Source organism: Fontibacillus phaseoli (assembly GCF_003337355.1).
Classification (GTDB): Bacteria; Bacillota; Bacilli; order Paenibacillales; family Paenibacillaceae; genus Fontibacillus; species Fontibacillus phaseoli.
Map to the genome: position 1 here is coordinate 69271 of NZ_QPJW01000011.1, position 57671 is coordinate 126941.

General features: G+C 51.9%; 46 protein-coding genes and 1 pseudogene (1 of these 47 running past the window's edge). 13 read left to right on the forward strand and 34 right to left on the reverse strand.

Going from position 1 to position 57671, the window contains the following annotated elements; genetic code table 11:
• Positions 1-293 precede the first annotated feature (293 nt).
• The 7 genes from DFP94_RS20210 to DFP94_RS20240 form a co-directional block, all read right to left on the reverse strand.
• Positions 294-1694: a sensor domain-containing diguanylate cyclase gene (locus DFP94_RS20210; RefSeq protein WP_114498294.1), complete on the reverse strand. Its 1401-nt coding sequence runs from the start codon at positions 1692-1694 to the stop codon at positions 294-296.
• 313 nt (positions 1695-2007) lie between these two features.
• Positions 2008-2532: a hypothetical protein gene (locus DFP94_RS20215; protein WP_114498295.1), complete on the reverse strand. Its 525-nt coding sequence runs from the start codon at positions 2530-2532 to the stop codon at positions 2008-2010.
• Positions 2533-2750: 218 nt separating this feature from the next.
• Entirely contained in the window at positions 2751-4043 is a 1293-nt protein-coding gene (locus tag DFP94_RS20220; RefSeq protein ID WP_114498296.1) for an NCS2 family permease, read from the reverse strand.
• A gap of 329 nt (positions 4044-4372) precedes the next feature.
• Complete coding sequence (locus DFP94_RS20225; protein ID WP_425459270.1) at positions 4373-5851, reverse strand: MDR family MFS transporter; 1479 nt, start codon at positions 5849-5851, stop codon at positions 4373-4375.
• Between the two features lie 219 nt (positions 5852-6070).
• Positions 6071-6640 (reverse strand): TetR/AcrR family transcriptional regulator, encoded by a 570-nt coding sequence (locus tag DFP94_RS20230; RefSeq protein WP_245955003.1) that lies wholly within the window; start codon positions 6638-6640, stop codon positions 6071-6073.
• A gap of 193 nt (positions 6641-6833) precedes the next feature.
• Complete coding sequence (locus DFP94_RS20235; RefSeq protein WP_114498299.1) at positions 6834-7811, reverse strand: aldo/keto reductase; 978 nt, start codon at positions 7809-7811, stop codon at positions 6834-6836.
• A gap of 117 nt (positions 7812-7928) precedes the next feature.
• Entirely contained in the window at positions 7929-8570 is a 642-nt protein-coding gene (locus tag DFP94_RS20240; protein ID WP_114498300.1) for a GyrI-like domain-containing protein, read from the reverse strand.
• A 174-nt stretch (positions 8571-8744) separates the two neighbouring features.
• Between DFP94_RS20240 and DFP94_RS20245 the strand changes: the two genes are divergently transcribed.
• The gene (locus tag DFP94_RS20245; protein WP_114498301.1) at positions 8745-8981 is read left to right on the forward strand and encodes a hypothetical protein; all 237 of its coding nucleotides are present in this window, start codon (positions 8745-8747) and stop codon (positions 8979-8981) included.
• Here DFP94_RS20245 and DFP94_RS20250 read toward each other — a convergent pair.
• On the reverse strand, positions 8953-10059 hold the full coding sequence (locus DFP94_RS20250) for a YeiH family protein (RefSeq protein ID WP_114498302.1): 1107 nt from the start codon (positions 10057-10059) through the stop codon (positions 8953-8955). The genes DFP94_RS20245 and DFP94_RS20250 overlap by 29 nt on opposite strands.
• 179 nt (positions 10060-10238) lie before the next feature.
• On the opposite strand from DFP94_RS20250, the gene DFP94_RS20255 reads away from it, so the two are divergent.
• The 3 genes from DFP94_RS20255 to DFP94_RS20265 all read left to right on the forward strand — a co-directional run bounded on the left by DFP94_RS20255 (position 10239) and on the right by DFP94_RS20265 (position 12677).
• The gene (locus DFP94_RS20255) at positions 10239-11126 is read left to right on the forward strand and encodes a LysR family transcriptional regulator (RefSeq protein ID WP_114498303.1); all 888 of its coding nucleotides are present in this window, start codon (positions 10239-10241) and stop codon (positions 11124-11126) included.
• Positions 11127-11505: 379 nt separating this feature from the next.
• Positions 11506-11802, forward strand: coding sequence for a transposase (locus DFP94_RS20260; protein WP_114498304.1), 297 nt, complete (start codon positions 11506-11508; stop codon positions 11800-11802).
• 101 nt (positions 11803-11903) lie between these two features.
• The gene (locus tag DFP94_RS20265; RefSeq protein ID WP_181873235.1) at positions 11904-12677 is read left to right on the forward strand and encodes an IS3 family transposase; all 774 of its coding nucleotides are present in this window, start codon (positions 11904-11906) and stop codon (positions 12675-12677) included.
• A gap of 521 nt (positions 12678-13198) precedes the next feature.
• Here the strand turns inward: DFP94_RS20265 and DFP94_RS20270 are convergent.
• The 6 genes from DFP94_RS20270 to DFP94_RS20295 all read right to left on the reverse strand — a co-directional run bounded on the left by DFP94_RS20270 (position 13199) and on the right by DFP94_RS20295 (position 21362).
• A complete protein-coding gene (locus tag DFP94_RS20270; RefSeq protein ID WP_114498306.1) occupies positions 13199-13633 on the reverse strand; it encodes an ArsR/SmtB family transcription factor in 435 nt (144 codons plus the stop codon).
• Between the two features lie 2 nt (positions 13634-13635).
• Positions 13636-14061 (reverse strand): SRPBCC family protein, encoded by a 426-nt coding sequence (locus tag DFP94_RS20275; protein WP_114498350.1) that lies wholly within the window; start codon positions 14059-14061, stop codon positions 13636-13638.
• A 159-nt stretch (positions 14062-14220) separates the two neighbouring features.
• Positions 14221-16341, reverse strand: a complete 2121-nt coding sequence (locus DFP94_RS20280; RefSeq protein ID WP_114498307.1) for a glycoside hydrolase family 36 protein — start codon at positions 16339-16341, stop codon at positions 14221-14223.
• Positions 16342-16432: 91 nt separating this feature from the next.
• Entirely contained in the window at positions 16433-17752 is a 1320-nt protein-coding gene (locus tag DFP94_RS20285; protein ID WP_114498308.1) for an extracellular solute-binding protein, read from the reverse strand.
• Between the two features lie 138 nt (positions 17753-17890).
• Positions 17891-19540: a response regulator transcription factor gene (locus tag DFP94_RS20290; RefSeq protein WP_114498309.1), complete on the reverse strand. Its 1650-nt coding sequence runs from the start codon at positions 19538-19540 to the stop codon at positions 17891-17893.
• Positions 19533-21362, reverse strand: coding sequence for a cache domain-containing sensor histidine kinase (locus DFP94_RS20295; RefSeq protein ID WP_114498310.1), 1830 nt, complete (start codon positions 21360-21362; stop codon positions 19533-19535). Before DFP94_RS20295 ends, DFP94_RS20290 begins: the two co-directional genes overlap by 8 nt.
• Positions 21363-21570: 208 nt before the next feature.
• On the opposite strand from DFP94_RS20295, the gene DFP94_RS20300 reads away from it, so the two are divergent.
• The 4 genes from DFP94_RS20300 to DFP94_RS20315 all read left to right on the forward strand — a co-directional run bounded on the left by DFP94_RS20300 (position 21571) and on the right by DFP94_RS20315 (position 26723).
• Positions 21571-22458: a carbohydrate ABC transporter permease gene (locus DFP94_RS20300; protein ID WP_114498311.1), complete on the forward strand. Its 888-nt coding sequence runs from the start codon at positions 21571-21573 to the stop codon at positions 22456-22458.
• Positions 22458-23288: a carbohydrate ABC transporter permease gene (locus DFP94_RS20305; RefSeq protein ID WP_114498312.1), complete on the forward strand. Its 831-nt coding sequence runs from the start codon at positions 22458-22460 to the stop codon at positions 23286-23288. The genes DFP94_RS20300 and DFP94_RS20305 overlap by 1 nt, the downstream gene beginning before the upstream one ends.
• Before the next feature lie 803 nt (positions 23289-24091).
• Entirely contained in the window at positions 24092-25141 is a 1050-nt protein-coding gene (locus DFP94_RS20310) for an LLM class flavin-dependent oxidoreductase (protein WP_114498313.1), read from the forward strand.
• Positions 25142-25364: 223 nt separating this feature from the next.
• Positions 25365-26723, forward strand: a complete 1359-nt coding sequence (locus tag DFP94_RS20315) for a transcriptional regulator (RefSeq protein ID WP_114498314.1) — start codon at positions 25365-25367, stop codon at positions 26721-26723.
• A 207-nt stretch (positions 26724-26930) separates the two neighbouring features.
• Here DFP94_RS20315 and cobA read toward each other — a convergent pair whose 3' ends face one another.
• The 4 genes from cobA to nirB all read right to left on the reverse strand — a co-directional run bounded on the left by cobA (position 26931) and on the right by nirB (position 31457).
• The gene (cobA, locus tag DFP94_RS20320; RefSeq protein ID WP_114498315.1) at positions 26931-27716 is read right to left on the reverse strand and encodes a uroporphyrinogen-III C-methyltransferase; all 786 of its coding nucleotides are present in this window, start codon (positions 27714-27716) and stop codon (positions 26931-26933) included.
• Entirely contained in the window at positions 27713-28615 is a 903-nt protein-coding gene (locus tag DFP94_RS20325) for a formate/nitrite transporter family protein (protein ID WP_114498316.1), read from the reverse strand. The genes cobA and DFP94_RS20325 overlap by 4 nt, the downstream gene beginning before the upstream one ends.
• A 17-nt stretch (positions 28616-28632) precedes the next feature.
• Complete coding sequence (gene nirD, locus DFP94_RS20330; RefSeq protein WP_114498317.1) at positions 28633-28950, reverse strand: nitrite reductase small subunit NirD; 318 nt, start codon at positions 28948-28950, stop codon at positions 28633-28635.
• Positions 28951-29021: 71 nt separating this feature from the next.
• On the reverse strand, positions 29022-31457 hold the full coding sequence (gene nirB / locus DFP94_RS20335) for a nitrite reductase large subunit NirB (protein WP_114498318.1): 2436 nt from the start codon (positions 31455-31457) through the stop codon (positions 29022-29024).
• A gap of 493 nt (positions 31458-31950) precedes the next feature.
• Here nirB and DFP94_RS20340 point away from each other — a divergent pair, with 493 nt between their 5' ends.
• Together DFP94_RS20340 and DFP94_RS20345 are read left to right on the forward strand one after the other, a co-directional pair.
• Positions 31951-32568 carry an ANTAR domain-containing response regulator gene (locus DFP94_RS20340; protein WP_114498319.1) on the forward strand — a complete coding sequence of 206 codons (618 nt, stop codon included), beginning with the start codon at positions 31951-31953 and terminating at the stop codon, positions 32566-32568.
• Between the two features lie 32 nt (positions 32569-32600).
• A complete protein-coding gene (locus tag DFP94_RS20345) occupies positions 32601-33650 on the forward strand; it encodes an anthranilate phosphoribosyltransferase (RefSeq protein WP_114498320.1) in 1050 nt (349 codons plus the stop codon).
• 38 nt (positions 33651-33688) lie between these two features.
• Here the strand turns inward: DFP94_RS20345 and DFP94_RS26190 are convergent.
• Positions 33689-33823 (reverse strand): annotated as a pseudogene (locus tag DFP94_RS26190) (glycosyl hydrolase family 8); the annotation flags it as partial.
• A gap of 28 nt (positions 33824-33851) precedes the next feature.
• Complete coding sequence (locus DFP94_RS20355) at positions 33852-34979, reverse strand: glucuronate isomerase (RefSeq protein ID WP_114498321.1); 1128 nt, start codon at positions 34977-34979, stop codon at positions 33852-33854.
• Between the two features lie 141 nt (positions 34980-35120).
• Here DFP94_RS20355 and DFP94_RS20360 point away from each other — a divergent pair, with 141 nt between their 5' ends.
• The 3 genes from DFP94_RS20360 to DFP94_RS25605 all read left to right on the forward strand — a co-directional run bounded on the left by DFP94_RS20360 (position 35121) and on the right by DFP94_RS25605 (position 39651).
• A complete protein-coding gene (locus tag DFP94_RS20360; RefSeq protein ID WP_245955005.1) occupies positions 35121-35807 on the forward strand; it encodes a GntR family transcriptional regulator in 687 nt (228 codons plus the stop codon).
• A 196-nt stretch (positions 35808-36003) separates the two neighbouring features.
• Positions 36004-39438, forward strand: coding sequence for a glycosyl hydrolase 115 family protein (locus tag DFP94_RS20365; RefSeq protein WP_114498323.1), 3435 nt, complete (start codon positions 36004-36006; stop codon positions 39436-39438).
• 72 nt (positions 39439-39510) lie between these two features.
• Positions 39511-39651, forward strand: coding sequence for a hypothetical protein (locus DFP94_RS25605; protein ID WP_181873236.1), 141 nt, complete (start codon positions 39511-39513; stop codon positions 39649-39651).
• A gap of 352 nt (positions 39652-40003) precedes the next feature.
• On the opposite strand, the gene DFP94_RS20370 is transcribed toward DFP94_RS25605, so the two are convergent.
• From DFP94_RS20370 to DFP94_RS20435, 14 genes are all read right to left on the reverse strand, one after another.
• Positions 40004-42064 carry an alpha-glucuronidase family glycosyl hydrolase gene (locus tag DFP94_RS20370; RefSeq protein WP_114498351.1) on the reverse strand — a complete coding sequence of 687 codons (2061 nt, stop codon included), beginning with the start codon at positions 42062-42064 and terminating at the stop codon, positions 40004-40006.
• A 136-nt stretch (positions 42065-42200) separates the two neighbouring features.
• A complete protein-coding gene (locus tag DFP94_RS20375) occupies positions 42201-43175 on the reverse strand; it encodes an endo-1,4-beta-xylanase (protein WP_181873238.1) in 975 nt (324 codons plus the stop codon).
• Between the two features lie 101 nt (positions 43176-43276).
• Positions 43277-44869 (reverse strand): glycoside hydrolase family 43 protein, encoded by a 1593-nt coding sequence (locus DFP94_RS20380; RefSeq protein WP_114498325.1) that lies wholly within the window; start codon positions 44867-44869, stop codon positions 43277-43279.
• Positions 44869-45825 carry a carbohydrate ABC transporter permease gene (locus DFP94_RS20385; RefSeq protein WP_114498326.1) on the reverse strand — a complete coding sequence of 319 codons (957 nt, stop codon included), beginning with the start codon at positions 45823-45825 and terminating at the stop codon, positions 44869-44871. The genes DFP94_RS20380 and DFP94_RS20385 overlap by 1 nt, the downstream gene beginning before the upstream one ends.
• A gap of 2 nt (positions 45826-45827) precedes the next feature.
• Complete coding sequence (locus DFP94_RS20390) at positions 45828-46793, reverse strand: ABC transporter permease (RefSeq protein WP_114498327.1); 966 nt, start codon at positions 46791-46793, stop codon at positions 45828-45830.
• An 80-nt stretch (positions 46794-46873) separates the two neighbouring features.
• Positions 46874-48574, reverse strand: a complete 1701-nt coding sequence (locus DFP94_RS20395; RefSeq protein WP_114498328.1) for a type 2 periplasmic-binding domain-containing protein — start codon at positions 48572-48574, stop codon at positions 46874-46876.
• A gap of 125 nt (positions 48575-48699) precedes the next feature.
• Complete coding sequence (locus DFP94_RS20400) at positions 48700-50241, reverse strand: response regulator transcription factor (RefSeq protein ID WP_114498329.1); 1542 nt, start codon at positions 50239-50241, stop codon at positions 48700-48702.
• A gap of 2 nt (positions 50242-50243) precedes the next feature.
• Positions 50244-51998, reverse strand: a complete 1755-nt coding sequence (locus DFP94_RS20405) for a sensor histidine kinase (RefSeq protein ID WP_245955014.1) — start codon at positions 51996-51998, stop codon at positions 50244-50246.
• Between the two features lie 78 nt (positions 51999-52076).
• Entirely contained in the window at positions 52077-53624 is a 1548-nt protein-coding gene (locus DFP94_RS20410) for a response regulator transcription factor (RefSeq protein ID WP_114498330.1), read from the reverse strand.
• Positions 53625-53835: 211 nt separating this feature from the next.
• Positions 53836-54819: an aldo/keto reductase gene (locus DFP94_RS20415; RefSeq protein WP_114498331.1), complete on the reverse strand. Its 984-nt coding sequence runs from the start codon at positions 54817-54819 to the stop codon at positions 53836-53838.
• A 121-nt stretch (positions 54820-54940) separates the two neighbouring features.
• A complete protein-coding gene (locus DFP94_RS20420) occupies positions 54941-55552 on the reverse strand; it encodes a flavin reductase family protein (protein ID WP_114498332.1) in 612 nt (203 codons plus the stop codon).
• A 25-nt stretch (positions 55553-55577) separates the two neighbouring features.
• The gene (locus tag DFP94_RS20425) at positions 55578-56186 is read right to left on the reverse strand and encodes an alpha/beta hydrolase (RefSeq protein ID WP_114498333.1); all 609 of its coding nucleotides are present in this window, start codon (positions 56184-56186) and stop codon (positions 55578-55580) included.
• On the reverse strand, positions 56183-57133 hold the full coding sequence (locus DFP94_RS20430) for a ring-cleaving dioxygenase (RefSeq protein WP_114498334.1): 951 nt from the start codon (positions 57131-57133) through the stop codon (positions 56183-56185). Before DFP94_RS20430 ends, DFP94_RS20425 begins: the two co-directional genes overlap by 4 nt.
• A gap of 13 nt (positions 57134-57146) precedes the next feature.
• A protein-coding gene (locus DFP94_RS20435) for a nitroreductase family protein (RefSeq protein ID WP_114498335.1) crosses the window boundary here: on the reverse strand, positions 57147-57671 show its 3' portion. Its footprint extends 96 nt past the window's final position; the window shows 525 of its 621 coding nt (coding positions 97-621); the start codon falls outside the window, past its right edge — the gene reads right to left on this strand; it ends in the stop codon at positions 57147-57149.

Below are 57671 nucleotides of genomic sequence, written 5' to 3' on the forward strand. Positions count from 1 at the left end.
TATCATTCTGTCGTGAAATTCCTGCACATTTGCAGTATTTACTCTAGTTCCAGAGGAATTAAGCGAAATAAACTGCACTTTTGCAGCAATATATTGGCCCGGCAACCTTTTTCCTCTGAAAACTAGCTAATCTAGCTTACCTGGCAACTAGCCATGCTTGCCACCATGCTTGCCACCACGCTTACCCTACCAACCTGGTTAACCCTATAACTAGCCATGCTTTCCGCGATGCTTAACCTACCAACCTAGTTCATCTAGCGTACCTGACTGTGCCCTTGTCTGCCTTTTATCACTTAAACATACGAAGTCACGCCGGAGGATGCCGAGTTAATAAAGTAGCGGTTGCGTCCTTCCCGCTTCGCTTCATACATCGCCTCATCCGCTTCCCGGATGAGCTGGTCCAGGTCGCAGGGGCCACCTTCATACACGCATACTCCAATGCTTGGCGTTGCAACGAGCGGATAGCCCTGGTAATGAAAAGGGCTGGAGAGACTGGCGATAATCCGTTCCGCCACTTTGGAGGCGTGCCTCGCATCGCTATGGGAAAGCAAAAGCAGGAACTCGTCCCCGCCAAGCCTGCAGACCATATCGGTATCCCGAATATGAGCAGACAGCCTTCCGGCAATCTCCTTCAAGAGCAGATCGCCCGCGCTGTGGCCGAATGCATCGTTGACTTCCTTGAAATTGTCGAGATCGATAAACATGATCGTCAAAAGGGACGTGCCCTCATGTATGTATTGGTCAAAACGCATATTGAACAACACCCGGTTAGGAAGGCCGGTCAATTCATCGTGGTAAGCCAGGTATTCTACCTGCTCCTCCAGCCTCTTCCGTTCCGTGATATCGATAATGACGCCTTCAAGCCTCTCTAAATGGCCAAGTTCATTAAAATAGGGGTTCCCCCGGATTTGAGTCCACCGATATTCACCGTCTTGATGGACAATCCGGCACTCCGTGACGATGCTTCGTTTGTCCAGGACCATTTCTTTTTGGGCTTGCATAATAAGGGGCTTGTCCGCCGGCAATACAATATCGGTCAGAATCCGGTAATCGCCCTTAAAAGCCTCCAACGGCCTACCGCTAATATGAACAATGCCTTCGGACAGACGCATAATGCCATCGCTCAAATTATACGACCAGGTTGCTATCTCGACATTTTGCAGAATGCTACTGAGCTGGTCTCCGGTTTTTTCGGCCTTCAGCCAAAGGGATTTGGTGAATTTCGTGAAGAACAAAGAAAACGCGGTTGAAAATAGCCCGAACGTAATGATATAAACTATGTCGCTTCGCTCCACCGCCGCAAACATTTCATCATGCAATGTGTAAAACATATAGATGGCCGTAGCAAGGTACAAGATGCCGGACAGTAAAACGGCCCTAAAATCGAGATATAAAAGAGTAAACAAGGGAATGAGTCCCAGAAATATAAAATTAACGAGATAAGGATATTTCAAAGTAAGGCTCAGCAAAAAAACGTAAAGCGACGCCACCATCAAAAACATGGCGAATTCCGGAACGCGGCGGCTTGCCACAAGTACCAGCAAACCAATGCCCAGAAGGAGTCCGACCGGTGGATATAGGACGTATATGCTTTTATCTACAATCAGGTTGACTAAGAGCGAAATCAAATAAAAGCTCCAAAGCAGCTTTAGCATCAGCACATTTCGCCGGTGAATTTCTTGTACCCTATTCATGATCCGTTCACGCTCTCCAAAAATAGTAATAAAGAACTAGTTTCGCTTTCTTCCATATTACACCTTTGGGAATTATAAGGGTACTGTTTTATGAAAAATTCTACTTCTCCGAAACCGGACTTAAGGGTTGCGGACCCAGCAATCATCAGTCAAAGAACAGCTGCTTGCGAAAAATCCCCTCTGAACAACAAGGAAATCCATCTTGTTTAGATGGGTTCATTCACTTGTTTTCCAAAAGGGGATTGCCCTGTATTTTCATTCCCTCTGGTTCTCTTTTCCTACTTATGAACCATCTCAAATCGCTTAGTATACATTAAGGCACATACTGCTGCACAATGCCGGTTACCTGCCCGTTTTCAATTGTCAAATGATACGGAAAAAGGCTAACATCAAAAACGTCGGCGTACCGGAGCAGGCTGGCCAGTTTTTCCAGAGTCACCGGCTCATTCCACGAAATCTCGGCATCTTCAACGATGCCAGTACGATCGTAGATTTGCATCAGGACTTGAGTATTCTTGGCTACCGGATAATGCTCCAGTCGTTCATCCTCATTCACGATATAATAACCGTCCGGCGGGCCGTCGATGCCGGCATCCGGTTCCAACTTGGCGAATACGGCTTCGGCTTCTTCCCCGGTGTACCATTGTATGGGATCGACCGTGATTTCGCCACCGTCCGACCCGAGATTGAGCCGGTCGATATAGACGGTCAAGTGCTGTGTTTCCCGGACGGTGTCCGGTGATTTTTCCGGCTTGGCAGCTCCTGAACTGGACGTAGTTAACGAAGACATTACGACAATAAGGAATAAGGGGAGCAGAACCGTCATTAATTTTTTCATTACAAGGTTCCCGCCTTTCCGGTCTTCATCATGAACTTATGAACGGCAATTCGATACACCGACCGACAAGTTATAACACACGCTATAAGTATAAATAACCTTTTTTCAAACGTTTAAACACGAAGTATTATTTATACTTCCATTATATGATCACACTGCCGGAAAAGGGTCACAACCAGGTTAAATCAGGTAACAAAATCTTATTCTTTGAAGGCGTTTTAATGCGCCGGGAAAAACGCCAGTTGGATAACGAAGATCGCCCCAAAGACATAGAGCAGCGGATGAACTTCCCGTCCTTTTCCGCTGACGAGCTTCATCACGGGATAGGTGATGAAGCCGATAGCGATGCCGGTCGCGATACTTGCGGTCAATGGCATCATCAACAAGATAGCGAAGGCAGGAAATGCTTCGTCAAAAGATTTCCACTGAATGCGGGCCAGTCCCTCCATCATAAAGCAACCCACAATGATCAGGGCCGGAGCCGTAATGGCCGGCAATGAGGAGATCGCCCCTACGAGCGGCGAAACGAAGATGGACAGCAGGAACAGAACCGACACGACCAGTGAGGTCAACCCGGTCCGTCCGCCCGCAGCTACCCCGGTTGTCGACTCGATGAACGCAGTCGTTGGGCTCGTGCCGAACATCGAGCCGACCGTCGTCGCCGTCGCATCCGCCAGCAGCGCCGATTTGGCACGAGGGAATTCGCCATTCTTCATAGTGCCCGTTTGCTCCGCCACGCCGATCAGGGTACCTGTCGTATCGAACAACGTAACGAGCAGGAAGGCGAATACGGTGGAGTATAGCCCTTGGCTAAAAACGCCGGGAATATCCATGTCAAAGAAGACCGGCATCGGCGGAGCCGAAACAACGCCGCCGTCAAAATGAAGCTGACCGGTCAGATATCCGATCACCGCGGTCAGCGCCATGCCGATAAAGAGCGCGCCCGGAATACGGCGTGCCATCAGAACGAGCGTAACGAAGACGCCGAAAATCGTCAGCAGCGTTACCGAACGGTGCAGGTCGCCGAAGGTAACGAGGTTGTCGGGGCTGGCGACAACGATGCCGGACATTTTCAGGCCGAGAAATGCGATGAACAGGCCGATGCCGGCCGTGATGCCGAATTTGAGCGAATCGGGAATGGCGCGAATCAGCGCTTCCCGGAGCTTGGTCAGGCTGAGCAGCAGAAACAGTATGCCAGCGATAAACACGGTGCCGAGCACGGTTTGGTAAGTTAAGCCGGTGGATGCGACGACGCTGGTGAAATAAGCGTTAAGCCCCATCCCCGGAGCGATGGCGATCGGGTGATTGGCGAAAAGCGCCATGAACAGCGTGCCGACGACGGCGGAAATGACCGTTGCCATGAACACCTGATCGAACGGAATCCCGGCGGCATGCAATACGGCGGGATTGACGACCAGAATGTAAGCCATGGCCAGGAAGGTGGTCACCCCTGCCAGCAGTTCCGTTTTGACGGTGGTACCATGTTGTTTCAATTTAAAAAATTTATTCATATGGCTCTCCCTTTCTTATGTAAAGCTACTTGTTGTTTAGCCCTCTAGTATTGTCCGCCTATCCCCTATCGTCGTCAAGCGGCCAAGGATTAATTCCACAGACTGTACAGAATTCAGGGAAATTTTAGCCAGAATAATCTTTTTTTACGGGAAACGATATGCGTATCCAAAGGTCGCCTTAATTACCGGCGCCAGCCGGGGAATCGGCAAAGCGATCACAGCCGCCTGGCCCCTTCACGCTGACCCGACCCCGACATGAGGCCTTGAATTGAAAAACCCCGATAAGCACCGCCATGATATGGCGGGCCTATCGGGGTTTTTTGCTATTTTTACTGCTGAGGTTGAGGTTTAGGCTGAGGCTCGGTCGGATGATACTCGATCGGAGCCTGCGTCCGGCGAAGGAACAAACCGAGCAGGAGCGCTATCAGACCTACGAACATTGAAATCGTAAAAGCATCGTGAAGCCCCGCGACCAAAGCGTTCGGCTTTTCCGCCGGATCTTCGGGATTGGCCAAAGCCTGCAAATAACGGGACCGGCCGGAAGAATAAATGCTGATAAACAGCGCCGTGCCGATCGCCCCGGACACCTGTTGCAGCGTATTCATGATGGCGGTGCCATGCGGATACATCCGCGGCGGGAGCTGGTTCAGCCCCGTCGTTTGGCCCGGCATCATCACTAGGGAGATCCCGATGAGAAGCGTAATATGCAGCGTGATTACGATGCCGACCGGCGTGGTGGTCGTTAAGTCTTTCATGAACCACAATGTCCCGATAACAATGATCAAGCCGGGTACGATCAGCGCTCTTGGGCCGAATTTATCGAATAACCGCCCGGCAACGGGCGACATCAACCCATTGATAACGCCGCCGGGCAGCAGGACGAGACCTGCCACGAACGGAGTCAGAAGCAGCGCCCCCTGCAAATACATCGGCAGCAGAATCAGCGTGGAGAACAGCGTCATCATCATAACCATCAGCAACGCAGCTGCAAGCGCGAACATCGGATACTTGAACACCCGGACATCCAGGGTCGGTTCTTTAACCGACAACTGCCGCCATACAAACAAGGCCAGTGCAACAAAGCCCGCGATCAGGCAAGTGTAGACGACCGGATCGGACCAGCCCTCCCCTTCCCCGGCATGACTGAAGCCATAGACGATTCCGCCAAAACCGACCGTGGACAGCAGAATCGATATGAGATCCACTTTCGGTCTGGAAAGCTCGGATACATTCCGCAAATAAACGGCGGCAAACAGAATCGAAAATACGGCTAAAGGAATGACGATGAAGAACAACCAGCGCCAGTTCAACGAATCGAGAATCAGGCCGGACAGCGTCGGGCCGATCGCCGGACCGAACATGATGACGAGGCCGATGGTCCCCATCGCCGCGCCTCTTTTTTCCGGGGGATAAATCGTAAGGATCGTATTCATCATAACCGGAAGCAAAAGCCCTGTTCCGATCGCCTGAATAATCCGTCCGGTCAGCAGGACGCCAAAGGAAGGAGCGATGCCGCACACGATTGTACCGACTAAGAATAAAATCATGGCCGACAGGAACATTTGTCTTGTGGTAAACCATTGTATCAGTAAGGCCGTAATCGGGACCAGAATACCGATCACCAGCATATAAACCGTAGATAACCATTGAATGGTTGAAGGGCTAACGTGCAGTTCGCCCATAAGATCCGTATAAGCTACGTTCAAGAGGGTCTCGTTCAGAATCGAGACGAACGCACCGATAATGAGTGCAATCGTAATCGGAAGCCTTCGAATCCCCTGGGGTTGGGCGGAATGATCCGCGCCCATTGTGCCAACATTCATTTTATAACTTCCTCCAGACTTATCCAGGGTATATTTTTCTGTCTATAGTAGTAGTCTCTATGTGAACAAGACAAACCGTCAGCCGTCAGTCAGAGGCTAAGCATCGGCCTTGCGAATTTAGTTTATGTTTAATCGGCATATTAATTCAACCTATAATTAGACCGTTCTATATTTAAAATTTGAAATAATAGGGGTGCGAAAACGCTACTTCCGGAACAATCTCGGAACCATTTCCGAAGCAATCCGCAGCGGATCGCTGCTTTTTTGGGTCAAGCTCATAATAACCGAGCCTTCTATGATCGCGTTGATCATCACCGACAGCTCACGCGCCTCTTCACTCGAATATCCGGCGGACGCAAATTTCTTTTGGAACTCGGAACCCCAGCACTCATAGGCGCTGCTGCAGGCCTGGCGAATCGTTTCGTTACATTTGGCGGTTTCATGGGCGATTATGCCGATCGGTACTCCAAGCGCCTCCCCATGTTCAAACTGCTCCGTCAAAAGAGCGAACATGCTCTGAACGGCCTCTATCGGATCGGAAACCGATTGAAACACGTCTTGAAGCTTCATGCGTGCCATATTTTGCGTGTACTGAATGGCTTCGCAAGCGAGTTGTTCCTTTCCTTCGGGAAAATGATAATAAAGCGAGCCCTTCGGAGCTCCGCTGAGTTGGGTGATCTGATTCAGCCCGGTGGCATTGTAGCCTTGATTCGATAGCAGCTTGGCTGTCGTCTCAATCAGGGTTTTGCGGGTAAGATTCTGGTTTGGCATCATACTAACCTCGCGTCTCATCATAAATTAAACCAATCGGTCTATATAATTTAGTTTAAATTTGATGCACTGTCAAGAAACAATTCGGGACAAGTGCCGAGTCGTTCTCCTGTCTTTGTAAAATCAAACAGCCGTTCCGGATCTCCCTCAGGATAAGCCGGAACGGCTGATAAAAGTTCGTTAAGTGTTATGCAAATTACCAGGCGTAAGCCTTCGGCGCCTCTCCGCCGGGCCCCGGGAAAATCTCATCCAGCGCCTTCAGCGTATCTTCGCTCAGCTCCACCTCGACGACGCGCAGCGTATCTTCGAACTGCTGAAGCGTGCGCGGTCCGATGATCGGCGCGGTAACCGCCGGATTAGCCAGCGTCCAGGCCAGCGCGACGGTCGCTTCCGCCTCGCCGAGCTCCTTGCAAAGCGCGGTGAACCGTTCCAACTGCGGGCGCAGCTTCTCCAGGCGTTCACCCTGCTTTGCGGTCCGCGAGCCCGGCTGCGGGTTCCAGTTGCCGCCGAGGAGGCCTCCGTCCAGCGGGCTCCACGGAATGACACCGATGCCAAGGTCCTCGGCGGCCGGCAGGACCTCCAGCTCCGGCAAGCGGCAGAGCAGGCTATATTTATGCTGCTCTGAGACGAGTCCCAGCAGGCTATGATTTTTCGCTTCGTATTGGGCTTTGACCAAATCGCGGCCGGCAAAATTACTGGCGCCGACATAACCGATCTTTCCTTGTTTTAACGCAATGTCGAAGGCGTTCCACAATTCATCCCAGGATACGCTCCGGTCCACATGATGCATCTGGTACAGTTCGATATGATCGGTTTGCAGGCGGCGCAGCGAATCCTCCAGATGACGGCGGATTTTATAGGCGGACAATCCGTGTCCCCCGTTCGGGTCCGCGTTCGGATCGCCCATGCCTCCGTATACCTTCGTAGCGAGTACGACCTTATCCCTTCTTCCGCCACCCTGGGCAAACCAGCGTCCGATAATTTCCTCGGTCCAGCCCCGGTGCGGCGTTCCGCCGTAAACATTGGCCGTATCAAAAAAATTCACCCCGGCATCCAGCGCCGCGTCCATAATTTTGAACGCTTCCCGTTCCTCCGTGCTCGGTCCGAAATTCATCGTCCCCAGACACAATCGGCTGACATTCAAGCCGCTTCTTCCCAATTTCGCATACTTCATTGCAACAACCTCCTCGATATATGATGGCTGGCATTAACTGAAGCAAACTGCCCTTCCATTATATACCTCGCAGAGGTCTTGGACAAAATATCCGGTTGCAATGCTGGATTTTGAGATTTATTTTACCGGTTGACGTAAAATCGTTCTCAGCCTGTCCGGGGCGGTCTTGCGGTAATCGCTCAAGTAAATTTCGTGATGCTTCCCGACCGGAGTAAAGCCATGCTCCTCAATATAGCTATGAATTTGTGCCAGCGTTCGAGGCTCATCGGTAAATGGACCCTGATGCAGCATTTGTACGCAGGAGCCTTCTTCCATATTTTCAAAAGCCACCTGATGTAATTTCTCGGAAGTACCCGGGGAAGTCTGGCCCTGCTTGGCCAACGCCTGATTTCTCGCCTTCTCTACAGCCTCAGCCGTTACATAATCAGGTTGGCGGATCAACAACTTCCAGTGCCATTCCTCTCTGGGAACAGCCAGCGCATCTTTAAAGGAATCTACTTTACTCTCAACCCACCACAAACCTTCCAGTTTGGCTACAACAAAGTCTTCTCCCGTCTGCTTGTAAATTCCTTTAATTCCATAGGCCAGCTTGTACAAAGACTCCGTTGCGGTTGCAAAAGCCTTGCTGTCAGGTGAACCGTATCCGGTCAAAGCGAGGTAATTATAGGGTGGCAGCGTGAGATACTCAGGATGGCGTGCGGCGGTATAATAGGCGGTGTCCGCCTTGGTTAAATCCAGTTTTCCAGTTTGCTGTTTCATTCGAGGTGACCTCCTTGGTTGTTTTAGGGATATTTCTATCTTAAAGGAAAGACCCTGACAGCAGCCTGTCAGGGTTTTCGGCTCAAAATCTATATCTCTTAAGTCTCCCAAATTATGGCCAACTTCGTGTAAAATATCGATTAGAAGCAATTCATTGGTGGGTGGGTGAAGTCCATGAAAAAGTTTAAAATATATGCAGTAAAGATTCTAGTCTTTCTGGCCTTGTTCAGGATCCTGTTGTTCTTTATGCAAAAGATTTTTGGCTATATCCGGCTTCCGGATGGCTACGAACTCATTATTCAATTAGGCGCATCCGGAATTATGGTGTTATTGGCATTGTTGCTTACAAGTTTTTTAACCCGAAATGATGATGATGAAGTGTTTACGCAAGCCCGAAGAGATGGACAGTAATCCATCCTAGCCCGGACAACGCCAGCGAGCCAATCAGTCCTGCCCAGAACGGGCGGATGCCTAAACGTCGGAACGCCGCGAAGTCCACGCCAAGCCCCAATCCGGCCATCGCCATGGCGATAAGGAGATAGGCGGCTGCGACAAGATAGGCCGAGAGCCGTTGCGGAACAATTCCAAGGGTGTTAACCCCGCTCATGAGGAGGAAGCCAAGAATAAACCAAGGAATCGGGATCGAACGGAATCCCCGGTTTTTGTAATGATCCTCCAAAGCATCCGGCAAATCCGGCCGTTTCACCGAATCCGCAGACTCGGCTTCCCTCCCCCGCCGTTTTCTTTGTACCCAAGCGCCCACCAGCAACGCTACAGGAACAAGCATCGCTACCCGCGTCAGCTTCACTACGACCGCCAGGTCGACAGCTTCTTTTCCGCCAGGGGCTGCCGCCGCGATCACATGCGCAATCTCATGCAGCGTGGATCCCGAAAATACCCCATAGCCTTCCGGTGTAAGTCCAAAAACCGGATATAGCAAGGTATACGCCAAAGTAAATATCGTTCCCAAAATCGCAACAACGGCCGCACCTATCGCGGTCTCTTCATCCCCCGCCTCCACCTGTGGGGCAATCGCCACCACAGCTGCCGCCCCGCAGATAGCGGTACCGCAAGCGGTTAGCATGCTCAATTTAGAATCCACTTTGAACAGCGAAGCAAGACCGTAAACAACGAACAGGGTCACTGTAATATGAATCAGAGCTATAATGAGTACGCTCGGCCCGGCTTGGACAATGTCCCCCAAATTCAGCCGCATGCCGAGCAGAATAATGCCGAGGCGAAGCAGTTTTTTACCGGAAAACGAAATTCCTTCCGCAATAGCGGCAGGCACGCCAAATATCGCCCGCCAGGCCATACCTAGGATCATGGCGATCACTAGCTGTCCCATGACGTTCAAGAACGGGAGAACCGCCATGTATTTGGCTGCTACCGCAAGCAGCAAGGTTAGGCCGAGGCCCTGCACAAAGCCGATTTTTTGCCTCCGTTTGTACGGTCGTGCCTCAATCTGTATCTTTACCGTTTGTGCCATGTCTTTCACTCCAAGCCTGTTATATAGAAGGAACCGCGCTGTCTCACGTTCATGTTATCTCCCGTCGCAACGAAAGTGAAATAGGAATCTGCTATTCCTATCATCAGAAATACTAATGATTGAATTGTTGCAGTTACAGGATCAGGGATACAATGGAATCAGAGAGGAAGTGAAAGAGTGTGATCGTGGAAACATTGCGCGTATTTGTTACGGTGGCGGAGCAAAGCCATTTTTCGCGGGCGGCAGAGATGCTCAATCTGTCTCAGCCCGGAGTAAGTCTACATGTCCGCAATCTTGAAAATGAATTCGGAGCCCAATTGCTGAACCGTTCCCCCAAACATGTGAAGCTGACGGAGGAGGGCGAGATTTTGTACCGCCAGGCCAAGCAAATTTTGGCGCTTTACGAGGGGGCGAAGCAGGAAATCCGGCTGCTCCATGAGATTGTGACCGGCTCCATTCACATCGGTGCCAGCTTTACGATCGGTGAGTACATTTTGCCTCGCATGCTGGCGGAGTTTGCCACGGGCTGCCCGGAGGTGGAGATGCAAGTAACGATTGGCAATACCGAAGAGATCACCCGGGGCGTCCGGCTGAGCGAGCTTGACCTCGGCCTCGTGGAAGGCGAAGTTCCCGATCAGTCCGAGATGCGGGTTACGCCATACATGAAGGATGAAATGATCGTAGTTGCCGCACCGGAGCACCCTTTATCCTCGCTTCGGCGGGCAGAATACTCCTACCTGCAAAACCTGGTATGGATTTTGCGCGAAAGCGGCTCCGGAACACGGGCGTTCAGCGACCGTTTTCTACAGGAGCGCAGCCTGACCGTGAAGCAATCTTATGTCTTCAACAGCAGCCAAGGCGTAAAAGAAGCGGTCGCCGCCGGCCTCGGCGTCGCCTTGCTCTCCCGCTGGGTCGTCCGCAAAGAACTGGCCAGCGGCGAACTGCTCGAAATCATAACCGACGGCACCGCATTACAGCGCGATTTCTCTCTGATTCGTAACAAACACGCTTCCCCCACCTTAGCCGTGGACATGTTCCTTCAAAAGCTGTTGGAGGTCCATCAGTAGCCGGGGGTTTTGGCGGTTGCGCCTAGCCTGGGGGAATTGGCATATGTGATTGGTATCCGCATACGACGCGAGTGATTGGCATGGAGGATTGGCGGAAGTGCGTCTATTTGGCCGTATAAAGCAATATGACTGATGGGGCTGCAAGGTCCGTGATAAGCAACTTTATCAGAGACAGTGAGAATGAATAACAAGTGTTTGTTTTGTTATGTGTAGGAATACCAGTAGCTGTTGAGTGAAGAGGCAGGCTAAGTGGAGTTATTCCGAGTTAAGTGGGTTAGGTGAGTAATTTTATCGGACAGTCGCACCTAGTATAGAAAGTGGACACCTCTTAACCACTCACGGATAATAGAGTTAATATAATTAAGAGGTGGCGCGGAGCATGAGTGAAAAAAGGCAAAGCTACAACGAGACGTTTAAACGAGAAGCTGTGAGATACGTTCAAGAACAGACGAAGTCCCTTCCTCAGATTGCTGAAGAACTAAACATAAATCCGGATACGTTGCGGCAATGGGTTGGGAAGTACCGGGAGTTCGAGAACGAACCTATCAACCACGGGGAGACTCTTCGCAATCAGTCTCAAACTATTCACGACCAGCAACGTGAGATTGAGGATCTGAAAGAGGAGATCGCGATCTTAAAAAAAGCCATGCACATCTTCAGCAAAGAAAGGAACTAAGGTTCCAGTTCATCAAAGATCATCGCTCCGAGTTTCGAGTGGAGAAGATGTGCGAGGTCCTCAGCGTTTCCAGGAGCGGCTTTTACAAGTAGTTGAACCACGTGCCAAGTGAACAGCAAAAACGCAAGGAGCAGCTTACAGCGCGCATCCAATGGCACTATATCGACTCGGAGAATCGTTACGGCAGCCCTCGAATATGGAATGAACTCCAAAAGGAAGGGTGGATTGTCGCAGAGAAAACAGTCAGCAATATTATGCGGGACCACGGGCTTCGCTCGTGCATGAGTCGTAAGTTTAAGGTAATGACCACCGACTCCAAGCATGATTTGCCAATTTCACCAAATTTGCTCAAGCAAAACTTCAAAGCAACAGCCCCAAACCAAAAATGGGTTGCAGACATTACCTACATCCCTTGTCGCCAAGGGATGCTGTATTTGGCAAGCGTTTTGGATTTATGTACAAAGCAAGTAGTTGGATGGAAGCTTAGTGATCGAATGACCACCGAACTTGTTACTGAAGCGTTAGACCAAGCCTACAAAGCCAAGAAACCAAAGAAGGGGCTCATCCATCACTCGGATCGAGGCTCCCAGTATGCCTCCAAGGAGTACCGCAACAAACTAAAGAAATACAAAATCAAGGCGAGCATGAGCCGCAAGGGCAATTGCTACGACAATGCTTGTATCGAAGCCTTCCACAGCATCTTGAAACGGGAGCTCATTTACTGTTCGCCGAAATTCAAAACAAAGCAGGAAGCCTTTGAAAAGCTATACAGGTACATTGAGTTTTTCTACAACCGCAAACGTTCCAACAGCACACTTGGCTACATGTCCCCGTGTCGTTTTGAGGAGCAATTTTACCGTAAGCAGGCAGTGTAAGAAGTGTCTACTTTCTTGACAGAAGAGCAAGTCGCTACTTATGCAGGAACGATGGGGGCGTTGAGAATGAGTTTCCGGCTGGCGGGCGGACTGTTGGGCGTTTTAGAGTAAATTGAGGCATTGAGTAGATTGAGCATTGAGCAGAGTATAGCATTGAGTGGAAGCTTGAGTGGATTGAGATGAGTATGGGGTAACTTGAGCTATTTATGGTTAGTTGATTAGTTTGTTAGAAAGCATGTTCACGCCCGGCTGCTGTCGAGCTAGAATATTAACTGGATTAACTACAGTTAATTTCTCGGTTATTGTAAAAAACAAAAAATAACTGGAAAACCTCCAGTTATTTTTTGCTATCTAGTACTTTTTTGGCGTTTGGGGCCGAAAACGAAAAAATTAGCTGGAGGTTTTCCGGTTAAATTGGCAATTTGGCCGATTTTGAGGAAATTAACTGGAGGTTTTCCAGTTAATTACCTGGAATGACCGCCCCAGATGAGGCGTTACTCCCGTTACTCCCGTCTCTCGCGTCAATCCTCATGGCCCTGCGGCGAGGTTGGCTGTTGTGGCGAGGCCGGTTGCTGCGCCGGGCCGGCCAGGCGGAGGCGTTCTTCCGCTGCCGCCGGGGTACCGGCGTCCGGGCTGGATTCGACATAGTGCTTCAGCAGGGAGAGCTTGTTCTCCCAGAAGCGGTCGAAGTAAGCCAGCCAGCGCTTCAGCTCGAGCAGCGGATCCGCGTCGAGCCGGTAGCGCGTTTCCCGGCCGACCTTCCGTTCCCGGACCAGTCCCGCATCGGAGAGGATGCGAAGATGCTTGGAGACGGCGGTCCGGCTCATCGGAAAGTGGCCGGTCAGGTCTTTCAGCGGCAGCTCGCGGTCGCCAAGCAAGCCTAGAAGCTGGCGCCGGGTCGGATCTGCGACCGCCTGAAAGACATCTTGGTTCGGCGCGGAGGCCGTGGACGTCATCGTTAACCTCCGACGTAGGCGGACAGCTTGTTAACCAGCCCGGCCCAGCCTTGGTCCATCCGGCCGCGCACAATGTCATGGGGCTCGCCGAACTCCGTCACTTGAGCCGCAGTCCAACCGCCGTGGATGACCGTAAATTCGATCTGCCCCTCATTTTCCACCAATTCAAAGGTCAGCGTCCAATCTTTGCCCCAATTAAACGACAACCGGTTCGGCGGATCCACCAGAGTTACTTTGCATGGGGATTGCCCGAAAGGCCCCGCCTGTAAATGAAATTCATGTCCAACCACCGGCTGCAGATCATTCGGCATAAACCAGGACGACAGTCCCTCCGCCGTAGCGACCGCCTCCCATACCTTCTCTGCCGTGGCATGCAACAAAATGGTATGCCGGATGTCCGGCAGCGTTTCATTCATGTTATTATTCATCATCCCATCTTCTCCTTTTCAATGGGAAACCTAAAGGTTTCGCATAAGTCCTGTCGTCATTATATGAAACCATTTGGTTTCCTGTCAACTAAAATCAAGGACCGTACTCCCCCCATAGGGTGTGAATACGGCCCCTTCTTCATTCCAATTTGGTTATGGTCATTCTCCCACGGTAATCTCGTACAATCGTGCCGTTTTCTCTGCCGGCAAGACGACCTTCAGCTCCCCGTCTTCGGCGTTCCAAACGCAGTCGCCCGCAAGGTCCTGCGGGTAAGCGCGGTGCACTTGCAGCGGCTTGCCCTTCAACCAGCCCAGCGGAATGGTCTTCTCTGCCGGCTCATGTGCGCCGCCAGCCTCGGCAGCCCGCACCCGCCAGACGGCCAAGTATACGTGGTTGTCCTTGCGAAGGCCAAGGCTAACCCACTCGTCCTGCTGCGTTGGTAAACCGAGCGGCCAAAACGGCAGCGCCTCCGGAATATTGTGGCGGATCGTCTTGTAATAGTCCAGCGCTTCCTTGACCAGTTCCCGGCGGCGCGGGCTCAGCTCGGCAAGGTGGCCGCTCTGGTGTACGCGAAGCAACAGGGCGTTCACCATGTTGAATACGACCTCTTCGTCATCGCCCTCACGCAGCGGATACGACCAGATCGCCGACTGCTCCGGCGTCAGCGCCGACGGTGAAGCCGCCGCGATAGCGGCGTAATTCACGTAATCCTCTTGATCGCTCGTGGACTGGATGCTGTGCCGACTGAGCATGGCATAGTCCATCCGCATCCCGCCGCTGGAACAGTTCTCGATGACCAAATCCGGATAGCGGGCAAAAATTCCGTCCAGCCACTGCAAATAAGCACGGTTATGCTGAAGCAGCCCGTCGCCGAAGCTATCGGCATCCCTTTCCGTCCCAATTCCGGCATTTATGTTGTAATCCATCTTGATATAGCCGACTCCATAATCCTCAACCAATCGGCGGATCACTTCCGTCGCGTGCTGTATTACCTTCGGATTGCGATAATCCAGTTGGTAGCGGCTGCGGTCTTTGACCCGCTTGCCATGCCGCATGAAGAACCAGCTGTCGTCCGTATCCTTCAGCTTTGGACTGTTGATGCCCATGACTTCCAGCTCCAGCCAAAGGCCGGGAATCATCCCTTTGCTGCGGATGTAGTCGAGGACATATTTGATCCCTTCCGGGAAACGTTCCTCCGACGGCAACCATTCGCCCACGCCGTCCCACCATTCGCCCGGCGCATACCAGCCTGCATCGATGCAGAAATACTCGCTCCCTATTTCCGCTGCGGCATCAATTAACGGGAGCAGCTTGGCCGTTGTCGGACTGCCCCAGAGGCAGTTCATGTAATCGTTAAATATAACCCGTAGCTTGCGGTTATCTTCATTAGGCCGACGGATTACCCGGCGATACCGGGTCAACACCCCGATAGCGTCATTGAAGTCCCCGTTAACCGAACCGACCGCGGCCGGAACGGAAACGAACTCTTCGCCCGGTTCAAGCTGCAACCACCAGTGATTGTCATGCTCGGTCGGGCCGCTGACGAGCAAGGCGAGATGATCATTCTGGTCGATAATCTCCCAGTGCCAGGAGCCGTTATGCTCAATTTGCCAGAACAGGCTGCTTCCCGCCTCCTCATTTTCCAGCACCGCCATCGGAATATGTTCGGCCGCCGACCAGGAGCCGGTATTGCTGCAGGAAATCCGCTTGGAGGTCCGGTCGGTCAAATGGGAAAGCCCAAGCTCCGGCAGACGGTAAGATCTCCACTGCAATTCGCTCTGCCAACCCGTATGAGGGATGAACAATCTCATTTTGTCATCCCGCGACGTCTTGCCCTCTTTATCGACCCCGGTCAAAGCGAACGTGGAAACATACTCCACGCCCAGTGCTTCCATTCCGCCGTTGCTCAATACCACCCAGATGCGGGCTACCGGAATCCCGTCATAAAATTGAACATGCTGCACCGCCCGGAGACCCGTATCGGGGTCCTTCAGGGCGATTTCCAGCTTGCGGCCAAGACCGCTTCGGAAATCTTCATGCCCGTCATACTGCATCCGCAAGCCGGGATACGTCGCCCGGTGCGTTCTCCCGTGATACTCCGCACGGTCCTCGCCGGTAAGCTGAAGTTCCATTAGGCGAAAACCTTGTTTTTGCGTTTCGCTTACCGTCTCCTCCTCAAAGGGTTTGGCACCGAAATGAAGCAGCCGTACATCCTTTTCATCTGTCACTTCAAAAATAAAATGAAGTCCATTTTCGGCAAAACTGAATCTTTGGGACATTTTGCATGCACCTGCCTTTTATCATCGTTATCATTAAATAGACTTAACGCAGCACCGCCCGGTGCTGCGTTAAGAGTTTGCGGCCTTTCAATTATTGGGCGGAACCGAGTTGTACCCAAGCTTGCTCAATTTCCGTTACGGCTTGGTCTTTATTTTTGCTGCCGCCAATGTAAGCTTGCATAATTTCACCGAATTTTTGATGGAACGTATCCAGCGAGTAGTTGATGGACAGGTCGCCCGATGCTTCCGTCTTCAGGATTTCTTCCATTTGCTTCGGCATGTCCAGATCCGGAAGCGGAGCGTCCTTGATCGGCGGAATGACTTTCGCTACGCTGGAGAACCAGTTTGTCCCGTACTCGGAAGTATACAGCCAATTGAAGAACTCGATCGTTTCTTTGGCAACTTTGGAATCTTTGTTGATCCGTAGCGCCTGATCGGCACCCGTGATGATCTGGGATTGTTCGGCTTTGTCGCTCACCGGGTAACCGGCAATGCCGAGCTGGAAGTCCGGCGTAATTTTCTTGATAGCTTCTTCATCCCATGCACCCTTACCGTTCAAAATCGCAGCCTTGCCTGAAGCAAAGTCGCTCACTTGCGCGTTGCTGTCGCGTTCGAGCGGTTTATCCGTACCATGTTTGACCGTCGTGTCCACGTATGCGAAGAAGTTGTTGTACAGAACCGGGTAGTCTTTGATTTTTGCATCTCCGGCAATGAATTTGTCAACGAGTTCCTTAGGAGCTACGCCGGAATCCTGCGCAGCCGCATCAACAAAGTGTTGGAAAAGATGCTTCCATACCCACCACTCTTTATACGCGTTGGCGAAAGGAATCGTTCCTTTGGCTTCCAGCTTGGCGATGGCATCGTCCATTTCGGCGGTTGTTTTCGGGAAGGAGGTAATCCCGGCTTCATCAAAAAGTTTCTTGTTGTAGATGATGGAGAACAGGTTGCCTTTAACCGGAAGGCCAAGCACTTTACCATCGGAAGAAGACATATTGGCACGAACGGCATCGGTCATCGCCGCAGCGAGCGGCTCATTGGTCAGATCGGCGCTATATTCGGCATAGGTGTCGATGTCTCCGCCCGCGGTAGTTTGGAACACGTCCGGCGTACTGCCGGCAGCGATTCTCGATTTAAGCACCGTGTTATAGTCCGCTTGCATGATCTCGAGGTTGATCGTTACGTTCGGCTTCACTTTTTTGTATTCTTCGATGTAAGCATTAAACGCATCCGTGTACTCCGGAGAAGCCGTAAACATGTTGATGGTGACTTTCTTGTTGTCATCGGTAGCCCCGTTGTTCGCCGCATTCCCTCCATTGGCCCCTTCATTGGCACCATTGTTGCCGCCGCAAGCGGATAACAGTCCCATGATTAGGGTCAAGCTGAAAAGGGTAGCCCAAATCTTTTTTTTCATAAATATAACCCCCACTTTCTTGGTTGTGTTGTGCTAGTGGTCTTGCTTGCTATGGTCCTTATTCTAATGAAAAGGGTACGGGATAAAAATGTAGATAAGTGGTGAGTTAAGGGTAAAAAAGTGATGTTATCACATAGTTCACTTTTTAGCCCCTTCCGCACGCTGATTTCTGTATTCGGACGGAGAGACGGAGTAATAGTTTCTGAAAGCTTTGCTAAAGTAGTTCTTATCCTTGTAACCGAGCATTTCCGAAATCTCCTGGATTTTCAGGGAGGAATCGTCCAGTAGCTGCTGGGCCTTGTCCATCCGCACTTTTTGAACGTATTCATGGATTCCGTACCCGAACTGTTGCTTAAACAGCTTCATCAGATACTCCCGGCTGAGAAAATACTTCTCCGTAAACACGGAAATCTTGATGTCCTCAAAATAGTGGTTATCGATATATTCTTTAATATCGTCCACATTAAACGAGCGGTTCCCCGCCATCGACTGGCGAATTTGCTCGTTATAATATTCCAGTATCCGCATTAGCAGGCCTTCAAATTCATCGAAGGACGCAAAATCCGTTTTCAGATGAAAAGAGCGCAGCGCCCGTTCTCCGCCGGAAGACGGCATTTTATCGGACGGGACGCCAAGTTCCAGTGCCATGTCGTTAAAAAGCACGACGATTTCGCGGATCATGCGGTCCGCATCCCCCAGGCTGAAAAAGTCGGAAGATCTTACCTTTTTCACGAATTCGCCGAGCACCGTTTTGGCCTGATGGATATTCCCCGCTTCCAGCGTGTTGCGAAGAATCGGCATCCGCCCGGTCAAGGAATGAATGTCCCGGGTCGGCTGCTTGTCCTGCGTTCCGATGACCGCTTTTCCCGTTAACTTCAACAAGTCGACCGAATGCACCGACAAACTGGCGGCCTCATAGGAATCGGCCAGTTCCAAAGCATTCATGCAAGAAGCGCCGACGCCGCCCGCGCAAATAATGCCAAATAACGAACTCAAGGTCGACACGACCTTCTTCATCAACTGTTCCGATCGAAACATCAATTCTTGAGGATAGCCGCCATGGGAGGTATAAACGGCAATGACCTCGCGCTCCTGCTTCGGGTTGGCAAAACTGAAACACTGCAGCCCCCCGTCCGACATCTCGTTGATTACGTTCGCCACGGCAAAATACAGCAGTTCCGTATCGGAGTTGAAGCGGCTGTCGCGGATCGACTCCATATTGAGGATCCGGAACACCAATACGCCATAGCGAAGGCTGCCGTCATCCGCCCCGATCAGGGACAGGAACGCACTATTGTTCTGCTTTTTGAAGCTGCGCTCCAGGATCGACAGATATATTTTTTCCTTCAGCTTAGGCAATGACATGTTGTAGGCAATATTGCGAGTGATGGACTCGCTGCGGATCTGACGTTTCGCCTCCAGCAGTCCGATCGCTTTGCGCAGCGCCTGGTTCAGGTCCTGCCGGTTAATCGGCTTCAACAAATAATCAATCACCTTGGAGTGAATAGCCTGACGGGTAAATTCGAAATCGTTATATCCGCTGATCACAATCGTCAACAACTCCGGGTACTCCGTCTCCACAATTTTCAGGAATTCAACGCCGTTCATTTCCGGCATTTTCATGTCCACCATGACCAAATCCGGCTTGTGCAACTTCAGCATCTCCAGCCCGGATTTCCCGTCCGTCGCCTCAAGCACTTCATCAACTTGCAGACCTTCCCAATCGCCCAAAATAGTTATCGCTTCACGCAGCGGCTCCTCATCATCAATAATAAGCACTTTATACATGACTTTGGCCTCCCCGCGGAATCAACATTCTCATTCTAGTTCCGGTATCCCCGCTTTGGATCTCTAAGCCAGCTTCTTCCCCATATAACAGCTTCAGCCGGGTGTTCAGATTCTTCAATCCGATGTTCTCCCCTTCCTGCTCCTCCCATTCCGTGCGGAATGACTCCAGAATCTCTTCCATGCGGGCGGGCGGTATGCCGGGACCGTTGTCTTCCACCGTAATTACCGCCCGGGACTCTTCCAATTCGGCCCTGATCTTGATCCTGATTCCTACCGATACCTTCTCTACGGCATGCTTAATCGAATTTTCAACCAGCGACTGGATCGACAGTTTCGGAATTTGCAGCTCCATCAGCGAGTCATCCCATTCGAGGGTAACCTCGAGCCGGCTGCCGAATCTTGCTTTTTGCAGAGCCAGATAACGATCGATATGCCCGAGCTCCTCTTTAGCGTATACGATGTCTTTCCCGCTTATGCAATATCTAAGCGTTAATGCCAAAGCATCGACCATATCGGCCACTTCGAAGTCTCCGCTCTTCAACGCCTTGGTCGAAATCGCCTGCAGAGCGTTGTATAAGAAGTGCGGGTTTATTTCCGCTTCCAAGGCTTTCAGGATGGCGTTCTTTTCCACCAGCTTCATTTTGTACCGTTCATTGATCAGGTCATTCGTACGGGTTACCATCCGGTTGAAATGCCGGGTTAAATAGGCGAGTTCGTCCCGGCCTTTGACCGGCGCCTCCACATCAAACGTCCCTTCGCTGAAACGTCTCATTTGGTGGGACAGCCTTTTAAGCGGCTGGGTGATGGCGTTGGCGATTAGCGTCACCAGAATGACGGAGATCACAAGAAACACCAGTCCGATGAGATAGTTCAGATCCCGCGTTTTTCGCGCGGCTTCATAAATATTGCTATAGGGAATCGGCTTGATCAGCTTCCACCCGTTCTGCTCGCCGACGTTGTAAACGATCAGATATTTCTCTTTGTCTTTCGTCGTCCAGGTGATCGGTTCCTGCTCCTCCTGGCGTTCCAACCGGGTTAGCCATTCAGTCTGCTTGAGGCGGTTGTAAAATTCCAGATCATCCAGGTGAAAAGGTACGTTGTCCGGATCGAGGAACAAAAGATGTTCTCCGTTTTCAAACGGAATGTCCTTCATGATCTCATCCTTCATCGACGGCTTCAGATAAAATGAAATGACGGCACGGGCCTCCTTGGAAGCGATGGACCGGATCACGCGGTGATAAGCCATAAAGCCGGGATCGGTAATCGAAGAATAGCCCGGATCAGCGCCGGGATCGGCAAAAGACTGATACGAGCGGTTGTTGGGGCTTGCCATCGCCTTTTTGTACCACGACCGATAAGGGATTTGGCCATCATAGCCAACTCTCACCTTAATATCGTAGGCCTCCTGGGTGATCGAATAGTATTTGCCCTGACCGACCAGGTAAAGATATATGCTGTTTAAATCCTTTCGGGAATAAAAAAGGCTCCGCAGATAATCCTCCAGATACATTTTGGAGGCGTAATCGTCTTCTTCATTCAGGATAGCCCGGATCAATTCGTCATACCGGATCTGCGGCAGCGACAATTGCTCGATTCCGGCCAGATAATCCTCCAGATTTTGATTGACCAGCTTCAAATTGTTGGCCGTACTGGACATGTTGTAATCGACCGATTCTTTTTGAATCATCTGATACGAAATGATGGTCAAAGATCCGACAACGAGGATAATTATCGTGGAAAAAAACAAAATAAGCTTATTGACCAGCCGTCTCGACATCCGGTCGATCAAGCTTCTGAATGCTTTTCTCAAGCGCTCAAACATCGTCCTCATCCTTCGAAGGGAAGGTTCTCTGTTCACTCTTTTACAGTTCACCTTTTTACCCTTAACTGTTTTCTTAAATCCATTTAGGGCTGAATAGACCCTGTTCTATAATACATTATAGACGTTGTTCAAAAAGTCAAATGAGGACATGAACATTCAGAAATCCGAGAGCGACCGCCAAAGATCGCTTACGAAAAAGAGGTGCATTATGTTGAAGCTAGGGAGAAAACGGGCCGAAAGACTGGAATTCGGAGCATTTACGCTTCCGATTCTGATTTGCGTCATCGCAGTGTTTTACTATCCGTTCATCATGACGATTCGTTACTCCCTGACCAAGTGGAACGGGATTTCCAAACACCCGAAATTCGTCGGGTTTGACAACTTCCAGCAAATTTTTATGGGGGACGCCAACTTCACGAACGCCGCCTGGTTCACCGTGAAGTATGCCATCCTTTATATCGTCCTTGTCAATGTACTGGCCATATTGCTGGCCCTCGTGCTGGACATGAAGCTGAAATCGACCAACTGGCTGAGAGCGGCATTCTTCATTCCGTACATCCTCAGTTTAGTTATCGTCGGTTTTATCTGGAAATTTATTTTCATGCAAGGATTCGAATCGTTAGGGGAAAGCACCGGATGGGGAATTTTCCAGCTCAGTTGGCTAGGGAAGCCGGGTCTGGCCTTCATTTCCGTACTGCTGGTTTCGCTTTGGCAATCGATCGGTTTCTATCTTGTCATCTACATCGCCGGGCTGCAATCGGTACCGGATGATTTGAAGGAGGCCGCCACCGTGGACGGTGCCGGACCGGTACGCCGGTTCTTCAACATCACCTTGCCGCTCCTGGCTCCTTCGATTACGATTTCCGTATTCATGGCGCTCACCAACTCGATCAAAGTGTTCGACGTCATCCTGTCTCTGACCGCCGGCGGTCCTGGCGGAACGACTTATTCCGTGGCTTACGATATTTATCGCGACACCTTCCAAAATAATCTGTACGGATACGGTACGGCCAAAGCGCTCATTCTGTTCGTGGCTGTTCTTATCATCACGGTAATTCAATTAACGATCTTCAAACGCAGGGAGGTTGAGGCATAATGAAATCCAATAAAGCGGGGCGGATCGTTCTTGAAGTCGTCATGGTCATTGTGTCCTTGATATTCCTGTATCCTTTGTTCCTGACCATCATCAACTCCTTGAAAAGCTTCTCCGAGGTGATGACGGACGTGATCGCGCTTCCGAAAGCGCTGGTGTTCGAAAACTATACGTACGTATGGAAATTCATCAACTATCCGCGGCTGTTCTTGAATAACGCCGTCATTACGATTCTGGGTCTGGCAGGGATCATCCTGGTCTCTTCTATCGCCTCTTACAAACTGGCACGGACAAAATCCAAGGCAAGCTCGATCATCTACTTCCTATGCATCATGCCGATGTTGATTCCGTTCCAGTCGATCATGCTGACCGTACTGCAAATGGCCAAAAACCTGCATCTCTCCGACAGCACCTGGGGACTTGGCATTCTGTACTGGGGCTTCGGCGCTCCGCTGGCTCTGTTCATCTATCACGGTTTCGTCAAAGGGATTCCGAAAGAAATCGACGAAAGCGCCACAATCGACGGCGCCTCCGGCTTCCGGTTGTTCTTCAGCGTGATCTTCCCGCTGCTGAAATCGGTAACGACCACGATCATCATCATCGACGTCATGTGGATCTGGAACGACTTCCTGCTCCCGCTCCTGATGGTCAACGGCTCGCCGGATACCAAAACGCTGACCCTGGCCGCCTACACCTTCGTCGGTCAGTACACCTCCGACTGGCAGTATGCCATGACCGCCATGGTGATGGCCGTGCTACCTTCGATCGTCGTCTTTATCTTCCTGCAAAAATACATCGTCAAAGGCGTAGTCGCCGGCGCGGTAAAAGGCTGATCGATCTTATCGAGTGGATCGGAAAAAGAACGGCCCGCGGGCACTTCGGTGCTTGGCGGGCTGTTCTTATTGCGCAAGTGTAAGCGGGCCGGGACATTACTGTGTACGCTGATTGTTGCTCGGAGTAGGACAGTTACTTGGTGGCGTCGGTGTTGCTCAGGAGCGGAATAGTTACTGTGTACGCTGTTGTTGCCCGGGAGCGGGACAGTTACTTGGTGGCGTCGGTGTTGCTCAGGAGCGGAATAGTTACTTCGATTGTTGAGGTTTCTTTGACGTTGGCGTGGAACCTGGTGCTGATCTCGTGTGGCACAAAGTTTTGGACTTACGGATGATTACGACGATTGCTCCATGGAAATTAAATGGATTTCCTACAGCTAATTTTCCCAAATCAGGCTCCGATAACCAATTAGCTGTATTTCCTACAGTTAATTTTTCCGATTTGCCTGCTTAACAGCGAAATCGGCATAATTAGCTGGAGGTTTTCCAGTTAATTCTCTCAAGTACTCCCTTTCTCAAAAAATAGCTGGAGGTTTTCCAGTTAAATTCCCGCCGAAAAGGAATCCTATTCCCACACGCTTTGTAAACTCACTCCATACGCACTCCATACGCACCCAAGGCGCCGAACGACCAACGCAAAAGTACAATAGTAAAGGCCAATAGCGCCCCAAACTTTCAATTTTCCAGTTACTTTTGGTATGATAGTGATCTAAAGTATGTGAGTAGCGCATACCTTTTCTCAACCAACAAGGTATGTTCCTCGCTGTTCACTAGCTAAACTAACTTATCCAGGAGGTATCGAATCTATGTCTGAACTCAATTATGGTCTCCATTCCGCTACCGATTCCAATAACAGACAGTTGTCCGCGATTCCCCTGTCCATATTGGATCTCGCACCGATTACGGCCGGCAGCACGGCGGCTCAATCTCTGCATAATACACTGGACCTCGCTCAGCATGCCGAAAAATGGGGCTATCGCCGGTTCTGGCTCGCCGAGCATCACAGCATGCCCGGCATCGCAAGCTCGGCTACGTCGGTCGCGATCGGCTATGTCGCCGGCGGAACAAACACGATCCGGGTCGGTTCCGGCGGCATCATGCTGCCGAACCACTCGCCGCTCGTGATCGCCGAGCAGTTCGGCACGCTCGAGTCGCTGTACCCCGGCCGGATCGACCTCGGCCTCGGCAGAGCACCCGGCTCGGACCAACTGACCTCGCAAGCCTTGCGGCGCGGGCCGGGCAGCGACGGGCAGGATTTCCCGGAGCGGCTGCGCGAGCTCCGTGATTATTTCCAGCCCGTATCGGGCTCCTCGATGCGGGTCCGGGCCATTCCCGGCGAAGGATTGAACGTCCCGATCTGGCTGCTTGGCTCCAGCGGCTTCAGCGCCCAGCTTTCTGCCACGCTGGGCCTGCCGTTTGCCTTCGCCAGCCACTTTGCACCGGATTACTTACTGCCGGCGCTGGACCTGTACCGCGGCCATTTCCAGCCGTCGGAATTTTTGGAGAAGCCGTTCGCCATGGCCGGCGTCAACGTAATTGTAGCCGATACGGACGACGAAGCGCGCAGGCTTGCTACTTCCCAGGAGCAGCAGTTCCTGAACCTGATCCGCCGCCGGACAGGACAGCTTAGCGCTCCGGTCGACAGCATGGATTCCATTTGGACACCGCAGGAAAAAGCGCTCGTCCAAAGACAGCTCGGCTTCTCCGCCATCGGTTCGCCAACAACCGTGCGCGCACGACTGGAGCAAATCATCCAGGAAACACAGGCCGATGAGCTTATAGTGGCTGCCCAGATTTATGACCATAAATCTCGTCTGCGTTCTTACGAACTGCTAGCCGAGCTCAAAAATAACTAATTTATTCTCAGGGCAGTCTCCCAGATCATTGATCTTGTGGAGACTGCCCTGTTTTTAATCTAACTAAAGGTCCTCAAAACATCTACTCTATGACTATTTTATGAATTCGATGAAAAATAATTGACCACATATCAAATCATCGTTATATTGTAATATATTAACAAATCTTGAACTTAGTAACTCCCGATATATATTAAATTAAGAAAGAACAAAGGTGATTTGCATGAATACTACGGCCCCCATTCTCAAACACCTAGATGACTTTATAAAAAATGAGAACTTAAATCTGCGCAAATTGGCTACTTTAGCAGATATCAATGCAGGTACGCTGAGCGCGATCTTTAACAGAAACAAAGTTTTTACCGTAGAGCATTTAGACCGCCTTACTTCCGTGATGAATTTACCCGAGGGCTATTTTTACGACCCCTACATTCAGGAATACTTGAGTCATTCGACCCCGGATTGGCGGCGAATCCGGCCTTTCTTATACCGTTGCATGGAATTGGACAAGCTGGACTGCATTAAGAAAATTAATGATATATTAATGGAAAATCTGATGTACTCGCCTTTACTGTTCGAGACTGCCGAAGACTTTTTTCAAAGAGGGAACAAGGAGGCCGCCGCTTTATTATTTGAAAGCATTGCTTCCAGCGAAAAGCACCAGCACTCGGAACGGCTCGCCTTTTGCCAATATCGTCTGTTTCTAATCAGGCAAGGTGCGGACCAGGAGCAAAACTATCAGGCTGCGATCCAGTTTGAACTTTATGTAGACCGGCTTGATGAGATCGATCAGTTGGATGCATTGAGAAATCTGGCTAATACTTATCGGTCATTACGTCGATGGGATAAAGTGCATAAAGTTGCAGCAACTTTAAACCAACTGGCAAAATTCCAATACTCCTTGCCGAACTGCCAGCAAAAAGAAGATCAAACCTTATATAAAAAACCGGTAAGGCCACTATTCTTTTATGTAGCCTTTAGCAAATTACTCTTTGGAGCTGTTTATTATGAACAAGAAAGGTATGAACTCGCTCTTCAAGTAGCCAATGAATCAATTGATTTAGAATGGGTAAGAGAAACTGACGAAGAGGCAGTATACTGGAAGACTCAGATCCTTGAGTGGGCCCAGGCTAATATTTATCTGACCAGACTAATGACTGGAGACACAGCATTCCTTTCAGAATATGTTAGTTTTATTGCACCCAAAAAAAATGAAATTCTTACAGGCTTGTGGAATATAATGACGGCTGCAAATCGCTACAAGATGAATGTAAACGATATTCTGGATAAATTTGAAATAGAAATACCCAATCTCCTCGAACAGAAAGGAAATGAATTAAATAGCCAACAAAATACGGACAATGAACTTGTTGGGTTACTCTGTGAATTAGCTAACTATTATTTGTCTAATTGTAAATACGATAAGGGCTTCCAATACTTGGTAGACGGGTTGAAAAAATCGACTATAATAAATAATGAGAACTCTATTTTGCGGTTTATGCGACTCTTCGAATCTTATCGAAAGTTTGCATCGATCGAATCAAAAACAGAGTATCATAATATAGTCCAATTAGGAGGGTAATTTATGAAAAAGAAAAAAATGACCCTGTTACACGTAACTAGCTTTCTATTGGCAGTAGGAATTAGTGTGGAACCTATTATTCAATTGCTAGGGTGGCACATTGGCGGTTAAAAGAATATCATCACCAAAAACCACCGGAACAAGGCCAAGCCTTGTATCCGGTGGTTTTTCTTGTATTACCTTATTTGGGCTGATTTGCTCAGCCGCTCAGCCGAGCATGGCCGAGGCTTGGTCTTGGAGTTGACGAAGTTGCTCGCGGATCGCGGCCGCTTCGCCGACGATGATCAGCGCCGGGTTGCTGAGCTGGACGGCGGCGGCCAGCTTGTGCATCTCCGTCAGCGTGCTGACGAAGGTGCGCTGGCGGCCCGTCGTGCCGCTCTCGATGAGCGCCACCGGCGTCGATCCGGCCTTGCCATGCCGCAGCAGCTCGGCGCGGATCTCCTTAAGCTGGCCCACGCCCATGTAGATGACGAGCGTGTCAACGGCATGGGCCAGCAAATCCCAGCGGATGGGCGGCCCGACCTGCCCATCGCTCTCCCCGGGGCAGCGGCTGCCCGTCACGCAGGCGAAGGAAGCCGCTACCCCGCGATGCGTGAGCGGGACGCCGCTGGCCGCCGCCGCGCCGATCGCCGAGGTGATGCCAGGGATCACCTCGTAAGGAATTCCCCGGGCCGCCAGCGCCAGGACTTCTTCTCCGCCGCGTCCGAAGACGAACGGATCCCCGCCCTTCAGGCGGACCACCCGCTTCCCTTCCAGCGCATATTCGATCAGGCGCCGCTGGATCGTCCCCTGGGGCATGGCATGTTGTCCCGGCGCTTTGCCGCAGTAGATCCGTATGGATCCGGAGCCTGCATAAGAGAGCAGTTCCTCGTTGACAAGGCGGTCATACAGGATGACATCCGCCGCGTGAATGGCCTTGAGCGCCTTGACGGTGATCAATTCCGGATCGCCGGGCCCCGCCCCTACGATACTTACGCTGCCCGGCCGGATCATGCTCCTTCTCCCGTTCCGGGCGCGCCCGCCGGGATCCGCCGGTGATCCGCCGGGGCATCCTTGGAACCTGGGCTGTGCAAACCGGAAGGAGACGTCCGGCTTGGTCCTGCCGCGGCTTTCTGTTTTTGCGAAACATACAATCCCAAGCCCGTAAACAATACCCCGCCGACAAAATTGCCGACCAATACGGGGAGCTGGTTCCAAACCCACCAGTCCGACAAGCTGACATCAGCCCCAAGCATCATCCCGGCGGGAATGACAAACATATTGACGACCGCATGCTCAAACCCCTGAGCGAAAAAGATCAGGATCGGCAGCCACATCGCGATAATTTTCCCGGCCGTGGACCGGGAGGTAAAAGCCATAACGGCCCCGAGCGTGACCATCCAGTTACAAAGCACGGCCTTGATGACTACCAACCCCATACCGGACATGCCCATCGTTTTGTAGCCGAGCGTCTTGGTCTCGCTGGCCTGAATTAGTGTCTGTACCATTGGATGGCTCATATCGGTACCCATTTTGGTAATCGTCAGGCCATACAATACTGCGTATACGGCACACCCCAGCAGATGGCCGGCAATGACCCAGCCGTAATTCGCCAGCATCCGGGACACCGAAGCTTTACGCTCCAGAACCGCAAGCGGGATGAGCGCAAAGCTGCCGGTCACCAGCTCCAGGCCGAGCAAAATAATGATGACGAAACCGACGGGAAAGATCAGCGCGCCCACGATTCCCAGCGAAGTTTGCGAGGTAGCTGTAAAAGCCAATGTCGTAGCACAGGCCAGAATCGCACCGGCCAAAAAGCCTTTGACCAACATTTGAAAAGTAGTCAAGCGGGCCTTATTGGCCCCCGCCTCAATCATCGATTCCAGCACTTCGGCAGGTTTTACATGATCCATCGGTCTCATCCTCCCTTTTAATCCAGTGTGATGTACACGGAGCCGGTGGCGGCATCCACTTCCGTGTCGTACACAGTTACGGAACCGTGATCCGGCTCGTGCACCCGGCCGCTGTGCAGGTCAATCTTCCAGTCGTGCAGCGGACAGTGGACGGCCGAGCCGCACACCATCCCCTCCGACAACCGCCCTCCTTTATGAGGACAGCGGTTTTCTATCGCCCGGACACTGCCGTCACTAAGCTTGAATACGGCGATTTCCTTATCCCCGACCGCAAACGTACGCGCCCCCTGCTCATCGATTTCCTGCACATGGGCCACCTTGATTTTCGTCAACATCGCCGTTTCCTCCCAACATACGAATGAGTCCAACTAGTTCATTTTCTCAAATTTCCGCACCTGTGCTAACGCTATCCAACAACCGGCTGAACGCTGGGCAAAGATTCGAAATTTTTACGCAAGCCTTCAGTTGAGATAATCTCTTTCCACGGATCCGTCGTCCGGCTCAGCGTTTCTTCGATCCGTGCCGCCAGAGCTTCCCGCTCCTCATGATTTTCCAGTACCGCCTTGATCGTACCCAGCCCCACGCGTTCCACCCACTGGGCAGTACGTTCGTTCCAACTGGCCTGTTCGCGGTAATATTGCAGGTAGGCGGCCGTCCATTCCATGACCTCATCCTCCGTCTTGAGCGTACAGAGCAAATCCGAAGCACGCACTTTCACGCCGCCGTTTCCGCCGACATAAATCTCCCATCCGCCATCGATCGCGACGACGCCCAGATCTTTGATCGTCGCTTCCGCACAGTTACGCGGACATCCCGAGACGGCTAGCTTCACCTTTCCCGGCGTATTCAACCGTTCAAAAGCCTTCTCCAGCCGGATCCCCATACCGATGGAATCCTGCGTACCGAACCGGCAGAACGTCGAGCCCACGCAGGTCTTGACCGTACGCAGCGCTTTGCCGTAGGCGTGGCCGGACGGCATATCCAGTTCTGCCCATACCTTGGGCAGATCCTCCTTTTTCACGCCGAGCAAATCGATTCGCTGGCCGCCGGTGAATTTCACCATCGGTACCTCGTACTTCTCCGCAACCTCGGCGATTTTCTTGAGATCGGCCGGAGAAGTCACACCGCCGTAAATGCGAGGCACGACGGAGAAGGTGCCGTCTTTCTGAATGTTCGCGTGATACCGCTCATTGACGAACCGGGATTCCTTTTCATCCATATACTCCGTAGGCCATAGCATCCCCAGGTAATAGTTCAAGGCCGGGCGGCATTTCGAGCAGCCTTCCGATACCCGCCACTCCAGTACGTTCATGACCTCTTTGACACTCTTCAGTCCCATTGCTTTGATGCTATCCACAATCTCCTCACGGGCAAGGGAGGTACAGCCGCAAATGCCTTCTTTAACCGGTTCTCCGGTCACGCCGTCTCCGTAAAGCTGCAGTAGGCCTTCCACCAGCGGTTTACAACCGCCGCAGGAACCGGAAGCTTTCGTGCAGGCTTTAATTTCACCGACCGTGGCGCAGCCGTCCTTGACCGCGTTCACGATCGTGCCTTTGCTGACGCCGTTACAGCCGCAAATGATTTCATCATCGGCCATGGCGGCAAGCCTCGCGCCCTGCGAATCTCCACCGGAACCCCCCGGCGCAAATCCGAGCAGCAGCTCTTTTTCCTTTCCCGCCACCGACTCTCCGCTCTTTATTTTTGAAAAAAGAGAGGCTCCGTCCGTCGTATCTCCGAACAAGACGGCTCCGACGAGTTTGTCGTCCTGCAGCACGATCTTTTTGTAGGTTCCATCCAAATCGTCCTGAATCCGCAGCGACCGCGTTCCGGGAGCATCCTGGAAATACCCGGCCGAGAACACGTCGACGCCCGACACCTTGAGCTTGGTTGAAGTGACCGATCCCGTATATCCGCTTGTTTCTACCCCGGCTAATCGCTTGGCCAGCACGCTGCCTTGTTCATACAACGGGGCAACAAGACCGTAAGCGATCCCCCGGTGCTCCGCGCATTCGCCAACCGCGTATATCCCTGGCATGCTCGTTTCCAAATAATCGTCCACTACTATGCCGCGTCCTACTTGAATCCCGGCCGATTTCGCAAGCGCCACATTCGGTTTAATGCCTACCGCCATCACGACAAGATCGGCAGATAATGAGCTGCCGTCAGCAAAGTCCAGTCCTTCGGCCCGGCGAATTCCTCGAATGCCTGCCGTCTGTTTTTGCATCAGGAACTTCATGCCCTGGGCTTCGAGCTCCAGTTGCAGCATCTTCGCCGCAGATTCGTCAAGCTGACGTTCCATCAAATAAGGATGAATATGAACCACCGTCACGTCCATTCCGAGATGCAGCAGTCCTCTGGCCGCCTCCAGTCCGAGCAATCCGCCCCCGATAACAGCCGCCTTAGCGTATTTCTTGGAGGCTTCCATCATAAGGTCGCAATCCTGAATATCCCGGAACCCGATCACGCCCTCTTTATCCGCACCCGGGATCGGGAGCATAAACGGATTGGAACCGGTCGCCAAAATCAGCGCGTCATATTTCGCCTCCGCCCCCGATTTGGAGACTACCTTCTTGTTCCCGGTATCGATTCGGGTAACCTCGTCTCCCGTATGCAGGCTAATGCGGTTTTCCGAGTACCAATCCCAATCATTGATCACGATGTCCTTCATGTCGGACCCTCCTGCCAGTACCGAAGACAGCATGATCCGGTTGTAGTTCGGATAGGGTTCTGCGCCGAATACGGTAATCTCATACGTATCCGGCGCCAATTTCAGCACATGTTCGATCGTACGCACTCCCGCCATTCCGTTGCCTACCAGCACTAATCTCTTCTTTTCACCCATGTTCGGCTCTCTCCTCCCGGTCTTTCCTCATCTCTCGCAGAAGTGCAAAGTAACATAAAAAGCCTGCTCCGCCGGGGAACAGACATGAATATTACATTCATGACTATCCCTAATTCAGGCGAAAGCAGGCTCCGTTGCCGCTTCATTCAGACACGCCATTGTGTCTGTAAAGAAATATTAAATTTGATTTATTGACGTTAATATAACCAACAATTTTAGTTATGTCAATATACATAACATAAAAATAAAATAAAATCTAAATTATGTTAGTTTTATTCACTCAAAATGTTATTATTATGGAATAAGGCTTGTTCTTACCTTCATTATCATTAATTTTATGAGATATTGCGAAAATTATATTGCTTTTTCAGAAATATAACGCGAAAATACAATTAAAATCTTTAGGAAATCGAACTCATGTCAGGTTTTATAACTAATGGTCATCTGCACTGAAACTTTGAAGTCCGACATAGAGAGGAGGGTTATACTCCCGATGCGCTTTCTTCTGGTCATTTGCGAACAGGTTTCGCCTAAAGATACGGAGCCGGTCAGGAACGGCTCCATTTCCGATTCCCATTCTAACGCCGAGCCTGAGCGTATGCTGAAATGTAACGGATATCAGGTGTTTGCTTCCAGTCTGGAGGAAGAGATCAGGCAAAAAGTCCGGGAAGCGGATGCTGTCGTCCTTCAGTTGCCTATTGCCGCCATTCGCGGCTGGGAACAACTATTGTTAAAGTGGAAGGCGGTCCCGCTCCTCTGGTGGTGCAGCGCGGCGACGGCGGCCTCCTCTTTGGAGTCCTGTGAAGATGACATCGCCGTGGATGGCATCCTGACCCCGTCCATGTCCGCTCACGAGCTGCATTGGGCGCTTCATCTAGGTGCCAAACATTTCTTTGAACGCCAGCAATGGATCGATGAACGCGCCCAACTGGTCTCCCGGCTCGAGGAACGGAAATGGATCGATCTGGCCAAAGGGGTCTTGTGCGAAATCAACCGGATCTCGGAAGCTGAGGCTTACGATGTGCTGCGTAAGCGGGCGATGAATGAGCGGAAACGAATCGTGGATATCGCCACATCGATCGTCAAAGCGCATCAACAATTAAGAACTTAGCCCGAACAAGATGTACAAGAGGGGGACCTTCCATGAACATGACAGAGATCTTAAAGGAAGTGGGCCGGGGCAAGCGCGGCGCTCGCGACCTAAATTATGAAGAGGCACTCGCCGCCGCGGAGATGATTTTTAATAAAACGGCATCCCCGGCACAGATCGGCGCCTTCTTCCTGGCGGAACGGATCAAGATGGAGAGCGTCGACGAACTGTATGCTTTCGTAAAGGTCTGCCGCAGCCATGCGGTCCGCATGCCGCGCCCGGATGGACTGGACTGTGCCGGTCCTTACGACGGGAGAAAATCTTCCTTCATGGCCGGCTTTGCCACAGCGTTTGTCTTGGCTGCCGCCGGATCGCCGGTTACGTTGCACGGCACCGAATCGCTTCCGCCCAAATGGGGAGTCACCTTGCCTGACCTGCTCCGGGAGATGGGGTTGGATGGAACTACGCCGACACGGGACCAGGCGCTGCAAACCGCAGACGAGACCGGAGTTTTGTTCGTACCTGCCGAGGCATGGTGCCCGCCGCTCGGGAGCTTACGGGCAATCCGCGAAGAACTCGGTCTGCGGACCATCCTCAATACCGTTGAAAAGCTTGTGGATTACAGCCATTCTCCTTATCTTGTATACGGCGTGTTTCATAATACGGTGTTTGACCGGACAGCCCAGCTCCTCCAAAGGTTGAATTACCGCAAAGCGTTGATCGTACAAGGCGCAGAAGGTTCGGAGGATGCGTATATCGACCGCCCCACCCGAACTTACCTTGTAGAAGAAGGGGAGGCAAATTTGCATATGATCGATCCGGAGACTTACGGGTTGGAGTCCTCAATTCCGGACAACGATTGGACGGCTGCCGAGCAGTTGCGAATTACGGAAGCGGTTCTCACCGGGGATGCCCCTATTGCGTTCATCAACCAGGTGATTCTGAACGGAGCGCTTCGCCTCCACCTGGTCGGGCTCGCCGATTCCGTGGAAGAGGGCATCTACATCAGCAAGTCGCTGTTGGAGAACGGCCTGCCTTGGCAAGCATTTTGCCGGTGGAAGGAAGCAATGCTTCAAGGGCAATTGGCTAAGCACTCGGGGTAGCCGGTTGCCCGGCCGCCCCTTTCCTTTCTATCCAATCTAGCAGGCCCGTCGGACAGCCTTGCGCCGTCGGTAGCACAGGACCAGGCGAAATAACCGGCGTTTTCCCCCTCCGTCCGGGCATCGAGATTTCCCGTATCCATCATGTACCCCATATCTTCACCGGACTGATGGTATTTTCCCGTATGAAGAGCTCCACCTATATCAAGCTCTGTTATCAGGGATACCGAAATAGCGCTGTGCATTACCGAAACAAATGTCTTGCACCATCCCGCCGATGTAATCGTAATCCGCGGGCAATTCGCCCTCGTCGATCCATTGTCCGAGCAAGCGGCACAGTACCCGCCGAAAATACTCATGGCGCGGGAAAGACATAAAGCTGCGCGAATCGGTCAGCATACCGACAAAGGTGCTGAGGACCCCGACTGAAGACAGCGCCTTAAGCTGCTGAAGCATCCCTTCTTTTTGATCGTGGAACCACCACGCGGCGCCGAGCTGCAGTTTTCCGGGAACATCTCCCGACTGGAAGTTGCCGATCGTAGTGGCAATCAGTTCGTAATGATAAGGGTACAAGCTGTATACAATGGTCTTCGGAAGACGGTCTACTTTATCCAATTCGTTCAAGAACGCATTTAACGAAGCCGCCAGATGGTAGTCCAGAATCGAGTCGAATCCGCTGTTTTTTCCTAAAAGCGAGGTCATCCGTTCATTGTTGTTGCGAATGGCGCCAATGTGCAGTTGCATGGCCCAGTCGCGGGAATGGTACATTTCGCTCAAACGCAGCAAGGTAAACGTCCGGTACTTGCCTTCCTCGGAAGCATTCAAGGATTCTCCCTGCATCGCCTTGGCAAAAATCGTCCGCACCTCCCGTTCGGTCGCAGCTTCATACGAAAACTCCCCGAAGCCATGATCGGATAACCGACATCCAACCTCGTGGAACTTCTCCATCTGCCGGTTCAAGGCAAGGATTAATCCGTCATAATCGCTAATTCTCATCTCCGCCCGATTTCCGAGTTCCTCCATATATCGGCTAAAATCCGCAGCCGCCAGCCTTGGAACTGCGCCTGCCCAGGCCTTGAATTTGGTAAAGTCGTCGGACTCGCCGGTGATCAAGAATTCATCAATACCTAGCCAGCGCATCGCCCGCCACTTGTAATGATCCCCTTCCAGCCACAGCTCCGTCAGATTGCCAAACCTCCGATTAGCAGCCACATCTCCCGCATTCAAATGATTGTGATAATCGTAGATGGGCATCCCGGCCGCATAATCGTGATAAAGTTTCTTGGCACTAGTGCCGTTCAACAGCAAATTTTCCAAGTTCCACTGCTGCATGTTCCTTCGTCCCCCCGAGGATTTAAGTAATACAAAATAATCAAAATAAGGCCGTTTTATGAAGAGAAATAATTTTCCATCTTTCCAGTTCCATACTACCATACAAGTATGGTAGTATGGAACAAAATAGGAGGTGATCGTTTGAAAGAATTGTTGCATTCGCAGTCAGGTTCAGCCGGAAACAGCGTATATGCCCAGTTAAAACAGCAGATTGTCTCTATGGAGCTCCCTCCGGGCACGGCCTTGTCGGAAAAAGAAATGTCCGTTGCCTTTCAGGTCAGCCGAACCCCTGTCCGGGAAAGCTTCGTTCGTCTGGCACAAGAAGGACTCCTTCTGGTACTGCCGCAACGGGGGACGCGAGTTTCGCTGATCGATCCGGACCTCGTTGAAGAAGCGCGGTTCATGCGGGAGCAATTGGAGCGGGCCGTCATTCGTTTGGCTTGCCAGAGCCTCCCTGCGGAACATTTGGCCGCCATGGACAACAACGTTGAGCAGCAGCGGGAAAGCCTGCAGAAGCATGACGAAGAGTCCATGTTTGCGCTGGACGAAGAGTACCACCGCATATTGTTCGATGGCTGCCGCAAGCTTGGTACATGGTCGGTCATTCAGCAAATGAACGCCCATCTGAACCGGACACGGATCATGTGGCTGAAGACGGATCCGCATTGGGATCATTTGTATGAGCAGCACCGCCAAATGGCCGAAGCCATCCGCATGCAGGATGAAAACCGTGCCGATCAAATCATGCAAGCTCATTTGACATTAAGCATTGCGAGCCTGAGTGTGCTGCAGGAGAAATTCCCGCATTTTTTCTCTGCGGTGAAATAAATGTAACGCGTTCAAGGCTTCCCACCGCATGGGACGAAAGGTCGTTGTCAACTCTTTGTGACGGCGGTTTCAATGGGTGGGGTGCATGACCTAGTTCGGCGTATGGCAGCCGGGATGGCGCTGCCTCATAAGCTGTAGCTCATGATATATGCACTGACACTCATTTTGAAAACGCAAACAAACACGGGAGGTTTCCATGTTCAGGAAGAGATATATTCAATATGCGACGGAGAGCAATAATCGGCCTAAGATCGTCGAGAATGAATTAAAGATATCGAAATTGGACCCGGCCTCTTTCCGCCTGGTGCATGAAGGGATTGCAGCCAATTTGTACGTTTCGGCGGAGGATTACGAAGGCGTACGCCGGGCGGCTGGCGACCTGCAATGTGACATCGGGCGGGTAACCGGCGTCTCTCCTCGGCTGGTCAGTGAGACCAGTTATCTACAGCAGGGCCATGCTGTTCTGATCGGAACGATCGGACAGTGCCCGGTCATCGATGCGCTGATTGCCGAAGGCAAGCTTCAAGCCGGAGAAGTTGCCGGCAAATGGGAGGCCTTCGTTATCCAGACGGTGGCGAACCCGCTTTCCGGCCTGGATTCGGCGCTGGTTATCGCGGGGAGCGACAAGCGGGGAACGATTTTCGGCATCTACGACGTTTCCGAAAATATCGGCGTCTCCCCGTGGCACTGGTGGGCCGATGTTCCGCCGGCGCAGCGGGAAACGATTCACGTGATTCCCGGTACCTACATACAAGGCGAGCCGTCCGTAAAATACCGGGGGATTTTTCTCAACGATGAAGGCCCTTCGCTGATGGCTTGGGTGCGGGCGAACTATCGCGATTTTACCCATGAATTCTATGAAAACGTATACGAACTGCTGCTGCGCCTCAAAGCCAATTATTTGTGGCCGGCAATGTGGGACAATACGTTCTATGAGGATGATCCCCGAAACGCGGAAATCGCGGACCACTACGGCATCGTGATCGGCACCTCGCACCACGAACCGATGCAGCGCCCGCACGGGGACTGGAAGAAGCACCGGCAGGGCCCCTGGGATTACTCCGTCAACGAACGGGTGCTCCATGATTTTTGGGAAGAAGGCATCCGGCGCAGCCGGGCCTATGAAAGCATCGTCACCCTCGGCATGCGCGGAGACGGAGACGAAGCGATGGGCGGGCATTTGAATTTCGAACAAAAAATCGCCCTGCTCGAACGGATTGTGGAGGATCAGCGGAACATCATTGCGGAGCAGACAGGAAAAGCGGCTACCGAAGTGCCGCAACTCTGGGCGCTCTATAAGGAAGTTCAGGACTACTATGATCACGGTATGCGGGTGCCGGATGACATTACCCTGCTCTGGTCGGACGATAACCATGGCAATTTACGCCGGGTGCCGACCGAAGAGGAGCGCGGCCGTTCCGGGGGTGCGGGTATCTACTATCACCTTGACTATGTCGGAGGCCCGCGCTCCTACAAGTGGCTGAACACGGTGCCGATCCCAAAAATCTGGGAGCAAATGCACAAAGCCTGCGAATACGGTGCGGACCGCATCTGGATTCTCAACGTAGGCGATTTGAAGCCGATGGAGTTCCCGATGGAGTATTTTTTGCGGATGGCCTGGAATATTTCGGACTTTACCCGCGATAACGCCCGGGGATATACGGAGTGGTGGGCAGAGCGGCAATTCGGGGCCGACTATAGCGTTTCTGTCGCGAACCTCCTCGATGCCTATACGAAATTCAATGGCCGGATCAAGCCGGAGCTGCTAAATGCTGTAGAGTTGTACAGCCTGACGCATTATAAAGAGGCCGAGACGGCGATCACCGATTTCAGCCAAGCGGTTCAGGCAGCACAGCAGCTTCACGCGGCTATGCCCGAAGACATGCGGGATGCGTTCTTCCAACTGGTGCTGTATCCGGTGGAAGCCTCGGCCCAAGTGCTCGAGCTTCATCTGCGGGCCGCGCGAAGCAGGCTATATGCCCGCCAGGGAAGGACGATGGCAAACGTGGAAGCCCGCGAAGCGGAACTGCTGTTTGCCGCCGACCGCGAGCTGACGTTCCGGTACAACAAGCTGCTGGCCGAAGGCAAATGGGATCACATGATGGATCAGAATCATATCGGATATACCTACTGGAATCAGCCCCCCGAAAATGTCATGCCGGAAACCGGGTACGTCGAAGAACTGGACGGTTCGGAGATGGGAGTCGCGATCGAAGGTTCGCAAGACGTATGGCCGGGTGCCTCGGCGGCGTGTGAGTTGCCGCAGTTTGACGCTTTTACACGTGAGGCGAGGTACATTGAGATTTTTAACAGAAAAAGTCAGCCTTTCGTCTTTCAAGCCCATACCGATGAGCCCTGGATCAAGCTGTCCATGACGGAGGGAACCGTCGTCCACCAGAAACGGCTCTGGGTCGACATCGACTGGACAGCCGCTCCGGTCGGCGGGACCGTGTTCGGCCGAATTGTCCTGACAGGGCCCGATGAAACCGAGGTTGCCGTACACGTGCCCGTTTTTTATCCAACTGAGCCGACGAGACAAAGTCTCGTGGGCCATATGGAAACCGGTGGCTTTGTCTCGATTGAAGCGGAGCATTACGGGGATAAAGAGGCCAATTCGAACGGCGTAGCCTGGGAGAAAATATCCTGCCACGGCCGGACCCTGTCCTCGATGGCCGTCTTTCCGGTTACGACCGCGTGTGCCGAACAACCGGATTTTGCTAATTCGCCTAGCTTGACCTATCCGGTGTATTTGACAAGTACCGGAGAGTTCAAAGCGACGCTATATCTCGCACCTTCGCTCGATTTTGTGCCGGGTCAGGGATTGCGGATCGGCGTGTCGCTGGACGACGGGCGGGTGCAAATAGCGGATGCGATCTCGCATACTTCCGAAGGCGGATTTGATGAGCCGGATTGGGAACAAAGCGTAATTTATAACCTACGCACCGCTTCCGTATCTTTTCATGTCGAGCAGCCGGGACAACACACGCTGCGGGTGTGGATGGTTGATCCGATCGTCGTGCTGCAAAAGATCGTGCTGGATGCCGGGGGCGTGAAGCCAAGCCTGCTCGGCCCGCCGGAAAGCTGGCATAGCGGACGGCGAGTTAAGGACGCAATGACGAAGGCAATGGCGGATCACGCGACGGACGCTTCGAAGGACGCCTCCGATCCGTGCCGAGTTCCCGGTATTCTGGCCGGGGTACGCGCTGCAAGCGGGCCGTTCGACGTGTTCGTCCGCAGCAGCGGACTTTACACGCTGGAGCTGGCCGCCATCGTGAAACCCGGAGACAGCCCGATGATCCGGGTGCTCTCCGGCGGCCGCGATCTCGCGGGGCCGCTGCGCCTGCGGCACGCCCAGGGCGAAAGCGGATCGCTCCGCTACCTCGCGGAGGGCATCCCGCTCAGCGCCGGGCGGCACACGCTGCGGCTGGAAGCCGAAGGCTGCCGCGCCCTGCAAGAGGAGCTGCGCCTGACGCTGGCGGTGCCGGACCGGCTCGCCGTCCGGCCATCCCTGCGGCGCAGCGGACTGCTGCCCGATCTGCCGCTCACCGCGCAGATCGGACTGCTTAGCGGCGCTGGCACCGAGGCGGATGCCAGCTGCCGCTACGCTATGACCGTCTCCCTCTACATGTGAGACGGCACCGGCGGCGAACGGCTGCTGGACCGCGCCGCCGTCACCGGCATCGTGCCGCGCGGCGGCGAGGACGTGCAGCGCCTCTGCTTCGCGGATGGCAACGGCGTTCCCGGCTCCACGCCAAGTATCCGCCGCGCTTACAAACTGAAGATCGTCCTGTTCTGCGACAATGGCGGACGATCCCGCGTATTCGAGTCCGAGTGGACGCTATAACGGCGACTCCCTCAGCCTCAAACTCAAAAAGGCATCACCCGGAGCAATTAGCTTCCGGGCGATGCCTTTTAACATTGTCCTTGAGAGGCGGAACAATCGTGGAGATGTCTTTCAAATAGTGGACACTTTTCTGCAAAAGAGATATATACTCCCCACTTTCAATAATCCTATATATAGCACGATACATTTATATAGAAACTAGATATTGAGTCTTGAGAGAATCGAGGAATAACCCCTTCTGTCCACCTTTTAGAAGACATTTTGGCTATTTGTCCATCAATAGAGAACGGTGAAATAGGACAGATAATAGAAAATCGGAGCTAAGAATAATTTGGTAATTGTTACGAACCCGTTAATAGATCTCTCTCCCCCGCTCATCCGGGACCCCTGATTTACGATGGAAATACGTATTGATCACATCGCGCCAATGCTTGGCATGATCTCTCTGCTCCGCTAATCTGGACTCCACCGCCTCATAGCGCTCGGCATCGATTTTGCCCGCCAAAGCCGACCAGATCAAACTCAGTCCTTCCGCCGCTTCGGCTCCTCCAAAATGCGTGTCGTATATGTGTTGAATGACGGTGCTGCCGGAGTGGAGCCGGTGGCTGTACGGTACATGATGGAAGAAAAGCAGCAGTTCATCCGGACACTTCTTCAGCGACTCGTACGTTTCCCTGTTCGGAATATAATACTGGGTTACGTATCCCGTACCCGTTGCGGCCGTCCGGTCCACCCCGATGCCGTCCCGGTCGGCAAAGTGATAGGTTCCCCAGCGCGAATATTCGTAGCCGTCCACGTCAGGACCGTAATGGTAATGAGGGACAACCATCCAGCCAACACCCAAAGGGGACGTATAACTTTCGTAAATCGGCCAGGAAGCCATGAGCATTTGCGTTACTTTTTCGACGACGTCCTTGTCGTTTCCGAAGGTCAGCCGCGTCCACTCATCGGCTATGGCCTCGGCGGACAGATCCGGATTCCAGATCAACCGCCCGTATCCGTACAAATTGGCCTGGGCCAACGGATGCCCTGTCCAGCATTCCTCATTCCCGATATTGGACACTGCCGCCACGCCGCTGATTTTCATACCGAACAAGGAGCCCTCTACGATATTCTTCACTTGTACGCCTGCGCTTACCGCATGCGTGTCAAAATCGAGAACCTGCTTCCACTGAGGTACCAGATAACACAAATGACGCTGCTGCCCGGTATATTCCTGGGTAACCTGGAATTCAAGCACCTGATTGGTCCGGCTCATCGCCCCGAACAACGGAGATACCGGCTCCCGCACCTGGAAGTCCATCGGACCGTTCTTGATCTGGAGCAGAACGTTGTCGCGGAATTTGCCATCGAGCGGGCCAAAATGGTCGTAAGCCGCACGCGCACGGTCCGTGGAACGATCCCGCCAATCCTGCATGCAGTTGTATACGAAGCAGCGCCAAATCACGAGTCCGCCGTGCGGCTCCAGCGCTTCGGCTAGCATATTCGCCCCGTCGGCATGGTCGCGACCGTACGCGAACGGACCCGGCCGATGCTCGGAATCGGCCTTGACCACAAAGCCGCCGAAATCGGGGATATGCCGATAGATCCGATTTGCTGTTTCAGCCCACCATTGCTGCACGTTCGGATCGAGCGGGTCCGCGGTGCCGATGCCTCCAATGGCCAGCGGGGCGGCGAAGTTAATGCTAAGGAACAGCGCGATGCCGTAATTGCGGAATACTTCCGCGACGCGGGCTACTTCCGGCAGCCCTTCCTCCGTTATGAAACGGGTTTCGATTTCATGTACGTTCACGTTATTGACCGAAATCGCGTTGATCCCTACCGAAGACAGCATTCGGGCATAATCCCGGATTCGGGAGGTATCGGCCACGATTTTCCCGCCTTCATAAAAAATCGAGTTCCCCGCATAACCCCGCTCAATCGAACCATCGGCATTATCCCATTGGTTGATCATCCGCAGCCGGTTTACCGGACACTCTTCTCTTTCCAGTTCTTCCGGTCTAAGGCCAAGAGCCATGCCGCGAAGCAGATGGAAAACCCCGTATAACACGCCTGAAGGGGATCGCCCTATCAGTTCAAGGCGCTTACCCTCGCCCGCCTTGATCAGTTTCAACGAAAATGCGTCTTCTCCCTTTTCCCAGCCTCGTCCCTCCCTATTTGTTCCTGCTGCTTCTACCACCTTCACTCCGATCCGCAAATAAGAGCCGCTTGCAGGGGCTTCGTCCATAAATACGGCATTCGTTCTCAGCATGGACTTAAAGCCTTCCGTCAGTTCATTCACCGCCGCTGTGCAATGACGCGAAGTTTCTCTCTCTACAACGACTCGGCCCAGAAGGTCAGCATACTCCCGGCGCAATTCAGACCCTGGAATCTCGTTATATTGAAGCCAGGTTTTATACAATGTACTCTCCATTCTCATCCGTTTTTCCTCCTGCAAAATATCTTTAAAAGGAAAGAAACACCCCCTTGGAGGGCGCTTCTCTCTTCTTATCCCCGCTTGTTTCTATTTCGCGGTAGCTCCGTAACTGCCTAGATTGCTACAGTTGGACTCATTTGCCGGCTAGTTTAGCCAAACGGTCGAATGCAGGTTTTGGCTGATGCCGTTCGTCGAACAGGAAGGGCCAATTTTTTCGGTCGCGCACCGGAAAATCGTCCAGCCAGGTATAATCGTCCGCGGCACCCCAGAACGTAACCGCGCTAATGACCTCGCGGTATTCCTTCAACAGCCGGAACACGGCTTCGTACACCTCGGCCTGGCGCTCCAGCATACCCGGTTCCGGCTTGACGAGGTCGGTTCGTTTATCCTCGAAACGGAACACGGATATATCCAGCTCCGTCAACTGCAGTTGCAGTCCCAAGGAAGCGTACTTCTCGATGGCCGCACGGATGTCGTCCAGAGAAGGATCGAACAGATTCCAGTGGGCTTGCAAACCGATGCCATGAATCGGAACTCCCTGTTCCAGCAGCGATTTAACCAAGGTATAAATCTTGTCGCGTTTGAGCGGATTCGATTCGTTGTAATCGTTGTAGAACAACAGAGCCTTCGGGTCGGCCTCATGGGCGAAATGAAACGCTTTGGCGATAAAGTCCGGTCCCGCGATATCGAGCCACTTCGAAGGGCGGAGCAAAGACTCGCCTTCATCGGCAATCACTTCATTGACCACATCCCAAGCGTAAATATCGTTTTTGTAGCGTCCGACCACGGTCTGAGTGTGGGAACGAAGCCGTTCCAGCAGCACTGCCTTGCTTACGGTCCCGTCATGGCTGTCCTTGAACAGCCAATCGCTGGTCTGATTATGCCAAACCAGCGTATGGCCGCGCACCGCCATGCCGTGCTTGCGAGCAAAGGCCACAAGCTGGTCGGCCTCGTCGAAAGTATAGGTCTCTTCCTCCGGATGCACGCTGACGAACTTCATTTCGTTCTCCGCGGTAATGCTGTTAAAATGCCGCGCCAACAGATGCTCCTGCGACCGGATCGTGCGGGGATTCACCGCCGCGCCGATGCGGAAATCAGCTTCAAACATATCCTTTAGGGCGGCTTCAGCCGGCCTTGATTGATTCACTTCAGTCTCCTCCTCCACGCTTGCCGCAATTTTAAGCTAAAATGAATTCATGAAGTGTCCTCTTATCCGATCTCGGTTTCAAACCAGTCGAAGTAAGCCGGACCGGATGAAGGCTTGCCGTTGCCGCTGGCATACAGACCGATGACTACGCCTGTAAAGCACATCTTGTTTACGAAATCCTCCGGAGACAATGCTCGCGCGGGTCCAATCGCAAGTCTGCTCCAATTCTGGCCACCCAGCGAATAAAACAGTGTATACGCGGTCACATCCGCCTCGATCTTGAGCCAAATTTGATTACCATCGACCTGTACCTCGCCCGCAGCATGCGTTTCGCCTCTAATGGTCAGCAGGGCAGTCACCACGTTTCGTCCGTTCACCCGTTTCAGGGCTATTTCGTAGTGGGCGTGTTCGTCCCTTCTGGCACATAGACCTGCTTCTTCCCCATCCTGCGGCGAAAACTGCAAGCAAGTGCTGTAAGCCGCCTGAACATGCTGCTGTCTACGGCCGACAAAGGTTGTCCGGCCAAGGTCGCTCAAACCGGCGGCCTGTCCATGCAGGGCGAGCCATCCGGCCCGTTCCGCCAAAGACCAACTTCCCTCCATCGGACTACGGAGAAACGTCCAGGCCAGCCCGAGTTCGTCGCTCTCAAAATCATCCTTACTACCAAGTACCCTAGCTCCGGCAATTCCTTTAGGTCCTAAATATCCTTCCATCTCCGGCATCGGTGATGCCGCCAAATCTTGCTCCGGCACTCCGGACACGCTCATATTCAGGTTTACGGTGCCTTCATTGTTGTCAATCATCGGCCAACCCGCTTCATTCCAGGTCACCGGCGCAAGGAAGGTTTCTCTGCCGAGCACGCTATAGCCCGAATCAACGAGCCGAACCCCAAGAAAAACTGCCCACCAGTCTCCGTTGCCGTCCTCCACCAGATCAGCGTGGCCCAAATATTGAATCGGGTGCTCGATGCTCCGGTGCGTCAGGATCGGCTGTCCGTATAATTCAAACGGCCCGTAAGGACTGGAACTCCGGCCGATAATTTCCCGGTGGTCCTTCGCGGTACCTCCGGAGGCGGTCATGATGTAATACATTCCGTTGATCTTGTACAAATGGGGACCTTCCGTCCAGGGTCCGCCATCGCCTCTCCAAATCACAACCGGTTCGGACAAGGCCTTGCCCGTGGCGATATCGATCTCGTACTGGATTACATGCGAATTGTAGTCCACGCCTTGCTGGGCAGTTACATACACTTTGCCGTCATCATCGAAAAACAGGGACGGATCAATGCCGCCATACGGAACAAGAATCGGGTCCGACCAGGGTCCCGCAGGATCCGTGGCGGTCACATAAAAGTTGCCGATCCCCCGCACATCCGTGGTAATCATGAAGAACGTTCCGTCCTGATACCGAAGAGTTGGCGCATAAATACCGTCCGAACTTTTTCGACCGGCCAAATCTAGCTGGCTGGTCCGGTCCAGCACATGCCCGATTTGCTCCCAATGAATAAGGTCCCGGCTGTGAAAGATCGGCACGCCAGGGAAATACTCGAAGGAACTGCAAACCAGATAAAAATCATCCCTGGCCCGAGCGATGCTCGGGTCGGGGTAGAATCCCGGAAGTACCGGGTTGGAGTAAGATGCCGATTGTTTAGTCATTATTCTTTTACGCTCCCTACGTTAAGTCCGACTACGAAGTATTTCTGCATGAACGGATAAACCAAGAGGATCGGCACGGAAGCGACCACGGTTACCGCAGCCCGGATGGATAACGGAGTTACCATAGAGATTGATTGCTGCGTCATGCCTGCCCCGTTGGACACGGCCGGGTTGCTGTTCGCGTTCATGCTGGAAGATATCAGCTTCATAAGCTCATATTGCAGGGTACTGAGCTCCTGTTTGGAAGATGTGTACAGGAAAGCGTCAAACCATTGGTTCCAGGCCCCTACTGCAACAAACAGGGCAATGGTGGCCAGAACCGGTTTACACAGCGGGAAGATGATTCGCCAGAAGATTTTAAAATCCCCCGCGCCGTCGATTCTCGCCGATTCGATCAGGCTCTCCGGAATCGTGCCGATATAGGTACGGATGACGATCATATTGAACGCGCTCATCATCGAAGGGATGACATAGACCCAGAATGTATTAATCAGGTGCAAGTCCTTCATCAGGAAGTAGCCCGGAATCAGACCGGCGTTAAAATACATCGTCAGTATAAAAATTAACGTAATCGGTTTGCGGAACACATACTCCTTGCGGCTCAAAGTGTAGGCGAGCATCGTCGTCAGAAATATGTTAAGCACCGTCGAGAGCAGCGTTCTTGCGACTGAAATCCCGAAAGCATTGTATATCGTACCCGAAGCAAAAACCGCCTTGTAGTTTTGCAACGTAAATTGTCTCGGCCACCAGTACAGCCCGCCTCGGATCGTATCGTTCCCGGCGTTGAAGGAAACGACGATCGTGTTCAAAAACGGATATAAAGTGACAATCACGAGAAAGATCATGAAGAGGGTATTGAATGTATTAAAAAGAATCGGCTCAAGTTTTCTTCTTCCCATCCGTCTATTCACAGCGGCAGCAGTTGCATGCCCAGGGCTGATTGATTGATTTGCCATGTTTATAACAGCCTCTCTTCCCCTAGTCGCTTGGCGGTCCAGTTTGCAATAAGCAGCATCGTGACGCTAACGACCGTTTTGAATATACCGCCGGCGGTGGCCATGGAATAGTTCCCTTGAGCAATCCCGTATTTCAAGACAAAGATATCGATCGTTTCCGCCCAGTCGACGACAAGTCCGTTCCCGAGCAGATACTGAATTTCAAATCCGGCTTCCAAAATGTGCCCGACTTGCATAATCAGCAGGATGACGATAGTTGGTTTAATACCTGGCAGCGTGACGTGTCTCATCTTGCTGTATCGGCTTGCGCCGTCTATATCTGCCGCTTCATATAAAGCCGGATCAATAGAGGCCATAGCGGCCAAATAAATAATCGTATTCCAGCCGACCTCTTTCCAAACATGCGAAGCTCCGACGACGCCCCAGAAATATTTCCCTTCGCTGAGCCACAAAATCGGCTCTTTTATCAGATGCAGCTTCATCAGGAGGTCGTTGATAATCCCGTCGGAAGCAAGCGATGTAGCTACGATCCCGGTTACGATAATCCAGGACAAAAAATGCGGCAAATAAGAAATCGTTTGTACCGTTCGTTTCCAAAAAATTTTCTTGATTTCATTCAACAGCAAAGCCAGTATGATGGCGGTTACAAATCCGAGTATCAGGTTGATGATACTCATACCGAGCGTATTTCTCAGTACCCGCAAGAAGTTATCGTCCTGGAACAAAAATTTGAAATGCTTGAATCCCACCCATTTTTGATCGCCGAAATCGAGAGCGGGCTTATAATCCTGAAAAGCCATCGTCCATCCCCAAATAGGGACATAAGCAAACAGGATGATATAAGCTAACAGAGGAACCGACATGAAAATCAATTGTTTCTGGTCTTTAATGAGGGACCATGTAATCGGCTGTTTCTTCGCTTTTTTCGGCTTCCGGAAGGCGCTTTTTTTTGTTAAGGTCTCATCCATGTTCTTTTCTCCCCACAAAGCCTAATATTTCGGAAAATGGAAGGCGGTTAGCCTTCCATTTTCCGATTTAAACCAATACCTTATTTCACGGTCCAGGTGTCGATTCTCCATTGCAGAACTTCATTGATGCGGTCTTCGTAAGCTTTGATATTGAGCTTGCCGATTTCCTTGGCATAGTCGCTCCATACGGCTTCAAATTCCGTCGGTTTGGCCAATATGGCTTTCGGCAAATATTTGGTCGATAGATCGTTTTGCTTCGTATTGACGATTTTTGCTTCAGAGCCTTCCACCAGATCCACGGACCATGCCGGATAATAAATCGGGTTTTCCGGCGCCGGGCTGAAGAAATCGACATAGCTGTTATAGCCGTAAGCTTCAAGGAACTTCTTGTCATACTCTTTCAAACCCGCTTTATATTCTTCAGGCTGGGCAGCCGCATCCGTAGCATTGCCGTCCTCGAAGTAACCTTGCATTTTCGGACTAAATTTATAGAAGGCATCCGCTTTGTTAGCCAGCTTCCAAGTTGCGTCCGTGAAGTCATCACGTTGTTCCTGGGTTTTCATGAACCTGCTTTCTTCGTTCACGATATAATCTTCGCCCTCAATCCCCCAGGAGAGAACTTTTTGCCAATCTTCTTGAATCATACGGTCCCACATTTTGAGAATTTGGACTGCTTTATCTTTGCCGTTGACGCTGATCCCGAATCCGTTGTTCAGATTAAGCGCCGGACGGTCCAAATAGTGGTCCTTCGTGTTTTTGTCATAAACCAGTGGAAGTCCAACATAGGTTCTTTCCAGTTTTTGCTGGGTGGTCAAAGCATCTTCTGCAGTTTGGAAGTTCCAATGTTGATCAAACATCCCGAGGACAGTTCCACTGGAAATCTTGGCCAAGTATTGGTCGTAGTTTTGAGTAAACGTTTCTTTGTCAACCAAGCCTTGCGCATTGACTTCGTTCAGCTTTTGATAATATTGCTTAGCGGAGTCTTTATCCGCAAAAATTTCCGCTTTACCGTCTTTAACGACAACGCCGCCATCATTCGGCTGACCAATTAAATGTTGTGGAGCGTTGAACAGGCCCCAGTTTCTCCAGTCATAGTTCAAAATTTCAAAACCGATCGTCGGGCTGCCGTCGATGGTCGGGTACTTCTCTTTATACTTGGCGATCAGGTCGAAATACTCGTCAAGCGTTTTAACTTGAGGATATCCGGCATCTTCCAAAACGGCCTTTTGAACCCAGAAAGCCGGTCCGGAATACCAAGTAGTGCTCACTTCGCCGTTATATGCCCCATAGTTCGGCAGGATGTAGATATGACCGTCGTTAGGGTCCTTCATCATGTTCCAGTACTTTTCATAGTGTTTCTTCAAATTCGGGGCGTGTTCTTCAATGAGGTCTTCCAGCGGAATAAAGGCGCCGGCAGCCGTAAGCTTCGTATTTGCCGTCATAATATCCGGATAATCAGAACCGGCAATCATAACGCCGAGCTTTTGGTTAATATCTCCAGCCAGGAATTCCATTTTGATAGTAACTCCCAGTTCGTCTTTAATCTTTTTGTAGATCTTGTTGTCCGGTGTCGGTTGCTGGCCGGCTTCCCCGATAAATGCCGTGATTTCGAGCGGTTCAACCTTATCTCCGGTATTGTTTCCGGATTCTGCCTGCTTGCCGTTATTGCCGCTTCCGGAATTTGCAGCATTGTTGTTGCCGCCGCATCCCGACAGGATGACGCTGAGCGATAACAACATGATCATGCTAAGCCGGAAAATCGATTTGGACTTGCCCCCCATGTAAAGCACCTCCGCATATATTTGTTACATCCAGACTTGAAAGCCCTTTCATGTAACTTATCTTTATTTTAAAAGCGCTACCAAAATGGAACTATATCGCAATTAAAGCATTAACCCCAAAAATATTAGATTCTGTTTTTAAACTCGTTTGGTGAGACTCCCATCCTCTTCTCAAATTGTTTCAAAAATTGCCCGTAATTGGAGTAACCGAGTTGTTCGGCAATCTCGCTGTTTTTTAGCCGGTTCTGCTGCAGGAGCGCCACGGCTTCCTCAATCCGCAGATTGTGCACCAGCTCGTTAAAGCTGATTCCGTTTTTCCGCAACAGAAGTTGTCCCAAATACACCGGATGCAGGTAAAATATCTCGGACAGCATTTTGATGGTCAAGGCCTCCCGGTAGTGTCCGCGAATGTATTCATTGATTTCCTGGATGATGCCTTGCGACCTGCGCATCTGCTCCTGGAGCATCAAATCGATGGTATCCTTGCCGCAATGAAGCAAATAACCCATCAAGTCCTCAAGGAGAAGAACCGCATCGGATAAGCCGGACAGCAGCGAATTGTATTTCTCCAATAGCGAAGATGCCGGCTCCCCGTCCAAACCTTGCAGGTACTCCATGATTTTGTACATCAGATGAATGACAATTTTCTTGACGATTTCGGGAGCCATCGCCATTTCCCGGAAGCTCTGGACTGCCGAGCTTACGGCGTCCTCCAGTCCGGAGATATCCAGTAAATTCATCGCGCCAATGATTCCGTCCATAAGCCGGATCTGATCATAATGGTACTGAAAAACATGATTTCCGACCGACTCATATTTTTTGATTTCCGCGTAGCCGGAGTCATAGAAATTGTGCAAAATGGCCGCCCTGGCCGTTTTATAACAACTATTCAATCCAACCAGCGATGTCTCGCCGGCTCCTGTAGACATAAAAACACGATAGGGAGAATAAGACTGCGATAATTGAGTCAGGATGGCCCATGCTTCATTCTCATCCCCCCTTGCGGGAGTATAACCGTATACAATGCCAAAGCAGTGCATTTCCAAATCAACCAGATACATCGCATCCTGGTTCCGCACCAAAGAAGCCGCCGTTTCCCGCGACGGGGCATACAGCGGCGGATCACATTGGACGAGGCAGAAGTTCCACGCCTCCCGGCTGGCAGACAAGCGTTCCAGGACGGTCAGATCGGCGACGGATTGCGGTTCCTCCATCGCCGCTTTTTTAAGCAAGCTGACCGTTTCTTCGTAAGATGCGATTTGGCTGATGTGTTGTTCTTCGTATTCCTGAAGAAGCTCTTGATACGCCGCCTGGAGCTCTTTCTCCGCTTCATCTTGTTCGATTGGCTTCAGCAAATAATGGGCGATGCCATAACGCATCGCCCTCCGGGCATAATCAAATTCGCTATAACCGCTCACAATGACGAAGCTGATCTTCCGGTCGCCGTTCTTTTGCCAGGACTCGATCATTTCCAGCCCGTCCATAAGCGGCATGTTCACATCGGTAACCACGAGGTCCGGATTCAATTCCCCGATACTTCTTAATCCCTCGGCCCCGTTGCCGCAGGTTCCGACAATTTCAAAGCCTAGCCGCTCCCAATCGATCCATAGCTGCATGCCTTCCAAAGCTCCCGGTTCATCGTCAATCAAGAGCACTTTAAATCTCATGCTCATTCCTCCTCGTCCATTCCTTCTTGTTGATTCAATTGCTTGATCGGGATTTCAAAGGAGACCTCCGTTCCTTCATTCGGTTGGCTCGCAATGTCAAAACGCACCAAATCATCGTAATAAAGCTCCAGTCTTCGATACACGTTCCGGATACCGATACTGTTGCCGGAGACATTCTCGCTTCGTACGGCCAGTATCATCTCCCTCAGCTTGCCCGGCTCGATCCCCTTCCCGTTATCGGAAACGGCAATGCGGAGCCGGCCTTCGATGAGCGTTGCGCTGACCGTGATGATTCCCGCCTCATCAACGGCTTGAATCCCGTGCTTGCAGGCATTTTCGACCAGCGGCTGGATGCTCATTTTCGGAATTTTATAGTGCATTACGTTCTCGTCGATATCAAACCGGTATTCGAATTTGTCCCTGAACCGGAACTTCTCGATTTTGAGGTACATATCGGTAAACAGGATCTCTTCCTCCAAGGTGACCAGGTCCTCTTTCCAGCTAAGCAGCCTCCGCAACAGCTTGGACAAACTCTTGATTATATCCGTGACTTCGGAATAATCATACTTGGTGCAGACGACCAGGATCGCATTCAGCGTATTGAAGAGAAAATGAGGGTTCATCTGGCTTTGCAGGAAGTTTAATTCCGCACGCACCCGTTCCATCTCCAGGCTTTTCTTCTGAATCTCCAATTTATAGACGTTGTTGATCAGGGAGTTGATCCGAGCGGTCATCATATTGAAATTCTGGATCAATCCGCCGATCTCATCGCGCCCTTCGTCAATCCAGATCAGGTCAAACTTCTCGTTCGTGACCTTCTGCATATGCCGGGACAACCGTTTTACCCGGTAGTTATAAGATCTGAGCATAATGTAGATAAAAACGGACGTAAATAGCGTGATAACCGCGGCCAAAACACCGATGGAAATCTGCATGTCCAGCATAGCCTTGGTCACGCGCGTTCCCTGAGTGATGCCGACCAGCTTCCACCCCTTCACATATCGGGCCGTGCCGATGGATACCGTATGGACATCTTTTTCCTTCGGTTTGCCGCTTAACTGAAACAACGGATAGGCATCGGTAACTTCCCGCTGATAGCCGCTTTCCGCAGACATAATGATCTCGTTCTTCTCGTTGACCAGATACAGATCCAGATACTCCTGTTCCCGGACAATCACATCATAGATTTTACTGAGGTCGATATCGATGCGCAGCAGCTTGTAATACTTATCGAAAGTATCGAAGTAGTCCATTTCTTCAATCACACTAAGGTAAGGAACCGTGGAGGTCCGGTTGTTCACTTCGGCAGCCCGATAGGCGGCCACCATAACAGGATCGCCGGATTCGTTCCATAACCGGTACCAATCGCTATTTTTAACCTCCTGATCAATCACATGGTAGTTCCCCCCAGAGACGATCGTAGGATTATTCGTATAGATACCGATGCGCAAAAGCTGATTGTTTACCGGAATATAGCTGCTTAACCGGTTGCGGAGCTGTTCATCGAACGTCTCATAAAAATCTACGGGGTTTTGATAAGTCCGGTCCAGCATTTCGTAAAGCGTTTTGTCGGTATTCAAGGCGTGGCTGACGGCCACTCCGCCGTCCATGAAATCATGGATATCCTTTCTGGCCCGTTCCAGCGAAATTTCCAAGTTCTGCTGCTCCCTCTCCTTGATGAGGTCGGACATCCGGTTCATGACTACGAGATTAATGATGATGATCGGCAGCAGTACGCCGACCAGATAGATCAGGATAAATTAATAATTGAGCGGGATATCGTTCACGATTTTTCTGAACTTGAATCGTCTTTTCACCATGTGTACACCGTCCTGCTAATGATCTGCCGGTTTGTTCTCTGCTGCATGCTTATATGCCGAGGGCAGCATCCCCGTGCTGCTTTTAAATTTGCTAATAAAATAATCCGTGTTCGGATAGCCGACCTGCAGCGCCACATCGGATATTTTGATCTGCGTTCGCTTGAGCAGGCTTTTTGCTTCCTCAATTCGTTTTTCGTTCAAGTATTCGTTGAATGGTTTGCCGGTTTCTCTCTTGAACAATTGTCCCAAATAGGTAGCGTTCATATGAAAATGCTTGGCCAAATCCTGAAGCTGCAGCTTGTTCTTGTATTCCCGGTCCACGTATTGAATGACATGAAAAATCGTATTGTTCTCGTTTTGCCGGGTCAGCCGGGAAAGGAAGGAAGCCGCCTCCAGACACAAATCCTGAACGTACGACTTTAATGCAGGATAATTGCTTATGCCGCTCAGGCTACCATGCTGTTCCCACATCGTTTTCATCAAAACGTCCGGCTCCCCGTTCATATCCGCAACCTTTCGGCACAGCGTCAGCTCAAGATCGGCAATATGCGCCTTGGCGATTTCTATCTCCTGGAGACCTGAGGCAAAAGAGCCCAGGATCTCGTCAACCGGGCCACGGATTTTGCCCGCATCGTCGGCCGTTACCTTTTCGGCCAGCTGTTTGATCTTCTCCTTGTAGACATCAACCGCCCCTGCCGGCTGCTTGCAGTACTTATAGTAAAATACACCCTCTTTATCCTGGCTGCGCTTGGACTTGCCTACCTCCAGCGTTTGCAGGTACAGACTGCGGATCGACGAAATCCCCTTCAAGGTATCGCTTAACGTTATAATAACAGGCTGCGACAAGCTGTCGGACAAGTCCCTGTGCATCCGTAAAACAATCTCCTCCAGAACGGCAGACCGATAATTATCCTCCGGCACGATTACCCCGACTCTGCCCGAGATATCCTGAAAAGATCGGTCCCTCTCTTGCGCAAAATATCCCTGGATCCGCTGCCTTAAATCATCGCAGCCGGGAACAGCTTCAACCAGCACGCATCTTAACTCCATTTTGCGCTCCAAATCAAGGGAACGGGCCGCCTGCTGCTCCAAGGCCTCGTTATATTCACCCTGAATCAGCCGGTTCAGGAGATTATTCTTGAATAGAAACTGCACGCGGCTTTGGCTTTGCTCCGCAGCAAGCTCCTCCCGTATTCTTTTTCCAATCTGATCCAATATCGTTTCGATCTCTTCCTCGTCGATCGGCTTCAGTAAATATTCCGCGACCTTATGCCGTATCGCAGTAAGAGCATAATTGAAATTATCATAACCGCTTAATATGACGAACTTGGGCGGCCGGGCCAGCGTCTTGTTGGACTGCTCCACCAGCTCCAGTCCGTTCAGAACAGGCATGTTGATGTCGGTAACGACTAATTCCGGCTTAAGCTCCTGAATCATCTTCAAAGCGTCCGGTCCGTTCAACGCTTCTCCGCATACCTGAAAGCCGTGACTCTTCCAGTTGACCATGGTACGGAGTCCTTCCAGCACCCAGGGCTCATCATCCACCAAAAGCACATTCATCATTATCTGACCGCCTCTTCCAGATTGAACTTTACATCTTTATGAAAGCGTACTCATAGTTTAATGCTACCATACTTGTATGGTAGTGGAAACCAAAACATGCATATGCCGCGTAAATAAAGGCAGCACTGGAAATTCAGCGCTACCTTTATCGAACATTTCGATTCAATTTTATTCCGCAAATATACACCCGACTGCGTATACCGAAGCCTGTTTAATAACCTCCGCGGATATGCTCCGCAACCTCGCCCCGGTAAAATTCACGCAAGCGCCCCGCTTCTCCCGGAGAAAAAGAAGGAACGTCCAGCGTGCCGAGATTATCCTCAACCTGGCGGACGTTTTTAAAGCCCGGAATAACGCAACTAACCTCCGGATGATCGAGGATCCACCGCATGGACGCACGAGCCATATCGCCCCGTCCCTCGGCAATCCAGGACAACCGGGACGCCAGCTCCACGCCTTTGTCAAACGGCAGTCCGGCGAACGTCTCACCCACATTAAACGCTTCGCCGTTCGCGTTAAAGTTACGATGATCGTTCGCACCAAATGTTGTCTGCTTCGTAAACTTGCCGGTCAGCAACCCGCTCGCCAGCGGCAACCGCACCAGGATGCCTGCACCACGCTGCGCCGCTTTAGGAAACAGGGCTTCCGCCGGCTTTTGCCGGAGCAAGTTGAAGATGACCTGCAGCGCCTTCACCCCGGGAACATCCAGACAGAACAGCCCCTCCTCCACCGTTTCGACGCTCACGCCGTAATGACGGATTTTACCCTCGGCCTGAAGCTTATCCAGTTCTTCAAACACCCGGCCATTCTTCAATATCTCAAACGGAGGGCAATGAATTTGGTACAGGTCGATGCGCTCCCGCTGCAAACGCTTGAGACTGCCCTCGCAAAACTCGCGAATCGAAGCTTCAGAGTAGGTGTGGGGATCATGAATATCGCCCGCCCGGCAAAACTTGGTGGCGATATGAATCTCATCCTCTTTGCCTTTGGTCGCTTTCGCAAGTAATTCTTCCGCATGACCGCCGCCATAAACATCCGCAGTATCAAAAAAGTTGACGCCCTGCCCGATGGCAAACTCCAAGCCGCGAAGCGCCTCGGTATCGTCCGAATTGCCCCAGTCGCCGCCAATCCCCCACGTGCCGAAACTGACTTCGCTGACCTGCAGCCCTGTATTCCCTAGTGCCCGATACTTCATCCGTCTATCCCTCCAGGTTCTTGATTTACTTTGTGCACCCACTTTAAGAGAGTAATCAAAAAAGCGCTTTCCTGCAACCAGGGTTGCAGAAAAGCGCTCTTTAACTAAGGATAAAGCTTATTTATTCCGGCCGCGGAATGGAGAACCGCGATCCCACTTTGGCATAGTCGTTGCCGGCAAGCCGGCTTACCGCGCCCAGCTCCGCCGCATTGATCCGGCCATCCTCATACAGAGATTCGTCGATATGAAAGCGGACCACCCGGCCGATCAACAGATCGGCCGCCGGTGCTTCCGCCGTGCCGCCAAGCGGAATCGCCCGCTCCAGCACGCATTCCATCCGGACCTTGGCCTCGGCGACGCCGGGTACCGGAATGCTCTCGCTCGGGACCGGCGTGAGCCCGGCCAGAGTCACCTCGCTCTCCTCCGGAGGGAGCGCCGCCGCCGTCTCGTTGATCTGCCGGATATAGGACTCATCCGCGATATGGACGACGAAGGCCCCCTGATCCGCTGCATTCCGGGCCGTATCTTTAGGGTGGCCCTGTTTGCGCTGAACCGAAACGGACACCATCGGCGGGTCGGCCGTAACGATATTAAAATAGCTGAAGGGGGCCGCATTCAATATGCCGGCCCCGGACAATGTGGTCACAAAGGCAACGGGGCGCGGGATTATGCTGCCCGTCAGCAGTTTATAGTTATCCCGTTCGCTTTGCTGATCCGGATTAATGGATAACATGGCTCCAGATATCCCCCTTCCTTGCTTATGCAAACGTCCGCTGATACCAGGCCGATGCGGCATCGATTTGGGAGGAAGTCAGCTGGTGGCCGGAAGCCTCCCAATGCAGCGTTACCGCTGCCCCTGCTCCGCCAAGCAGGCGTTCTAGCTCCTCCGATTCTTGCGGCGGACAAAGCGGGTCATTCCGTCCCGCACCGATAAAGACCGGTGCTCCGGACAAATCCGGGAGCGGGACGCCCCGGCGCGGTACCATCGGATGATGCAGAATCGCCCCGCGCAGCGCAGCGCCGTAATGAAACAGCAGGCTGCCGGCGATATTCGCGCCGTTGGAATACCCCACCGCCACCAGATTACGGCGGTTAAATCCATAGCTGACGGCAGCTTCATCCAGGAAGTCATTCAGCTCCTTCGTCCGGAACACGAGATCCTCCTCGTCAAAGACACCTTCCGCAAGCCGCTTGAAAAAACGCGGCATGCCGTTCTCCAGTACATTCCCCCGCACACTCAGCACCGAGGATTGCGGCGAGATCATTCCCGCCAGCGGCAGCAAGTCCCGCTCCGTGCCGCCGGTACCGTGTAAGAGTACCAGTACCGGCGCTTCCGAGCTGGTCCCTTGCTGAAAAATATGCTTCATTCCTTATCCTCCTCCAATACCCGAACCTCAATCGGTTCCAAATTCGCTTCGATCAGCGCCCGTTGCTCCTCATACCACTCCGGCAGCATGAGCTTTTCACCCAATTTGCCCGCAGGCTCATCCCGGGCAAAGCCCGGAGGATCGGTGGCAATTTCAAACAGAATGCCGCCCTCTTCGCGGAAATACAAGGCGTTGAAATATTGGCGGTCGACAATCGGAGTGACCTGATAGCCAAGTCCCGCCAGTTTATTTCTCCATGCCGCGTGCTCCTCGTTATCCTTGGCCCGCCAAGCAATATGATGGACGGTTCCGGCACCCCCGGCCCCGTACTCTATCGGCTTTACGTTGATATCGATAATATTACCTAAGTCTCCCGCCGTTTTGTATCGGGCGTAAGACCCTTCCTGCCCTACTTTTTCCATCCCGAGCACTTGTTCCAGCAGATGCGCCGTCTTCTCGGGGAACGCGCTGTACAGAACGGCGCCGCCGAATCCCTTGATACCTTTATCCGCCGGCACGCCGCCGAACGACCAGGTGCTGGCAGAGCCCTCCGCCCGTTCTACCAATTCCAGCAGCAGGCCCGAATTATCCCGGAAATGCAGCACTTTTTCGGAAAAATGCTCTCTGGTTTCAACGGATATTCCGAATCGCAGCAAGCGAGCATGCCAGAAATCATAACTTCCTTCCGGTATCGCGTAAGTCGTGATCCCGACCTGGCCTCCGCCAATCCGGCCCCGCCGCGAGCCCGGGGAAGGGAAAAACGTAATGATCGTTCCCGGACTCCCTTTCTCATCGCCAAAATAGAGATGGTACACTTCGGGAGCGTCAAAGTTAATGGTCTTCTTCACCAGGCGCAACCCGAGCACTCCCGAATAAAAATCGACGGTGGCTTGCGCGCTTTGAACAAATACAGTGATATGATGAATTCCGGTTGTACGTTGAGTCATTTTATTTTCCCCCTCACAAGTATTTTACGAATTCAGCGACAGGTTTACGGTAGCCGCGCGGACGCTGGTTGGAGCTATCTTCTTTGCCAATGGCGATAAGCATCACAGGTACGTGGGCTTCCGAGATATTCAGCGCCTTACGCAAAGCTTCCGGGTCAAAACCGATCATCGGGCAGGTATCCCACCCCAGGTCCTTGGCAATCAGCATCATCTGCATCGCCGACAAGCTGGCATTTCGGATCGCGTCTTCCCTTTGAAATGTTTCGCCCCGCTCTTCGTAGAAGGCAAGCGTGGAATTCACGGTCATATCGTATTCCTGTTTACTGAGCACCCCTAGATTCAGCAATCCCTCATTCAACATGGCTACGTCTTTATAGGCCTCGAGATCCCCCAACACGGCAATCACTGCTGACGCCGTATGCACTTTATATTGCTTATTCGCGGCTTCGTATACTTTTTCCTTAAGGTCCGGATCCTTAACTACGACATAATGGGTGTGCTGCAGGTTGAACGCCGACGGGGCATACTTAACCAGATT

What these genes read in the sequence shown, in the direction of transcription:
- DFP94_RS20355 (WP_114498321.1), bottom strand. Translation starts at nt 34,979, where the DNA reads ATGCAGCAGTGGAACTTGGAAAATTTGCTGTTGAACGGCACTAGTGCC.
- DFP94_RS20240 (WP_114498300.1), bottom strand. Translation starts at nt 8,570, where the DNA reads ATGAAACAGCAAACTGGAAAACTGGATTTAACCAAGGCGGACACCGCC.
- DFP94_RS20285 (WP_114498308.1), bottom strand. Translation starts at nt 17,752, where the DNA reads ATGAAAAAAAAGATTTGGGCTACCCTTTTCAGCTTGACCCTAATCATG.
- DFP94_RS20385 (WP_114498326.1), bottom strand. Translation starts at nt 45,825, where the DNA reads ATGGCAAATCAATCAATCAGCCCTGGGCATGCAACTGCTGCCGCTGTG.
- DFP94_RS20275 (WP_114498350.1), bottom strand. Translation starts at nt 14,061, where the DNA reads ATGAATAATAACATGAATGAAACGCTGCCGGACATCCGGCATACCATT.
- DFP94_RS20365 (WP_114498323.1), top strand. Translation starts at nt 36,004, where the DNA reads ATGTTCAGGAAGAGATATATTCAATATGCGACGGAGAGCAATAATCGG.
- DFP94_RS20410 (WP_114498330.1), bottom strand. Translation starts at nt 53,624, where the DNA reads ATGATGAATGTGCTTTTGGTGGATGATGAGCCCTGGGTGCTGGAAGGA.
- DFP94_RS20280 (WP_114498307.1), bottom strand. Translation starts at nt 16,341, where the DNA reads ATGTCCCAAAGATTCAGTTTTGCCGAAAATGGACTTCATTTTATTTTT.
- nirB (WP_114498318.1), bottom strand. Translation starts at nt 31,457, where the DNA reads ATGGGTGAAAAGAAGAGATTAGTGCTGGTAGGCAACGGAATGGCGGGA.
- DFP94_RS20340 (WP_114498319.1), top strand. Translation starts at nt 31,951, where the DNA reads ATGCGCTTTCTTCTGGTCATTTGCGAACAGGTTTCGCCTAAAGATACG.
- DFP94_RS20380 (WP_114498325.1), bottom strand. Translation starts at nt 44,869, where the DNA reads ATGACTAAACAATCGGCATCTTACTCCAACCCGGTACTTCCGGGATTC.
- DFP94_RS20210 (WP_114498294.1), bottom strand. Translation starts at nt 1,694, where the DNA reads ATGAATAGGGTACAAGAAATTCACCGGCGAAATGTGCTGATGCTAAAG.
- DFP94_RS20390 (WP_114498327.1), bottom strand. Translation starts at nt 46,793, where the DNA reads ATGGATGAGACCTTAACAAAAAAAAGCGCCTTCCGGAAGCCGAAAAAA.
- DFP94_RS20295 (WP_114498310.1), bottom strand. Translation starts at nt 21,362, where the DNA reads ATGTTTGAGCGCTTGAGAAAAGCATTCAGAAGCTTGATCGACCGGATG.
- DFP94_RS20225 (WP_425459270.1), bottom strand. Translation starts at nt 5,851, where the DNA reads ATGGGCGCGGATCATTCCGCCCAACCCCAGGGGATTCGAAGGCTTCCG.
- DFP94_RS20290 (WP_114498309.1), bottom strand. Translation starts at nt 19,540, where the DNA reads ATGTATAAAGTGCTTATTATTGATGATGAGGAGCCGCTGCGTGAAGCG.
- cobA (WP_114498315.1), bottom strand. Translation starts at nt 27,716, where the DNA reads ATGATCCGGCCGGGCAGCGTAAGTATCGTAGGGGCGGGGCCCGGCGAT.
- nirD (WP_114498317.1), bottom strand. Translation starts at nt 28,950, where the DNA reads ATGTTGACGAAAATCAAGGTGGCCCATGTGCAGGAAATCGATGAGCAG.
- DFP94_RS20220 (WP_114498296.1), bottom strand. Translation starts at nt 4,043, where the DNA reads ATGAATAAATTTTTTAAATTGAAACAACATGGTACCACCGTCAAAACG.
- DFP94_RS20300 (WP_114498311.1), top strand. Translation starts at nt 21,571, where the DNA reads ATGTTGAAGCTAGGGAGAAAACGGGCCGAAAGACTGGAATTCGGAGCA.
- DFP94_RS20345 (WP_114498320.1), top strand. Translation starts at nt 32,601, where the DNA reads ATGAACATGACAGAGATCTTAAAGGAAGTGGGCCGGGGCAAGCGCGGC.
- DFP94_RS20370 (WP_114498351.1), bottom strand. Translation starts at nt 42,064, where the DNA reads ATGGAGAGTACATTGTATAAAACCTGGCTTCAATATAACGAGATTCCA.
- DFP94_RS20400 (WP_114498329.1), bottom strand. Translation starts at nt 50,241, where the DNA reads ATGAGATTTAAAGTGCTCTTGATTGACGATGAACCGGGAGCTTTGGAA.
- DFP94_RS20245 (WP_114498301.1), top strand. Translation starts at nt 8,745, where the DNA reads ATGAAAAAGTTTAAAATATATGCAGTAAAGATTCTAGTCTTTCTGGCC.
- DFP94_RS20270 (WP_114498306.1), bottom strand. Translation starts at nt 13,633, where the DNA reads ATGACGTCCACGGCCTCCGCGCCGAACCAAGATGTCTTTCAGGCGGTC.
- DFP94_RS20260 (WP_114498304.1), top strand. Translation starts at nt 11,506, where the DNA reads ATGAGTGAAAAAAGGCAAAGCTACAACGAGACGTTTAAACGAGAAGCT.
- DFP94_RS20420 (WP_114498332.1), bottom strand. Translation starts at nt 55,552, where the DNA reads ATGTTATCCATTAATCCGGATCAGCAAAGCGAACGGGATAACTATAAA.
- DFP94_RS20415 (WP_114498331.1), bottom strand. Translation starts at nt 54,819, where the DNA reads ATGAAGTATCGGGCACTAGGGAATACAGGGCTGCAGGTCAGCGAAGTC.
- DFP94_RS20230 (WP_245955003.1), bottom strand. Translation starts at nt 6,640, where the DNA reads ATGATGCCAAACCAGAATCTTACCCGCAAAACCCTGATTGAGACGACA.
- DFP94_RS20395 (WP_114498328.1), bottom strand. Translation starts at nt 48,574, where the DNA reads ATGGGGGGCAAGTCCAAATCGATTTTCCGGCTTAGCATGATCATGTTG.
- DFP94_RS20375 (WP_181873238.1), bottom strand. Translation starts at nt 43,175, where the DNA reads ATGTTTGAAGCTGATTTCCGCATCGGCGCGGCGGTGAATCCCCGCACG.
- DFP94_RS20235 (WP_114498299.1), bottom strand. Translation starts at nt 7,811, where the DNA reads ATGAAGTATGCGAAATTGGGAAGAAGCGGCTTGAATGTCAGCCGATTG.
- DFP94_RS20310 (WP_114498313.1), top strand. Translation starts at nt 24,092, where the DNA reads ATGTCTGAACTCAATTATGGTCTCCATTCCGCTACCGATTCCAATAAC.
- DFP94_RS20250 (WP_114498302.1), bottom strand. Translation starts at nt 10,059, where the DNA reads ATGGCACAAACGGTAAAGATACAGATTGAGGCACGACCGTACAAACGG.
- DFP94_RS20305 (WP_114498312.1), top strand. Translation starts at nt 22,458, where the DNA reads ATGAAATCCAATAAAGCGGGGCGGATCGTTCTTGAAGTCGTCATGGTC.
- DFP94_RS20325 (WP_114498316.1), bottom strand. Translation starts at nt 28,615, where the DNA reads ATGGATCATGTAAAACCTGCCGAAGTGCTGGAATCGATGATTGAGGCG.
- DFP94_RS20430 (WP_114498334.1), bottom strand. Translation starts at nt 57,133, where the DNA reads ATGACTCAACGTACAACCGGAATTCATCATATCACTGTATTTGTTCAA.
- DFP94_RS20425 (WP_114498333.1), bottom strand. Translation starts at nt 56,186, where the DNA reads ATGAAGCATATTTTTCAGCAAGGGACCAGCTCGGAAGCGCCGGTACTG.
- DFP94_RS20315 (WP_114498314.1), top strand. Translation starts at nt 25,365, where the DNA reads ATGAATACTACGGCCCCCATTCTCAAACACCTAGATGACTTTATAAAA.
- DFP94_RS20215 (WP_114498295.1), bottom strand. Translation starts at nt 2,532, where the DNA reads ATGAAAAAATTAATGACGGTTCTGCTCCCCTTATTCCTTATTGTCGTA.